The sequence below is a fragment of the Actinophytocola sp. genome, from assembly GCF_035942955.1.
Taxonomy (GTDB): domain Bacteria; phylum Actinomycetota; class Actinomycetes; order Mycobacteriales; family Pseudonocardiaceae; genus DASYTH01.
The window spans coordinates 1-51,720 of the sequence record NZ_DASZCQ010000206.1 but is presented as its reverse complement, the minus strand read 5'-3'; the positions used below and the strand labels follow the sequence as shown (position 1 = coordinate 51,720).

The following is a 51,720-nucleotide window of genomic DNA, read 5'->3' as shown; positions in this document are numbered from 1 at the left end:
GCGCACCGAGTCCGACGTCGCCCGCACCGCGGCGGGTGGCGGCACGTCGGGGTGGCTCAGCCCGTCGGCGCTCGGCGGCGCCGGCCTGGGGTTGGGTTGGTTGGGTGGTTGCGGGCTGGGGTGGGTGGTGGGTGTCGTGGGTGGTTGGCTGACGACGCCTGCGGGCAGGGGCTCGTTCCTCGCCCTGCCCTGGTCGTCGTGGGGCGGCCGCCCTCGCCAAAGATCGGCGACCCCAGCACTTTTAAGTATGCCTAGGGCTCCCGCGGCGCCGCGGGCCGGATCGGCACCCGCCAGCGGGCCAGCCAGGCCGCCGCCCCGGCGGTCACCAGGTCGGCCACGACGAACATGACCCGGGAGACGAGGGCGAACGCCAGCGCCTGCGGGTAGGCAAGGGAGCTGATCAGCACCGCCACGATCATGCCGTCCCGGATTCCGGCGCCGGACGGCAGCACGAAGACGAACATGCCGGCGTTGAGCCCGATCGTCACGGCGGCGGTGCACAGCAGGAAGCCGGCGAGGCCCGGCGCGGCGCCCACGGCGTCGGCAAGGATCCACAGGTGCAGGCCGAAGAACGCGTAGGAGACCACCTGCAGCCCGAGCGCCTCACCGATCATGCGGAAGTGCAGCGGCGCCTCGAGCGGCTGCCGGCGGATCAGCTTCAGGATCCGGTTCATCGCCCAGGTGAGGATCCGCGGGTGCAGCGCGCACACGCCGACCGGCAGCGCGATCGCGAAGAAGATCGCGCCGGGGAACTCGCCGTACAGGCTGGGCAGCGCGGCGGTGGCGAACCCGGCGGTGGCGACAAGGGCCAGGCCGACCTGGACCAGCGAGCCGGTCACGATCCGGGCCCGGCCGACCCCGGCCTTGCGGGCCAGCTCCATCTGCAGCAGGTAGGCCCACACCGAGCCGGGCACGTACTTGCCGAGCGAGCCGACCAGGTTGATCTGCGCGCAGCGGACGTAGCCGACCGGCGGGCCGATGTCCTTGACGATGGTGCGCCAGGCCAGCACGCCGAACGCGATGCCGACGATCACGGCCAGCTCGGACAGCAGCACCGAGCCCCACGGCAGCGTCTTGGTCGTCGCCCAGACCGTCGGCCAGTGCTTGGTCAGCGTCCAGGCGGCGCCGGCGACCACGACGAGCAGCAGCAGCCTGCGCAACCACGTGACGATGGTCGTCTTCCTGGTGCTCGCCGGCTTGGGCGCGGCCACCGCTTCATCCGTCGTGACGTCCGCGTCGACCGTCATTCGCGCTCCGGGGCTCGTAGGTGCTTGCTCAGGCAGCATATGGGGAATTCAGACAGTAACCGTGACCGCACGGCTGAATTCGGTCATGAGGTCGTAGCCGTCCCAGATCGCGGCGAAGGTCAGCGCCGAGCCGAATGGGACGATCCGGTCGATTCCCCGGCCGGCCAGCGCATTGACGAATGCGACGAGCTCGGCCCGGTCGAAGCCGAAAACGCTGAGCGTCTGGTCCTTTCGCTCGATGATCGGCACCAGCTCGCCGAGGGTGGCCACCGTGGCCATCGGGAACGTGCCGGCGCCGAGCCACTCCCGCGGCACCGCGGCCGGCTCGACCAGCTCGAGGGTGGCCACCGCGTTGCCGGCGAAGTGGATCTCGCTGGCCAGCCCGTCGGCCGCGACCCCGTAGGTCGACACCCGCTTCTGCACCGCCATCGCGGGCTCCACCACGAACGCCTTCTCGGCGAGCACCTCGGTCAGGATGGCCTTGAACTGCGCCCTTGCGGTGGCCGCCGGCCCGGCCTCGCCGACCCAGAACAGGGTGCGCGGCGAGGCGCAGGCGGCCTGGTCGAACCAGTACGAGTCGTTGTAGAAGCCGACGACGGCGGCCCGCCGGGCGCGCTCGTCGGCCGCCCGCCAGCCGGCCACCGAGACCGCGGCGAACGAGGCCCGGTCCGGGAAGGTCAGGTCGCGCGCGTGCGGGGCGAGCGGATGCCGGCGGACCTCGGTGACGGCCCGGTCCCCACCCCAGATCACCCGCAGGTCGCAGGCCGCGGACAGGGCCGCGGTGACCGCGTCGTCCCGGTCGTAGGTGATCATCCGCTGGGTCTGCGCGACGGCCGGGTGCGCGCCGTCCAGCGCCCGGTTGAGCGCGTCGAGCACGGCCTGCGCGCCGCCGGCCGAGCGCGGCGAGACGCGCACGATGTTGCGGTTTCCGGCCAGCGCGGACAATGCCCAGGAATACACGAAAATCGTGTCCACATTGGCCGGCGGGATGTGCAGCACAAGGCCCCGCGGAAAGCGCAGCGCGCGTTCCGGGTTGTCCAGTGTGGACAATGCCTTGGCGATCTCGGCGCGGCGCAGGAAGAACCCGAGCGAGGCCAGCTCCGGGAACCGCCGCGCGGTGGCCGGGGCCAGCAGGATCCGGGCGAACCGGGTCAGGAAGTCCACGATCCGCTTGTCGCCGACCCGCAGCGGCCCGCCGTCCGGCTCCGCCCGCACGGCGTCGATCAGGGCCGCCACCTCGGTGTCGGGCCCGGCCGGGAAGCGCTGCCTCATCCGGCCGCCCAGCCTTTCCGCGACCCTGCGCACCGACGCGATCGCTCCGGCAGGGCGCTGATCGGCCAAACCGGCGCGAGCGATGCTCGGCGCCCTGCCACCGCGATCGCGTGCCTCCGGCGGGGGCGCGCCCGGTGGTCGCCGTGACTGCCGCGAAGTCTCATTGGGCATCCGCCACCGTGGAGAAGGTGTCCGAGCACCCCCGGGCCTCGGCCCTCGGCAGCCGGCCGAGCACGGAGAACCGCTTGCCCGGCCAGTCGCCGTCGTCGACGCCGTGCACGACGCCGAGGTCCTCGGTGAGCAGGACATGGCCCGGGTAGGACCGCGGCAAGGTGCTCACCACCTCAATGACGCCCGGCGTGCCGATCGGTTGCTCCGCCCAGGTGTCCGGGTCGCGGATGATCACATCGGCGAAGTCCGGGCAGTACAGGGCGTCGCCGGACGGCCCCTCGAGGAACACCGTGCCGATCTGCTCGATCATCCCGTAGTAGTTGTGGATCCTGGTCAGGCCGGTGTCCTCGGCGAAGCGGCGGCGGAACTCGGCGTTGTCCACGGCGCGGTCGATCAGCTTCTTCCAGCCGCCGGAGTGGATCAGGATGCCGTTGGACAGGTCGAGGCCCTGGTCGCGGGCCACCTCGTAGAGGTAGAGCCAGACCATGAAGGTGAACCCGAAGATCAGGAACGGCTCGCCGCCGTGCCTGGCCAGGAACGCCTTGACCGCGTCGACGTCGGGCCGGTCGTGCTCGTCGAGGACGTAGACGTGGTTGCGGCCGAAGGTGGCCATGCCGAGCACCCCCGCTCCCCGTGCGGAGAACGAGCGCCGGTTCTTGATGATCCCCACCGTGTCGACCATCAGCATCGGCAGCCGGGTGTTGCCGAGCACGGTGGACAGCGTGGCGCCGAGCATCCTGGTCTGCGCCGCGGCCGCGTCCTTGTCCAGGTAGATCCGGGAGGCGCCGGCGCCGGTGGTGCCGGACGAGGTCAGCACCTTGAACACCCGGTCCTCCGGCACGCTGCGCAGGTCGTGGGTCTTGAACATGCGCACCGGCAGCCAGGGCAACTCGGCCACCGAGCCGAACTCCCGTGGCGTGCCGAGGGCGGACAGGATCCGGTCGTATGGCTGGCAGTTGGCCCGGTGGTGCGCGGTCAGCGCGGCAAGCTCCGGCAGCAGGGCCGCCTCGCGTTCGGCCTGGTTGAGCCGAAACAGGCTGTGCAGGGTGCTGGTCATCGGCCGGCCTCCAGCGTCCGGTAGTCGATCTTGCCGCTGGGCAGCAGCGGCAGCGCGTCGATCGGGCGCACGTCGAACCCGGTGACGTGCAGGTGCAGCCGCTCGGACAGGGCGCGGGCCGCGGCCTTGCGGGTGGCCTCGTCGGCACCCTCCAGCCAGATGATCACCTTGTCCCCGGCCGGGACCGCGGCGGCCGGCGGGGTGCCGGCGCCGCGCAGCACCTGCTCGAGGTCGTCGAGGCTGACCCGGTTGCCGAAGATCTTTCCGATCCGCTTGAGCCGGCCGGTGATCCACAGGTAGCCGTCGGCGTCGAGGTGGCCGAGGTCGCCGGTCTGCAGCACGCCGCCCCGCTCGTCCCCGGCGGCCAGCTCGGCCTCGGTCTCCGCGTACCCCATCATCACGTTGGGGCCGCGGTAGATCACCTCACCGGTGACCCCGGGCTCGGTGGTCTCGGCGCCGTCGTCGGTGCGGATGCCGAACGCGCCGCCGGGCAGCGCGGGTCCGACCGAGCCGAGCTTGTCGGCCAGCCGCTCGGCCGGCACGGTGGACATCCGCGGCGCGGCCTCGGTCTGCCCGTACATCACGTACATCCGGCCGCCGACCGCGCGCATCCGCTCGTCGAACTCGGTGATCAGCTCGGGCCGCAGCGTGCCGCCGGCCTGGGTCAGCGTGCGCAGGCTCGGGTACCTCGCCGGGTCGAACCGCAGCCGGCGCAGCATCTCGTAGTGGTACGGCACGCCGGCCAGCGAGGTGACCTTGTGCTCCTCGACGGCCCGCCAGAACGGCCGGCCCATGATCCCGCTCGGCTCGATCACCACGGTGGCGCCGCGGCGCAGGTGGCTGTTGAGCACTGACAGCCCGTAGCTGTAGTGCAGCGGCAGGCTGGTCGGCGCGATCTCGTCGGCGTCGATGTGCAGCACCTCGGCGATCGCGTCGGCGTTGGCCAGCACCGCGGTGGCCGACAGCCGGACGAACTTCGGGTTGCCGGTGGAGCCGCTGGTGGGCAGCAGCAGCGCCAGGTCGGGGTGCGGGGTGACGCCGTAGGAGTCGATGCGCAGCCAGGCCGGGCCGGCCAGGTCGGCTGCTCGGTAGCCGGTGGTGGGCACGCTCGCGTCGTCCGTGCCGAGCACGGCGGCCGGGCGGAACCGGGCGATCAGGTTGGCCAGCACGTCGGCGTCCAGGCCCGGGTCGATCAGCGCGACCGGCCGGTGCGCGGCCAGCGCCCCCAGGTAGCGCAGCACGCCGGGGAGATCGACCTCGGTGCGGGCGAACAGCACGCCGGGCGGGAGGTCCCGCAGCGCGGTCGCGACCTCGCAGATCCGGTCGTGCAGCTCGCCGCCGGCCACCGTCGTGCCGCCGGGCACGTCGACCAGCCGCGCATCCGGGTGCACCAAGCTCACAGCACGAGTCCCCCGTCGACGCCGAGCACCTGGCCGGTGATGAACGAGGCCTCGTCGCTGATCAAAAAGCGGATCGCGGCGGCGACCTCGGCGGCCTCGCCGAGCCGGTTGAGCGGGGTGTCCGCGGTGATCTTCTCGAGCGCCTCGGCGGGCTGGTCGGCGATCAGGTCGGTCCTGATCACGCCGGGGGCGACCGCGTTGACCCGGATGCCGTACCGGCCAAGCTCCTTGGCCGCCGACCGGGCCACCCCGGCGATGGCGGCCTTGCTCGCCGCGTACACCGTCTGCCCGGCGTTGCCCCGCTCGCCGACGATCGACGCCAGCAGCACGATCGAGCCGGACCGCTTGCGCATCATCGCCCGCGCGGCCGCCTGCACCGTGGCGATCGTGCCGACCACGTTGGTGGCCAGCGTGGTGTCGATGTGCTCGTCGGACAGCATGCCGATCAGCGCGCCCCGCAGCATGCCCGCGCTGGCCACCAAGGCGTCGATCCGGCCGTGCTCCTTGGCGACGGCCCGGAACGCGTCCTTGATCGCGGACCGGTCGGTGACGTCGAGGGCGAGCCCGGTCACCGGCGATCCGGTGCGCTCGGCCAGCTCGGCGGCCCGCTGCTTGGCCACCGCCTCGTCCCGGCCGGTGAGCACCACGGTGGCGCCGGCGCCGGCCAGCGCATCCGCCGTGGCCAGCCCGATTCCCCGGGTGCCGCCGGTGACGACCGCGACCCGGCCGGTCAGGTCAGTCACTGAGGCCGAACCCCCGCAGCATGTCCAGGGCGACCTTGAAGCTGCTCATGTCGATCACCTGGTCGGTCTCGAGCTGGACGTCGAACTCGTCCTCGATGGCCGCGACCAGCGCCATGTGGCCCACCGAGTCCCAGGCCTCGATGTCGCGGTACTTGAGGGTCTCGACCTCGATGTCGTCGCCGAGGTCCAGGGCCTGGACGAAGACGTCCTTGAGCCGGTCGCTGAGGGTCATGGTCTCTCTCGATCTGTCGTGCTGCCAGGTACGAGGTCCGAGCGCCGGCTAGCGGCCGAGCTCCCGGACCCGGTTCTCCCCGCGGACCCGCTCGGCCTCGCGGAGGATGTGCTCCTCGTCAAAACGCTGGAACACCCGTGCGGGGTTGCCCGCCACCAGCGCGCGTTCCGGGACGTCCTTGGCCACGAAGGACATCGGTTGCACGGTGGCGAAGTCGCCGATGGTCACGCCGGGCATGATCACGCTGTTGCCGCCGATGAAGCAGCCCTTGCCGATCCGCACCGGCTTGCGCTCCATCAGATCGCTGCCGGAGTAGTTCTCCAGCATCATGTTCGACAGCCAGGTGGAGTGGGTGAAGATCAGGCAGTTCAGCCCGACGCTGGTGTGCTCGCCGATGGTCAGCCCGCCGGTGGCGTCGAGCAGCGCGCCCTCGCCGATCCAGCAGTGGTCGCCGAGCTCGAGCCGGTCCCGATAGATGATCTTGGCACGCTCCCGGATCCGGGTGGTCTCCGGCAGACCCAGCAGCCGCGCCCGCTCCTGGTCGTTCATGTACTGCCCGACCAGGTCGGTCAGGATCTGCGGGCGCAGCCGGGCGCTGCGCTCGTCGTTGAAGAACATCAGCCTTCCCCCAGGTCAGCGCGCCTGACCGGGCACGCGTCGACACCGTCCAACATCTGCTCCCTCGAGTTGACCCGGCCGAGTCTATAGTGGCTGGTCGGGTGATCTCGCCCACGCCGTAATCTGTCCACTCGTGCGGCATGTCGTGATTGTTGGTGGCGGGATTCTGGGGCTGGCCGTCGCGCATGAGCTGGTGGGGCGCGGCGACCGGGTGACGGTGCTGGAGAAGGAGAGCCGCTGGGCGGCCCACCAGACCGGGCACAACTCCAACGTGGTGCACGCCGGGCTGTACTACCAGCCGGGGTCGTTCAAGGCGCGGATGTCGGTGGCCGGCAACCGGTCGATCGTCGACTTCGCCAGGGCCAACGGCGTCGCCGTCGAGGTGTGCGGCAAGCTCGTCGTGGCCACCTCCGAGGCGGAGCTGCCGGCGCTGCGGGTGCTGGCCGAGCGGGCCGAGGCCAACGGCGTGCCGGCCAAGTTGATCGAGCCGGCCGAGGCCAGGGAGTACGAGCCCGAGGTCGCCTGCGTGGCCGCGCTGCGGGTGGACAGCACCGGCATCATCGACTTCCCCGGGGTGTGCGCCGCGCTGGTCCGGCGACTGGCCGAGTCGGGCGCCGCGGACCTGCGACTGTCCACCCCCGCGCTGGGCATCCGGCCGGGCCGCGCCGGCGGCGTGGAGGTCGCCACCGGCCGGGCGGTGCTGCGCGCGGACGCCCTGGTCAACTGCGCCGGGCTGCACAGCGACCGGGTCGCGCGGATGGCCGGGCTGGTGCCGCGGGCGCGGATCGTGCCGTTCCGCGGGGAGTACTACGAGCTGCGCGAGGACCGGCGGCACCTGGTCCGCGGGCTGATCTATCCGGTGCCGGACGCGTCGCTGCCGTTCCTCGGCGTGCACCTGACCCGGATGCTCGACGGCAGCGTGCACGCCGGGCCCAACGCCGTGCTGGCGCTGCGCCGCGAGGGCTACCGGTGGCGCGACTTCTCCGCGCGCGACCTTGCCGACGCCGCCCGGTTCCCCGGCCTGTGGCGGCTGGCCCGCAAGTACCCGCGGACGGCCGTCGACGAGGTGCTGCGCTCGCTGTCCCGGCGCCGGTTCGCCGACAGCCTGGCCCGGCTGGTCCCGGCCGTCCGGCGGGAGGACATCGTCCGGGCCGGCGCCGGGGTGCGGGCGCAGGCCCTGCTGCCGGACGGCTCGATGGTGCACGACTTCCTGATCGAGACCGCGCCCCACCAGGTGCACGTGCTCAACGCCCCGTCGCCGGCGGCCACCTGCGCGCTGGAGATCGGCAGGTACGTCGCCGACCGGCTCGGTTGACACATTCAAGGCGAAGGCTAGGACCACTACTCTGCGTTGTTCGCCGGCCGTTGCGTATCTCCGGCCACTCGGGCGGACCTCCGGCCCACCCTCGCTGGGCCGGAAGCCCTCGCTAGCCGACCGGCTTGAGCTCGTCGAGGCCCAGATAGGGCCGCAGCGCCTGCGGCACCCGGACCGAGCCGTCGGCCTGCTGGTGGTTCTCCAGGATGGCCACGATCCAGCGGGTGGTGGCCAGCGTCCCGTTGAGGGTGGCGGCGATCTGCGGCCGGTTGTTCTCGTCGCGGTAGCGGATGGCCAGCCGGCGGGCCTGGAACGTGGTGCAGTTCGAGGTGGAGGTCAGCTCGCGGTACGCCTGCTGGCTCGGGATCCAGGCCTCGCAGTCGAACTTGCGCGACGCGCTCGAGCCGAGGTCCCCGCCGGCCACGTCGATCACCCGGTACGGCACCTCGATCTTGGCGAGCATCTCCTCCTCCCAGGCCAGCAGCCGCGCGTGCTCGGCCTCGGCGTCGGAGGGCATGCAGTAGGTGAACATCTCGACCTTGTCGAACTGGTGCACCCGGATGATGCCGCGGGTGTCCTTGCCGTAGGACCCGGCCTCCCGGCGGTAGCACGACGACCAGCCGGCGTACCGGCGCGGCGCGCCCGCCAGGTCGAGGATCTCGTTGGCGTGGTAGCCGGCCAGCGGCACCTCGGAGGTGCCCACCAGGTACAGGTCGTCGTCGCGCAGCCGGTACACCTCGCTGGCGTGCGCGCCGAGGAACCCGGTGCCCTCCATGATCTCCGGCCGGACCAGGGTCGGCGGGATCATCAGCGTGAAGCCGCTTGCGGTGGCCTGCGCCGCGGCCAGGTTCAGCAGGGCCAGCTGCAGTTGCGCGCCGACGCCGGTGAGGAAGTAGAACCGCGAGCCGGACACCTTGGCGCCGCGCTCGACGTCCAGCGCGCCGAGCCGGATGCCCAGGTCGAGGTGATCGAGCGGGGTGAAGTCGAACGCCCGCGGCTCGCCGACCCGGCGCAGCACCACGTAGTCGTCCTCACCGCCGGCCGGCACGTCCGGGTGGACGAGGTTGGGGATGGCGCGGTGCAGCCCGGTCAGCGCCTCCTCGGCCGCGGCCTGCTCGGCCTCCGCCTCCCTGACGCTGGCGGCCAGCTCCTTTCCTCGTGCCAGCAAGGCTTCCCGCTCCTCGCCGCGCGCCTTGCCGACCTTCTTGCCAAGCTGCTTGTGCTCGGCCCGCAACGCGTCCGCCCTGGCGATGGCGGCCCGGCGCCGCTCGTCGGCGGACAGCAGCGCCTCGACCAGTCCCTCGTCCTCGCCGCGGGTGCGTTGCGACGCGCGCACGGCGTCCGGGTTCTCGCGCAGGAACTTCAGGTCGATCACGACTGGCCAGCTTAGTGCCGGCGGACCGGTCAGCTGATGGCGACCGCGACGATCAGGCCGAGGGCCAGGTGCACGGCGGCGACCACGACGCTGCTCGGCGCGAACCGCTCGCTCTCGACGGTGTTGCGGACGTCCAGCCCGGTGATCCACTCGAGGCAGCGCACGGCGAGCACCTGGGCCACGATCCCGATCAGGCCGAACACCACCGAGGAGATCAGCCCGGCGGCCAGGTCGCCGAACGAGCTGAGGATCGCGAACACGATGATGAACGCCATGCTCAGCATGCCGGAGGCGGTCACGATCACCGCGTTCGGCCGGCCGGTGCGCACCAGGTCGGACAGCTTGCCCGGGGTGGTGAAGTCGATCGCGTAGAAACCGAGCAGCATGAGCACGACGCCGACGACCGCGTACAGCGCGATCGCCCCAGTTCCCTCGCCGAGGTCCGACCAGAACCCCTCGGGCAGCGCGACGGTCGTCGTCGCGGCTAGCTGACCGCTCACTGAACCTCCTGCTTACGTTGGCGGAATCCGGTGTGGCACGAATGCCGCACCGTCGTCGGTGACCAGGCCGGCCGTCTCGCGGATGCCGAGACCGGCCGAGCTGTCGCCGACGATCCAAGCACCAAGCGCAGGACGGTACCCGTCGAACTCCGGCAACGGGTCGAACGCCTGGTAGACGTAGCCCTCCTCGCCGTACACGCCGCCGGTCACGGTCTCGTAGTTCGGCGCCACGATCTGGATGTTCGCCCCCTCCCGCCCCAGCCGCGGCTTGCGCACGTACTCGGTGAGGATGCCCGGCTGGTCGAGGAAGGCGGGCAGCAGGTTGGGGTGGCCGGGGTGCATCTCCCACAGGATCGCCAGCAGCGCCTTGTTGGACAGCAGCATCTTCCACAGCGGCTCGACCCACATGGTGACCGGCAGCGACTCGACGGCGTGCCGGCCGAACTCCTCGTCCACCACCCATTCCCACGGGTACAGCTTGACGATGGTGTTCATCGGCGCCTCCTCGAGATCGACGAAGCGCTTCAGCACCGGGTCCCAGCCGATCTCCTCGATCGCCAGGCCGACGGTGTCCAGGCCGGCCTCGGCCGCGGTCTCCTGCAGGTAGGCGGTGGTGACGTGGTCCTCGCCGGTCGGGTCGGCGGTCGACCAGGTGAAGTGCAGCTCGGCCGACGGCAGCCGGTCGCCGATCTCGGTCCACCGCTCGACGAGCTTCTCGTGCAGGGAGTTCCACTGGTCGTCGTCGGGGAACACCTCGGTCTTCCAGAACCACTGCACGACCGCGGCCTCGAGCAGCGACGTCGGGGTGTCGGCGTTGTACTCCAGCAGCTTGGCCGGGCCGGAGCCGTCGTAACGCAGGTCGAACCGGCCGTAGACGTGGGGATCGCGCCGCCGCCACGACTCGGCGATGCCCGGCCACACCCACTCCGGGATGCCGAAGTCCTTGTACCGCTCGGAGATCACGACGTTGTCCACCGCGTCCAGGCACATCGAGTGCAGCAGCTCGACGTCGGCCTCGATGGACAGCACCTCGTCCATGTCGAACACGTAGTGCACGGACTCGTCCCAGTACGGCCGGGACGCGCCGGTGCCGTCGCGCGCGGGCGTGCCGAACACCAGGCCCTGCGACTCCACCTTCTGCTGCCAGTCGCGCCGCGGGCTGGACCGCTCGCGGTGCACTCAGCTGCCCCCGCTCTTTCCGCCGCTGCTGATGCCGAACCCGCCGCGCTGCACGGTCTTGCCGGACGCGGTCTTCACCGTGGTCCGCCCGGACGGCGCCACGGTGGAGCCGCCCGTGACGCGGTTGCCCGGTCCGACGGTCCCGCCGTAGTTGTAGCGGTACTGGTTGTACCCGCCGCCGGGAATCGGGATGAAGAAGAACCCGCCGCTGTGGTAGCCGCCGTGGCTGGTGACGTAGTTCTCGTCGCAGTAGTTCTCATCCGGGGACAGGGCGCTGTCGCTGGTGACGCAACGGGCGGTCACCTCGTCGGGCGTGGCCGCGGCGTACCAGACCGCGATCACCGCCACGACGCCCACCGTGACGCCGCTGCCGATCAGGATCCGGCGGCGCAGCCGCGACTTGCGCTCCGCCTCCTCGCGCTCGGCGAGCTCGCGCTCCCGCTCCTGCTCGACGGCGCGTTTCCGGGCGCGCTGCTCACCAAGCGTGGGCGCGCGCGGCTTGGTGGTCTCCGGATCCTGGAACCGGATCTGCCCGCGTCTGCCCTCCGGCTGCTGCTCGGCGTCGTCGCGCTCGGGCTCGTCCGGACGGTCTGGCTCGTCTCGATCAGTCATCTTCCACTCCCGCCGCGGAGAGTACCGCCAAGACGCGGCATTATGGAGGCGATGTCCGCGACTGAGACGACGCGAACCCGGCTGGTGATGGCCGGCGCGTTCGTCGGCGCGCTGGTGCTGCTGGCCCTGAGCGTGCTTTTCTCCTGGCCGGTCACGGTGACCGGGGCGTCGCCGTCGGCGGCGGACGAGGCGGCCGCGGCGTTCGACTCGCCGCCCGGCACCTGCCTGGACTGGCCGGCGGACAACCCGCGGGCGATGCGCCGGCTGGACTGCGCGCAGCCGCACCTGTTCGAGGTGACCAGCATCGTGGACATCTCGCCGGACTACGGCCAGAGCGCGCCGCCGCCGGAGGAGAAGCAGTGGCAGACGATCGCCGAGGACAAGTGCACCCCGGGGGTCACGTCGTACCTCGGCGGCAAGCTCGACCCGTTCGGCAAGTACGGCGTCAGCGCGCTCAAGCCCACCGAGGAGCAATGGCGCTCGGGTGACCGCAAGCTGCGCTGCGGCGTGCACCGGGTGACCCCGCGCGGCACCCGGGTCGCCACCAAGGGCTCGGCGGCCAACGCCGACCAGTCCGACATCTCCGAGCCGGGAACCTGCTTCGCCCTGGCCGACAAGGACATCGGCGACCCGATCGACTGCGGCTCGCAGCACGCGGTGGAGATCGTCGGCAACGTGGACCTGTCCGTGGCGTTCACCGCGGGGTTCCCGCCCCCGGACGACCAGAAGGTCAAGCTGTCCGAGCTGTGCGCGGTGGCCGCCGCCGAGTACTCCGGCGGGGTCAACCTCGCCGAGAAGAAGCTCACCGTCTTCTGGGATCCGCCGCTGCGCGAGGAAAGCTGGGCCGCCGGCTCCCGCAAGGTCGACTGCAAGGTCGGCTCCCTGCTCCCCGACGGCAGCGGCCTTGCCCCCGTCGCCGGCAGCGTCCGCGCCGCCCCCGCGCCGACCGCACCGCCCCCCTCCACCCCGGGCGGCTAGCCCATGGACATGCCCCGCCAGCGCTTCGAGGAGCTGGTGGCCGACGCCCTCGACCTCATCCCCGCCGAGTTCGCCCGCGCCATGGACAACGTCGTCGTCCTCGTCGAGGACCGCGACCGCGACGACCCCACCCTGCTCGGCCTCTACCACGGCGTCGCGCTCACCGAACGCACCAGCCACTACGGCGGCGTCCTGCCCGACCGCATCACCATCTACCGCGAAGCCATCCTCGACATCTGCGACACCGAGGCCGACGTCGTCGAGGAGGTCGCCATCACCGTCGTCCACGAGATCGCCCACCACTTCGGCATCGACGACGCCCGGCTGCACGAGCTGGGCTGGGGTTGATGAGCTACTACGCCGGGAGTTCCGCCGCTCCGCGATTCGTCGTGCTGAACGACGCGCCGGTCGGGGACGGGGTCGAGGACGACCTGATGGAGGCGACCGAGGTCGCGCGCGGGCTCGCCGAGCTCATCGTCGCCTCGCGGGCGGCGGCGCCGTTCGCCCTGGCCGTGGACGCCGCGTGGGGCATGGGCAAGAGCAGCCTCATGCACCGGCTGAAGGCCACGCTGGCCGCGCAGCCGGCGGTGTCGGTGGTCTGGTTCAACGCCTGGACGTCCGGGCGGGCGAGCGCGCTGGAAGGCCTGATCAAGTCGGTGCTGCTGCGCTTCGACCGCAACGTCATCCGGCGCGCCGTGCGGTCGATGTCCCGGCGGGCCCACCTGCTCGGCGCGCTGCGGGCGCTGGGGCTGGTGCTGGGCAGCTTCTTCGGCCTGGGCCGGGTGGTGGACGAGATGTGGCGCCGGATGGCGCTGGACGCCCAGTCCCGCAACGAGATCAAGGGCGTGCTGCGGGACGCGTTCACCGCCTGGATCGAGCGTGGGGGGGGCCCGGGCGGCCGCCGCCTGCTGGTGGTGTTCGTCGATGATCTGGACCGGTGCGCGAGCGAGCGCATCGTCGAGGTGTGCGAGGCGATCAAGCTCTACCTCGACGTGCCCGGCATCGTGTTCGTGCTCGGCTGCGACCAGTCCGCGCTGTGGCGCGCAGTCCGCGACTCGGCGGGCATCGCCGACTCGGCCGGCGCCGTCGAGTACCTGGAGAAGATCATCCAGATCAACTACCGGATCCCGGTCCCCAGCGCGGCCCATGCGGTGCGCCTGGTGAACGGCTACCTCGCCCGGTCGCACACCAGCGCGCTGTTCGACGAGTCGATGAAGAACATGATCATCGAGCGGTCCGGTCGCAATCCCCGCCGGATCAAGCGGCTGATCAACAGCTTCGTGCTCGAGTACCACCTGAACCGGTCATGGGACGACGTCGGCGTGGAGAATCTGGTCAAGGTCATCATGCTGCAGCACTTCTACCCCGGCTTCCACCAGATCCTCACCAACCCCCGCCACGACGACCCGATCACCGAGTTCCTGCAGTACAACGAGTTCCGCACGGCGGTGCGGCAGGGCAGCGAGCCGCCGGCCGGGTGGGAGGACATGGTCCAGGCCAAGGGCCTCCGGCCGCACGGGTGGCGGGACCTCCTCCCGGATCTGGAGAAGGAGCTACCCGCCGAGTTCCCGACGCTCGCCGCGGACCGGGACTTCGTGGCACTGATCGAGAGTTTCGACGGGCCGGGCATCGACACGGCCCGGCTGCGCCGGATGCTGCGCCGCCCGCTGACCACGGCCGATCGCTTCGCCGAGGAGTACGACGTGCTCCGAAACCTCTTCTGGGAGTCCGCGCGGGTCCCTCTCACGCCCGAAGCCAGGCTTCCTCGAGCACCTTCCGCGGATGACCCCCTCGAGGGTTTGCGCATCCTCTGGATCGACGACAATCCCGGCAGCAACCGCGAGATGGCGGCCGTCCTGCTTGGTCGTGGCGCGTTCGTGACTCAGGCGACCAACCGGGCCACAGCCCTGGCGGCGATCGAGCAGCGCCCTCCCGATGTCGTGTTGTCCGACTTCGGCCGGGGACGGGATGATGAAGCCGGTCTCAACGACCTGGAATACTTCCGGAAGAACCGGATTTTTGAGGGTCCGGTCCTGTTCTGCTCCGGCCAGGGAATACCGGAACGCAAGCAGCGAATCCAGGAACTGGGCGCCGACGGCCCGACGAACGATGAAAACGAGATCCTCCGCTGGCTCGAACAGGCCGCCCCCACAGCCCACTAACGCTTATATCCGATCGGTATCGGCCAAGGCCGCATCGAGGGTAGCGGTCTCCCGGGTCACCTGCGGAAGTTCTGCCCGAAATGCCCGCACCCTCCGGACAACTCGCTCGAACCCATACCGTTCGCCGACTGCCAGCGCCTCCTGGGCCAACGCGCAGGCCTCATCCACCTGCCCGGCGCGAGCCAGCGCACCTGCCTGATCAACCTGGGCCATTGCTCGCGGGCTCGGTGCCATCGTGCTCGGCGTGGAGGCCGCGAAGGCGGCCCGGGCAGCCGGAAGATCGTCGAGCTTGGCGAGCGTCGTTGCCTGATAGCGCGCCGATTTCTGAGCATCGAACGCGAAGATCCACGGCCACTGGAGTTCCCCGCGACCGCTTCTTGCCAATGCTTCCGAACGACGCATTTCGGCGAATGCGGCCGTTCGATCTCCCATCTCGGCATGTGCGACTGCCTGACAGGCGGCCAGGTTTGCTCGCGCGGCATCCGGACCGGATGACTCCTTGAGTTGCCACTGCGCACGTTCGAGTAGATGCAACCCAACCCGATAGTCACCGATCTCAACCGCATATGTGCCGCGACCCAAACCCACGAACGCCGTAAGCAAAGGGTGCTGCGCCCGCTCCGCGTAACGCATGGCCTCAGCAAAGTGCCGGCGGACCGTTCCTCGGTCGTCGCGCTCTCGTGCAAGCCATCCCGCCACCTGGGCGGCCTCGGTCAATGCTGCGAACCCGTCCCTGGTTGGCAGCACACCGTTGACGACGCTGGATGCCAACCGGAGATGCGCCTCGACAACCGGCGTCAGCTCCATCGTTGGCACGAACTCCGAGAGCCGCCGGTAGTGCCCCGATGGTCCGGCGACGGATGCCACGAGATCGGTCGCGTCGTATTCGGGGAGATGCCGGGCGATCAGGGCTCCGGCCCCGGCTCCGAGCGCGGCCTGCAGGAAGGCCTTGCGATCCACGTCCTCAGGTGTAGCACGGCTCGCGTGATCAAAGCCAAGTTCCGCCTCGGTTGCCCGCAGGACCGCGCAGAGGGCGGCAATGTAGTTGGCGCGGGGTCGTTCGATGATGCCCCGCTCAATCTTGCCGAGATGATTGGCGTCAAAGGCCACGTCACGACCGCGCGGATCCCGCCGAGCCAACCACAGCGACACCGCCTCCGCCAGCTCGGTGCGCGACAGTCCGCCGCGTTCCCGTGCGGCGCGCAGGAGGCGGTTGGGCCGGGGATGTTTCATCCCGTCGCGGCTCCCTGGCCGGCGGGTAGCCGATCGATCACGCTGCGTTCGTGCACGTGCCATACATTACGACGTGGAGCGCCGAGCTGCCCGCACCCACCACGGTGATCGAGCGGCCGTGGGGCATCGGCTATCTGGACGAGACCCTCGGCGACCGCGACGAGCACGGCGTCCTCTGGCCACGGATGCCGTCCCGACCTGGGCACGGCAGGCCGCAGTACGGCAAGGTCCACCCGCTGCGCCAGCGCCGGGCCATGCGCCGGCTGCTGTGCGGGATCTGCGCGGGCCCACCCGATCGCACCGAGGACGGCGTGCTGTGGCTGGTCATGGACTACCGCGACGACTGGCCGGGCTGGCCCGAGGGCATGGGCGTCACCGAGCCGCCGGTGTGTCTGCCCTGCGCCCGGCTGTCCGTTCGCGCCTGCCCGGCTCTTCGGCGGGGCTACGTCGCCGTGCGCGTCCGCCACTCCTTCGTGGGCGGGGTGTACGGGGTTCGATATCACCGGGGCCGAGCGGTGGAGGACACCCTCGTGGCCTTCGACGACCCGGCGATCCGCTGGACCCGCGCCGCGCAGCTGGTGCGCGAGCTGTCCGGCTGCACCATCGTGAGCATGGCTGATCAGTAATAGCCCTTCGCGCCGTCGAGGAGCTCGCGGATGGTGTCGAGGTGGCCGGCGTGGCGGGCGGTCTCCTCGATCATGTGGAGCAGCATCCAGCGCAGGGTGGCGGCGGCCGCCTTGAAGTCGGGGTGCTTGCCGACGTCGTCGAGGGTGTGGCTGGCCACGATCTCGTTGGACAGGGCGCATTGCCGGGCGTACTCGTCGAGCAACTGTCCAAGTGGGACATCCTCGACCATCATGTCGGCGTCCTCGGGGCCCTCGAACTGCGGGCCCGTGGCCGGGCGGCCGAGGAACAGGACCTCGAACCAGCAGTGCTCGACCCACCGCATGTGGGAGACGATGCCGGCCACCGTCATGAAAGGCGACGTCGGGAGGACGGACCGGTGGGCGTCCTCCTCGGAGAGCCCCTCGGCCTTCCAGGCGATGATGGCGCGCTGCATGTCGAGCCAGCCGACGAGCTGGGTCCGCTCGTCGGCGTCGAACGGGGGTCGCGTGCGGGACGGGGTCACGGGGGTCAGCCCTTCACGCACACGACTTGCTTGAGCTTGGCGACGATCTCCACCAGGTCCTCCTGATTGCGCAGCACTTCGTTGATGTCCTTGTAGGCGGCGGGAATCTCGTCGACGACGCCGCGGTCCTTGCGGCATTCGACGCCTGCGGTCTGCTCGGCCAGGTCGGCCTCGGTGAACCGCTTGCGGGCCTTGGTGCGGGACATGCGCCGGCCGGCGCCGTGCGAGGCCGACTCGAACGATTCCGGGTTGCCGAGGCCCCGGACGATGTAGGAGCCGGTGCCCATGGAGCCGGGGATGATGCCGAGGTCGCCGCGGCCGGCGCGGATGGCGCCCTTGCGGGTCACCAGAACGTCCTCGCCGAAGTGGGTCTCCTCGGCCACGTAGTTGTGATGGCAGGAGATCGGGTCCGCAAAGGACACTCCGGGGAACTGCGCGCGCAGCACGTCGCAGATCAGGCGCAGCATGACGGTCCGGTTGCGGCGGGCGTAGTCCTGCGCCCAGTAGAGGTCGTGCCGGTAGGCGGCCATCTGCGGGGTGCCGGCCAGGAACACGGCCAGTTCCGGGTCGGGCAGCGACCGGTTGTGCGCCAGCCCGCGGGCCACCTCGATGTGGTGCTGCGCAAGGAGGTTCCCGATCCCGCGGGAGCCGGAGTGCAGCATCACCCAGACCTGCCCGGTGGTGTCAAGGCAGATCTCGATGAAGTGGTTGCCGCCGCCGAGCGTGCCCATCTGGTGCAGTGCCTTGGCGGCCTGGCCCCGGACCGCGGGCGTCAGCTCGTCGAACGCCTTCCAGAACCGCGGCCAGTCGGCGGCGTCCCGTTCGGTGAACGCGGTGGCCTTGTGCTGCGCGAAGCCGACCGGCACCGCGGCCTCCAACCGCGCACGTAGCCGGCTCAGGTCGTCCGGCAGGTCCTCGGCCCGCAGCGACGTGCGCACCGCGGCCATGCCGCAGCCGATGTCGACGCCCACCGCGGCCGGCGACACCGCGTCCCGCATCGCGATCACGGAGCCGACCGTGGCGCCCTTGCCGTAGTGCACGTCGGGCATCACGGCCACGTGGTGGAAGGTCCACGGCAGCGAGGCGACGTTGTGCAGCTGGCGCATGGCCTCCGGCTCGACCGCGTCCGGCCGCGTCCACAGGCGAATGTCCACGTGCCGCCCGGGCACCGTCGTTGCCGTCATGCTTCCAGGTTAGGCCGGGTGCCGACCGATTTACCCGATGAGGCCGGCCCGGCGCCACAGCAGCTTCGACGGGCCGCCGATCATGCCGACCTCGGTGAGGAAGTCGACGATCTTCTCGGCCATCCACCGCCGGGTCGCCCGGTGGTGCGGGTTGGCCAGCGCGGCCGCCCGGCCCTGCCTGGGATCGATCCCGACGGCGGCGTAGACCCGCGGGTGGATCAGGATGTTGGCCACGCTGACCGCCACCACGGCGGTGACCGTGCGGTGCAGCTCCAGCATCGGCCGCCGAACGGTCAGCAGCTCGCGGACCAGCTCCTCGCGGGCGTACCGGACGTGCCGGGCCTCCTCGATCACGTGGATGCGGTTCACCATCCGGATCAGCGGCTGGATGCTCTCATCGTCCACAGTGGACCGCTGCAGCCGGTCGGTCATCTCCTCGACCACGAGCACCGAGGCGAACATCGCGGCCCCACCGACGACGGCCTTGAACAGCGGGCTGAGCCTGCGCACCAGCCGCGGCGGCCCGTACGCCGGCACCCCGAATCGGGTCAGCGCCTTGCCGAACATGATCGAGTGCCGGGTCTCGTCACCGATCTCGGTGAGCGCGTACTGGGCGTGCGGGGACCGCGGGTCGAGGCCCTCCGCGTACCGGGCGAGCAGCTGCATCAGCACGATCTCGGTCCACAACCCGACGCTCGCGACGCTGCCGATCTCGTGCTTGGCCAGCTCGACGCGCTGCTCCGGGGTCAGCCGGTCCCACAGCTCGGTGCCGTACAGCGACACCTTCTCCGGCGGCAGGAACCCCTTGTCCGCGGCGATCGGCGCGTCCCAGTCGATGTCGAGCAGCGGGTCGTAGGAGTTGCGCACCGACGAGTCGAGCAGCCGGGCCGCGGTGGTCTCCCGGTCCTTCGGTCGCAGCGCCCGCGCCATGATCGCCCCCTTCATGTGTTACCTGATGTAACAGATACCTCAGGTTCCACCAATCCCGGAGGCGCTGTCAAGCCACCGGCCGGAGCAGGTCCTTGATCAGGGACACGATGTCGCGGGTCAGCGGGCGGAGCAGGCGCATCCTGGACACCGTGACCAGGCGGTCGATCAACGGGACCGTGCGCTCGACCAGCATCCTGGTGCGCCGGCAGTCCGCCGACCGGTCGTGCACCCAGAACAGCACGACCCCCATGTGGTAGAGCCAGAGCAGCTCAGGCAGGTCGGCCCGCAGCTCCGGATCGATCTTCGCGGTTGACCCCTCGACCACCTCACGGTGCAGGGCGATCTGGGCGTCCCTTGCCGGCGACGACTCCGGTGAGAACGGGCTGAGCGGGCTGTCCGGGTCGGCCGCGTTGACGAAGAACTGCTTGCCGAACTCGTGGTAGGGCGCGGCCACGTCCAGCCAGCCGAGCATGACGGCGCGCAGCCGGGCCGCGAGCTCCCGCTCGACGCCGAGCACGGCGCGGCTGTGGTGCCCGTGCAGCTCGGCTATCCGGTCGTAGAACCCTTGGACCAGGTGCTCCTTCGAGCCGAAGTAGTAGTACGCGTTGCCGACCGAGACGCCGGCCTCCTTGGCGATCGCCCGCATCGTGGTGCGGTCGTACCCGCGCTCGGAGAACAGGCGCAGCGCGGCCTCGACGATCCGGGTGCGAGTGGCCTCGCTGCGGCGCGCCCGGCCGGCGGTGCCCTGCTCCTGGAGATCCGTCACGCGATTCACGGTATCCCCGCCCCGATCGGCCCATGGTCGACTCACGCAATCCGGGCCATCGCTGGCGGTGGTGGTGCGATAACTGGTAGCCAGAGAGTGTGACTGTCGACCTGACCGTCGGTGTAGAGGAGGAGTTCTTCCTCGTCGACGACGAAGGGCAGCTCGCGCAGGAGGCCGAGGAGACCCTCGCCGGCGCGCCCGAGCCCACCGCCGATGGCGCCGGTATCCAACCCGAGCTGTTGCGTTGCCAAGTCGAGTCCGCGACCGAGGTGTGCCGGGGCGTCACCGAGCTGCTCGACGAGCTGCGCTCGCTGCGCGGCCGGCTGGCGTCCGGCGCGGCCGAGCGGGGCGCCCGGCTGCTGGCCACCAGCACGGCCGTGTCCGCCGCCCGGGAGCAGTCGATCATCAGCCCGGATCCGCGGTACCTGCGGATGGCCGAGCACTTCGGCGCGCTGGTGTACACCGGCACCACCTGCGGCTGCCACGTGCACGTCGGCATCGACGACCGGGAGGCCGCCCTGCGGGCCGGCAACCACCTGCGGCTGTGGCTGCCGGTGCTGCTCGCCCTGTCGGCCAACTCCCCGTTCAACAACGGGCACGCGACGGGCTACGCGAGCTCGCGGTACCTGCTGTGGTCGCGGTGGCCGACTGCCGGCCCGCCGCCGTACCTGGAGTCGGTCGACCACTATGAGTCGATCGTGCGGGCCATGCTGCGCACCGAGGCCGTGCTGGACCGCAAGATGATCTACTGGGACATCCGGCCGTCCGAGCAGTACCCGACCCTGGAGCTGCGGGTCTGCGACGTCGCCGGCACCGCGGAGGAGGCGGCCCTGTACGGGATCCTGGTCCGGGCGCTGGTCCGGATGGCGCTCGAGGCCGACCGGCCGGCGCCGCGGATCCCGCACGAGGTGCTGCGCGCCGGGCTGTGGGTTGCCACCCGCGAGGGGCTCGAGGGCCGGTGCCCGGATCCGGACGACTGGGAGTTGCGGCCCGTGCGCGAGATCCTCGACCGGCTGCGGGACCGGCTCACGCCCGCGCTCCGCGAGACGGATGAGCTGTCCTTTGTGGACGATACGCTGGCCTGGCTGCGCGAGCACGGCGGCGGCGCCGCCCGGCAGCGGGCCGCCTACGCGCAACGCCGGCGCCTTGCCGATGTGATCGACATGCTGGCCGAGCAGACCCTGCGCGGAATCCGGCGGCCGATCGGCTCGGGGTGACCGTCCGTGCACGGGACGTGTAGCGCGCGTGCCCCATTGGGCAACAGTTTGGTTCTCGGGGGATACAAAACTGTCCGTGACGTATTTGGCGCCTCCCGGCGTGCTCTCTTGGAGCAGTGGAACCGGCGCGGGAGGCGTGCGATGTTGTGCACTATCGAGCCCGAGGTTGACCATCCCGAGCTTACGGCCGGCCGGGAGGTGGCGGACTCCGGCCGCCTGCCCCGGCCACGGAGCGTCAACCGGAACAACCTCGACACCGTGGTGGCCGCGGCCGGCGGCGGGGACGGCGCCGCGGCCGAGGAGCTCCTCGCCTTCCTGCGCCCGATCGTCGTCCGCTACTGCCGCACCAAGCTGGGCCGCGTGCAGCGCACCTTCGTCGCCGCCGACGACGTCGCCCAGGAGGTCTGCCTGGCCGTCTACCGGGCCCTGCCCACCTACCGCCAGCTGGGCCGCCCATTCCTGTCGTTCGTCTACGGCATCGCCGCCCACAAGGTGGCCGACGTCCACCGCGCCGCCGCCCGCGACCGCTCCCAGCCCACCCCCGAAACCCCCGACATCTTCACCGACGACGAAGACCCCGAGCAGATAGCCCTGCGCCGCGAGCTGGTCGAGGCCACCGGCGGCCTTCTGCGCACCCTCACCCCCCGCCAGCGCGACATCCTCATCATGCGCATCGTCCTGGGCCTGTCCGCCCAGGAAACCGCCACCATGGTCGGCACCACGCCCGACGCCGTCCGCGTCGCCCAACACCGCGCCCTCAACCGCCTCCGCCGCACCGTCCAACGCACCCCGGCCCGGGCAAGCTAACGCACTTGATCTACCCGTCGGCCGCTCGACCACGGCGAGGCCGGTGCGGCTGCCCGGCACGGCTTGGCCAGTAGCGCGGCGGGTCGATGCGTGGATCGGTCATGCGGTGACGCTTGCCGGGCTGTATCGCCTGGACCTCGACGAGCCGCTGCCCATCGGCGGCATCGAGCTCACGCATGATCGGCCGGAGGGCAGCCACGACCGATGCCATGGCCATGGCCAGCCCATCGAGCCCTCGTCGCGTGTCCTGGCGATACCGGATGTGATGCATACCGGAATCCCTAATGGCACGCGATTCGGCCACATCGTCGAGCTGAGCGTGGTCATTGGTCAGCAACGCGTCATACCCCCGCCGGCTGGCATCCCGCAGCAGGACTGGATCTTTCTTTCCCTTCCAACCAAGGGCCTGAACGTGGTCGACCTGATGCTCCGGGAGCAGGCGACGAAGCGATTCCACCAACTGGATGGGAACGTCCTCGTCAAGCAGTAGACGCATGTCAGGGGGTCAGGCAGGCAACCGCTCACGGTATGCGTCGACATACCGAGCGAACTCGCGGGCACCGCGCGCGGCATAGGGAGGAACCGATGGGTAGAAGCTGGCCACGTCCTCGGCCGCCACCCCATCGTCGAGCAGAGCCGCGATGAGGTCGAAGGGCACGCGCGTGCCTTCGATCACCGGATAACCGCCGCGAACCTCGGGGTCCACCGCAACGCCCGGTTTCGGCTGGTGCAGTGGAACGACGTCTCGACGCCGGGGTCCGTCGAACGCGCCGAGAATGTCGACCATTTCGGCGATGACCTGCTGGCCCGGCCGTCCGGTCAGGTCCACGGCGGACTCGTCGGACGACACCCAGGCAACGTCCTTGCCGACCGCGATGAGCTGGTACGACGATAGATGATTGGTCTCTCCGAGATCCCGGAGTTTGGCGACCGCCTTACGAACCCGTTGAAGCGGCACGCCGCGTGCCCGCAGATAGACGAAGGTACGAAGGGCGACCACATCCTGGAAGGAGTACGACGCGCGGGAGCCGGGTACGTGCAGCGTTGGCGCCAGCAGCGGTCCCTCGCTGGATTGCGCTGAACGCCAGTACGACAGCTGCCGCAATGAGGCGCCGCTCAGGGCAGCCGCGACGACGGAGCTGTAGGACACGGGGCACCCCTCTCGTGAGAACTCCACGATAGTCACCGTCCGGCTCGAGTCCGACACGCCGCACCGCACCGTCTACGCACCGCCGCCCGGGCAAGCTGACCTTCGACGGACTCTGGCCGAATGGCCGAGCCGGGGCCGCCGTGTGACCGAGGCGAGGGCGGGGCGCGGGCAATAGGTTCGGTGGCATGACGACGCTTCCGGTGCCGCTGCGCTGGTTGATCGGGTTGCTGGGTGCGGTGTTCCTGGTCGATTTTCTGCTGGCCGTTGCGGCGGGCAGCCCGGCGGATGCGCTTGCGTTGCCGGGTGGGGCGGTGGTGCTCGGCTGTGTGTACCTCGCGGTCTTTCGGCCGGGGTGGGCGACGGCCGGCGGGGCGGCGGTGCTGGTCGGGTCGTCCTGGCTGGTCAGGAGGGTTGGGGCGGTTCCGAGGTGGGTTGGCGTCGAGGGCCTGCTGGTGTCCGAGACGCTGGGCGGCGGGGCGATCGTGCTGCTGCTGGCGTGGCGGGCGCGGGCCGGGGTGGCGGTCGCCGGCATCACGGGGTTGGTGCTGGCCGGGCTGGCCGCGACCGTCGTCCGGGCGGGGGCGCTGCCCGGCCAGCGCTCCATGTCGTTCGGACTCGCGATTCTGCTGATCGGGGTCGCCGTCGGGATCTACCTGCGGCGGTCCGGGCAGCGCACCGATTCCGAGCTGCATGCGTTGGTGCGCCGGCAATGGCCGCTGATGGCCGTGCTCGTCGTCTTGCTGCTGTTCGACATCGGGGCCGTCGGGGACAACCCGAGGGCACTCGCGCTGGGTGGCGCGGTGGTCGCGGCCGGGTGCGCGTTCTTCGCGCCGCGCGACCCGGTTCGCGCCGCCCTGGCGGCCGCAGCCGCGATCGGTGCGGCGGCGCTGGCGTCGATCGCGACCACCGCGGCCGAGTTCTTGCGGCCGTGGAACGACACGTTCGTCACGGTGTGGATCGGTCCCGGCCGCACGCCGTTCTCCTTCGCGCAGCTGGCGGCGAGCATGGCGCTGGTCGGGTTCGTCGTGCGGTACGCGCGGCCACAGCCGGCGGCGTGGGGCACCGCGGCGCTGGCCATGGCGAACCTCGGCCCGGTGCTGGTCACCCCAGGACTGGTCGGGGTGGACGGCGAATACCTGGCGCCGCAGGCGGTTCTGCTGGCGAGCGCGGTGGTCGCGGGGTGGTTCCTCCGGGTCCGGGATCGCGAGCGGCAGAAGACGGTTCGGGTGGCGGTCACCGGCGTGCGGCAGGCCGAGCGGATGGCGCTGGCGCGGGAGCTGCATGACGTGGTCGCGCACCACGTGACCGGGATCCTGGTGCAGGCGCAGGCCGCGCGGCTGGTGGCGCAGCGCGATCCCGGGGTGGTGGTGGGGGCGCTGGAGAAGATCGAGAGTAGCGGCGCCGAGGCGCTGGTGGCGATGCGCACGCTGGTGGGCAGCCTGCGCGGGGCCCAGCCGGCCGGCGGCTCGACGGCGCCGGCGCAGGCGACCACCGACCTGGCGGCGGACATCCGCGCGCTGGTGGACCGGTTCACCGGCCCGACCGTCCACTTGGAACTGTCGCTGCCCGAGACGCTGCCGCACGAGATGGGGCGCACCGTGCTCCGCGTGGTGCAGGAGTCGCTGACCAACGTCAGCAAGCACGCCGCAGGGGCGACGAGCGTGCGGGTCGAGGTCGGGACGGGCCGGGGCGACCTCGGCGACGAGCTGCACGTATTCGTGAAGGATGACGGCACCGCACGGCGGAGCGGCCCGGCCGGCGGGTCGGACGGCTACGGTCTGATCGGCATGCGGGAGCGGGTCGAGCTGCTCGGCGGCCGGCTCGTCGCCGGGCCGGGCGCCGACGGCGGGTGGGTCGTCAAGGTGGCGCTTCCGTTGCGGAGCGGGCAATGATCCGGGTGCTGATCGCCGACGACCAGGAGATGGTCCGGGCCGGGTTCCGGATGATCCTGGAAACCCAGGACGACCTCGAGGTGGTCGCCGACGTCGCCGACGGGATCTCGGCCGTGGCCAGGGCCAGGGAGCTGCGACCCGACGTGTGCCTTGTGGACATCCGGATGCCCGGCATGGACGGGTTGGAGGTCACCAGGGCGCTGGCCGGGCCGGGTGTGGCCGACCCGCTGCGGGTCGTCGTGGTCACCACGTTCGACCTCGACGAGTACGTGCACAGCGCGCTGTCCAACGGGGCCAGCGGTTTCCTGCTCAAGGACGCCGGGCCGACGCTGCTCATGGAGGCCGTGCGCGCGGCGGCCCGCGGCGACGCGTTGGTGTCGCCGCAGATCACCGTGCGGCTGCTGCGCCACTTCGCCACGCCGGCCGCCCCGGTCGACCCGGCCGACGAGCCCGCAGAGCCGCTGACCGAACGCGAGCTGGACGTGGCGAAGGCGGCGGCGCGCGGGCTGACCAACACCGAGATCGGCACCGAGCTCTACCTGTCGCTGTCCACGGTCAAGACCCACCTGGCCGCGGTCCAGGCCAAGATCGGCGCCCGCAACCGGGTCGAGGTCGCCGCCTGGGCCTGGCGAACCGGGCTGATGGCCTAGGCCCCGCCGAGACCCGGCTCGACGGTCCTGACCTTGAGCTGATGGTTCGGCGGGTTGCCGGCGCATCCGGTGCCTTCCAACGGAAGGAACATGGCCGCGGTGTCGTGCGGCGGGTACACCCGCAGGCCGCGGGTGGGGGTCGGGCGGCACTCGGCCGGGTCGAAGTTGCCGGCGTTGACGAAGCCCACCGTGGCGAACGCGGTCTGGCCGGGCGCGAGGGTGACCGCGGCGCCCTTGGTGCCCTCCCGGAACGCGGCCTCACCGACCTGATGGCCGTCGTCACCGGCCACATAGGACACTCCGGGGAAGCCCTGGATCACGCAGGTGCGCGTGCCCTTATTGGTGAACCGCAACGGCCGGTAGTGCGTGCCCGCGGCGCCTTCGCCCTGGCCGATGGACAGCTGCAGCTCGGCCGCCTTGCACTCACCGGAGGTCGCCGGCTCCGGCGGCGGGGCGGGCGCCGGCGGTGCGGGCGTCGGCGCCGAGGTGGCGGGTGGCTGGCTGCTGGTGGGCGGCGGGGAGACCGTGATCGGTCCGGTCGCCGGCCCGGACGAGGTGAAGGTCGGCACCGACGGGTCGCCCGCGTTGCCGGCCACGTCGCCGGTGCACCCGGCCGCGCACACGGCGACCGCCGCTCCGGCCGCCACGAGCACGAAAGTCCTGTTCCACTGCATGGGTATCGCCTCCAGACCCCGACTTGCATTTCTGGACGCCCAACTGCAGGGACGGTTCAGCACCCGATGAGGTTGCTTATCAACGGGTACTACCCTGCACGCGCCAAGAAGAAACGGACCGACCCGCCGCGTCGATGAGCCCCGGGGAGTTGCATACCGGAGGATGCTCATGGCAATGGAGTTGGAGTTCCCTCGGCCGGTCGCCGACCTGTGCGCCGCGCTGGCCGGTCAAGGCTTCGACGTTCTCGACGAGCGGTACACCGGTGGCGGGCTGGTCCTCATCCTCCAGGGACCGGCCGTGGTGGACGGAGAGTGGATGGAGGCGTTCGTGCGGGTGGCCGAGCGCGACGGCCGCTGGTCGATCTGCCTGAGGTTCGAGGGGATGGCCAACTGGATCACGGCGCGGGCCTGGGAGGCGTACCTCGACGGCACCGAGCCGGACGTCCGCGACCTGGCCGGGCGGGCGCACTTCGTCCGGTACCGGCTGGCCGACGCCGCCAGGGCGATCCGCGCCACCCCGCACGCCGAGCGCGTCCTCGTCCGGCTCACCGAGCGACAACCCGGTTGACCTCCACCTAGGTGGAGTAGGCACAGTGGGGCGATGGAGCACGACATCGTCGCCGCGTACCTGCGCCGGATCGGGATGACCGAGCCACCGGGGCCGCCGAGCGTGGATCTGCTGACCGAGCTGCACATGCGGCACCTGGGGACGGTGCCGTTCGAGAACCTGAGCATCCACCTCGACGAGCCGATCGTCCTTGACGAGGACGCGCTGGTGGACAAGATCGTCCGGCGACGCCGCGGCGGGTTCTGCTACGAGCTCAACGGGCTGTTCGCGGTGCTGCTCGGCGCGCTTGGATTCCGGGTCACGCGGCACGCCGCCCGGGTGTTCGACCCCGAGGGCTCGCTCGGCCCGCCGTTCGACCACCTCGTCCTCGTGGTCCAGCTCGGCGACCGCTGGCTGGTCGACGTCGGCTTCGGCCGGCTGACGACCTACCCGCTGCGGCTCGACTCGACCGAGGTGCAGGACGACCCGGAGGGCAAGTTCCTCGTCACGCCCGCGCCGTACGGCGACATCGACCTGGTCCGCGACGGCAAGCCGCAGTACCGGATGGAGACGCGTCCGCGGTCGCTGGACGACTTCACCATGGGCGCCTGGTGGAACAGCACGTCGCCGGCGTCGCACTTCACCCGCAGCCTCACCTGCTCGCTGCGCACCGAGGACGGCCGGGTCACGCTCTCCGCAGACCGTCTCATTAGGACAGTCGGCGACGAGCGCACCGAGACCGTCCTGCCCGACGACGAGGCCGTCCTCGAGGCATACCAGACGATCTTCGGCGTAGTCCTGGAGCGGGTGCCGAAGCTGCGAACCCAAGGCGGAACATAACTGCCCCAAGGCGGAACACGGCTGACCGAAGGCGGAACACGGCTGCCTGAGGCCGGGACACGCCGAACCCCGGCGCCTACTTGCTGGCGACCTTGCGGTACTTGGCGACCGCGAGCGGCATGAACACGGCCAGAATGCCGATGCACCACAGGATCGCGTACAGCGTGGCGTTCTGCGCCGGCCAGCTGTCGCCGCGGGCCAGGATGCCGGTGGCCGCGGCGCCGTTGCCGAACAGGTCGCGGGCCGAGTCGGCGACCGCGGTGACCGGGTTCCACTCCGCGAACGCCTTGAGCGGGCCGGGCAGCGAGTTCTGCGAGACGAAGGCCGAGGAGATGAACGTGACCGGGAACATCCAGATGAACCCGGCGCTCTGGGCCACCTCGACGCTGCCCGCCGCCATCCCGACGATCGCGCCGATCCAGGACATGGCGAACGAGAACAGCAGCAGCACCAGGTAGCCGAGCACGGCGTCGGTGAGGCTGCCCCGGATCCGCCAGCCCACGACCAGCCCGCACACCGACATGATCAGCAGACCGAGCGCGCTCACCGCCAGGTCGGAGGTGGTCCGGCCGAGCAGCACCGCGGCCCGGGACATGGGCAGCGAACGGAACCGGTCGATGATGCCCTTCTGCAGGTCGGCGGCGAACCCGATGGTGGTGTAGGCGGAGTTGAACGCCACGGTCTGGGCGAAGATGCCGCCCATCAGGAACTCGCGGTAGTTGGCGCCGCCGAAGCTGCCGCCGAAGACGAACGCGAACAGCAGCACGAACATGATCGGCTGCAGGGTGGCGCCGAGCAGCAGGTCCGGCTGGCGGCGGATGTTCATCAGGTTCCGCCAGGTCACGACCCCGCTGTCGCGCAGGCTCACGGTCATGACGCTCATGCCGTCACCTCGCAGGCTTCGGGGATGGCCGGCCCGCCGCCTCGTCCCTCGGCGGGGCGGTGTTCATGGTTCGCTTCGCAAGCTCCGCCAAGCCTGCGTGTCGAATGGTTCGCTCCGCAAGCTCCGCTCATGCGGGAATCTCCTCCTTGCTCCCCCGCCGCCCGCGGCGGCCCTTGCCCGTTTTCTCCTCGGTGGTCGGCTCCTCCTCGGCGACGTGCCCGGTCAGCGCCAGGAACACGTCGTCGAGGGTGGGCCGGTGCAGCCCGATGTCGAGGACGCCGATGCTCTCCTTGTCCAGCCGGCGCAGCGCCTCGATCAGCGCCTTCGGCCCGGCCTCCACGTGCACCACGACCTTGCGGGTGCGCTCGTCGACGACCGGGTCGCTGCAGCCCACGTCGACCAGGATCTGCTGGGTGACACCCAGCTCGGCCGGGTCGCTGACGACCAGCTCCAGCCGCTCGTTGCCGGCCTGCGCCTTGAGCTGGTCGGCCGTGCCGCTGGCGATCACCTTGCCGTGGTCGATCACCAGGATGGTGTTGGCCAGCTGATCGGCCTCCTCCAGGTACTGCGTGGTGAGCAGCACGGTGGCGCCCTCGGCGACCAGCTCGCCGATGACCTCCCAGGTGTCAAGGCGGCCGCGCGGGTCGAGGCCGGTGGTCGGCTCGTCGAGCACCACCACGGCCGGCTCGGCGACCAGGGCGCCGGCCAGGTCCAGCCGGCGCCGCATGCCGCCGGAGTAGCCCTTGGCGGGGCGGTCGGCCGCCTCCTCGAGCCGGAACCGGGACAGTAGCTGCCGGGCCCTCGCGCTGGCGTCGGACCGGCTCATGCCGTACAGCCGGGCGACCATCCACAGGTTCTCGTAGCCGGTGAGGTTCTCGTCCACCGCGGCGTACTGGCCGGACAGGCCGATCGAGCGGCGCACGGCCTGCGGCTCGGTCAGCACGTCGTGCCCGGCCACCCAGGCCCGGCCGGAGTCCGGTTTGAGCAGCGTGGTGAGGATCCGCACGGTGGTGGTCTTGCCGGCGCCGTTGGGCCCGAGCAGGCCGAGCACGGTCCCGGTGCGGATCTCCAGGTCCACACCGTCCAGCGCGCGGGTCGACCCGAACGTCTTCACCAGCCCCTCGGCCCGGACCGCGACGTCGGACGATGTCATGGCTTCCTCCCCTGAGCGAGTAGTGATCGTCCAGCCGTCGCGAGGGTAGTCTCGGCGGCCGACAATTCCAGCCCGAATTTCGAGCTCAGCCGTTGCGCACGCTGTTGAGCCACTTGGCCGCGGCGTCGTAGTCGGCGTCGGTGTGGCCCTCCCAGACGGTGGTCGCGACGTCGTCGGCCCGGCGGTAGGAGCCGAGGAACCGCAGCTCGTGGCAGCGCCGGTGCAGCGCGGCAAGTGCGTCGCCGACCCGCTGCTCGGCGATGTGCCCGTCGAAGTCCAGGAAGAAGCGGTACTCGCCGAACCGGCCCTTGAGCGGCCGGGACTCGATCCGGGACAGGTTGATCCCGCGCAGCGCCAGCTCGGTGAGCATCTCGGCCAGCACGCCGGTCCGGTTGGTCTCCGGCACGGCGACCACCGAGGTGCGGTCGGCCCCGGTGGGCGGCGGCGTGCTTCCCGGCCGGCTGAGCACGAAGAACCTGGTCACCGCGTCGGCGATGTCGCAGACGTTGGCGGCGAGCACCTCGAGCGGGTAGTGGGTGGCCGCGATCGGGGCGGTCACCGCCGCGTCGTACTGGCCGTCGGCCACCCCGACCGCGGCCGCCGCCGTCGACGTCGCGGCCAGCTTGTCCGCCCCGGGCAGGTGCTCCTCCAGCCAGCCGTAGACCTGCGCGAGGGCGTGCGGGTGGCTGGCCACCGTGCGCACGTCGGCCGCCGCCGTGCCCGGCCGCACCAGCACCGAGAACCGCACCGGCAGCACGATCTCGGCGATCGCCACCAGCGGCTCGCCGTCGGCAAGGGCGTCCATGGTGGCCGTGACCGCGCCCTCGACCGAGTTCTCCACCGGCACGCAGGCCAGGTCGGCCTCCTTGCCGCGCACCGCGGCCAGCGCGTGCGGCACCGTCTGCACCGACACCAGCTCGTGTCCGTCCTCCACGGCGAACGCCCGAGCGGCCTGTTCGGCGAACGTCCCCTGCGGCCCCAGGTAGGCGATGCTCGACATGAGGCCACAGTACGCACCGGCCAAACCCGCGACACGCCGGTGTGGATGATCACCTTGACGGCGCGCCACCAATACCCTTGATCGGGTTACCAGTTACCAAACAGTGGTTACACGGGGTATACCTGTAGAGCCGCCCTGAGTCGTGACCGCCAATCCGGAGGCTGACACGGCCACATCCGCAACCGAGCCGCGTGACGAACCGGCGCCGTTGACCCTGGTGCTGTGCGCCGTGAGTGAGCCGCTCGCCGAAGCCTGGGACGCCGCCACCGGCGGGCGCCCCGACGTTTCCGTGCACCGGGGATCCGTGCTGGACGTGCCCGCACAGGCCGTGGTCAGCCCGGCGAACTCGCTCGGCTGGATGCGCGGCGGGGTCGACGCGGTGTACGCGCAGGCCTTCCCCGCCGTCGAGCAGCGGGTCCGCAGCGCCGTCCTGGCCTACCACGGCGGCGAGCTCCCGGTCGGCGAGGCGTTGATCGTCCCGACCGGGGTGGCCGCGCCCGAATGGCTGATCAGCGCGCCGACCATGCGGGTGCCGGGCGAGCGCCTCCCGCCCGACACCGTGCACCCCTACCTGGCCGCCCGCGCCGTGTTCCGGCTCTGGCTGGAGGGCACCCTCGAGCACGGCGACCCGGTCCGCAGCGTGGTACAGACGATCGCGCTGCCCGGCATGGGCACCGGCATCGGCGGCGTCTCGCCGCAGACCTGCGCCCGTCAGGTGATCGCGGCCTGGGACGAGGTCTTCGGGAACCGGACATAGCAAAGGGGCGCCCGGCCGGGCGCCCCTTTCGCGTTCTCGTCACTTGTTCTCGACGTCGCCCTCGACCTGGGCCGGCGTGCTGCCGCCGAGGCTGCGCACCTGGATCTTGCGCGGCTCCACCTTCGGCTTCGACACGCCGCGGATGCGGATCTTGAGCAGGCCGCGGTCGTAGTCGGCCGCGATGTCGTCGGCGGTCACGTGCTCGGGAAGCGCGAACTCCCGCCGGAAGCTGCCGGACCGGCTCTCCCGGATCAGCACGCCGCCTTCCTCCTTGCTGGTCTGCTCGGCCCGCTGCCCGGTGATCAGCAGCCGACCCTCGGCCACCTCGACGTTGACGTCCTTGTCGACGTCGACCCCGGGCAGCTCGAGGGTCACGACGACGTCCTCGCCGTCGCGCACCACGTCGGCGGCCGGCACGAACGACGCGCCCTGCCCCGCCCCGAAGGAGCGCCGCACCAGGTTGTCGAAGTCCGTGTCGAGCTGCCGGATCAACGAGCTGAACGGATCCCACATCGATCGAACCGCCAGAGCCATCTCCAACCTCCCTATGGCTTCCGCTCGTAGCACCCGGCCGATTAGCACTCGGCCGTCGTGAGTGCTAACGAACCACCCGCTGGAGGTGTTCCCAGTCGAGGGATTGGTCAACCGGCCCCGGGTGAGATCGGACGTCTCGTGGGACCTTGACACGAAATGGCCGGATGTTAACTTGAGTTCGCGCAAATAGATCCAATCTTTCGCGGACAGGGGCGTCACGTGGGCGGTCGACTGAGGCGGGCGTTGGCTGCCGGGCTGGTGGCGGTGTCCACGGCGTTCGGGTTGGGGGTGGCGGCGGCGCCGGGAGCGAGCGCGGAGCTGTTCCAGCCCCGGCAGCAGTGGCTGCGGGAGGCGACCAACGGGCTGTTCCTGCACTGGGGAATGCGGACCGCGCCCGGATACACCGACTGCCGGGAGTGGGAGCGCGCGGTCACCGAGGGCGGGTGGAGCGCCGACTACTGGATCGGCGAGGCGCTGAAGCTGCACGCCCAGTACGTGGTGCTGGCGTCGTTCCACAGCCGGCTGGGCTACGCGCGGGCCTGGCCGTCGGAGGTGCCGGGAACCTGCGCGACCCAGCGGGACTTCCTCGGGGAGCTGATCGACGCCGGGAAGGCCCGCGGGGTCAAGACGATCCTGTACATGACCGACGATCCGCAGTGGTACTGGGAGGGGCTGCGGCCGCGGCCGACCGATCCCAACGACGCGCTGGACACGACGAAGCCGAGCTGGATGGACTCGGCGGCCTACTCGGCCTGGAAGGGCAGGGAGGTCAACCTCCAGCTGCGGCCGGGCTTCGGCGAGTACAGCTACGACCTGTTCGTCGAGGTGATGCGGCGGTACGACGACCTCGCCGGGTTCTGGATCGACAACGACAACGCGTACTGGGAGCAGAACGGGCTTTACGAGCTGATCCGCCAGCAGCGTCCGACGTGGACACTGAGCAACAACAACGAGGACACGCCGATCATGGACATGGTCAGCCATGAGCAGAAGGTCGGCATGACCCCGGCGTACGACTACCCGCAGGCGGTGCTGACGCCGATGCCGCGGTTGACCGAGGGCGAGTGGAAGCTGCCAACGAGCGGAGCGTGGTGGTTCGACGGGACCGACGCGCCGGTGGACTATCCGGTGACACTAGGCCGGATCATCAGCAACGCGGGCTCGTCGGTGAAGTCGCTGATGGCCGAGACGGCCATGGTCGACGGGCGGTTCCCGGCGCGCCAGGAGGAGTTCAACAACTTCGCCCGCGACTACCTGGCGCCGATCTGGGACTCGATCCACGGGGTCGAGGGCGGCGGGTACGCCTACGGCGGGCTGGCGCCGGGGTTCTGGAACGACGGCGCGCACGGCGTGACCACGGTGAGCCGGCGCGATCCGGACCTGCACTACGTCCACGTGCTCACCAGGCCGGCCACGGCCACGTCGATCACCTTGCGGGACAACGGTTACCGGGTCACCGGCGTGCGCGACACCCGCACCGGCGCGCCCATGCGGTTCAGCCAGGCCAACGGCTCGCTGACGATCGAGGGCGTCACCGCCTGGGACACCTACGACACGGTGTTCACCGTCCGGACCGCCGGACGGGTCGGCCGCTACCCGCAGGACTCGGTCCACGCCACGGCCTCCGCGCAGCGCGCCGGCTTCCCGGCGGGGAATCTGGTCGACGGCGACTATCTGTCCTACTGGGACAGTGACACCACGCTGCCGGTGTCGATCGACCTCACGTTGAGCCGGCCGGGCAAGGTCGCGTACCTGGCGATCAACCAGCGGGAGTGGTCGCCGACGTACAACCGGACCTCGTTCAACCGCCCGGAGGACTCCGCACGGATCAAGGACTACCGCCTCGAGGCGAGCACCGACGGCACGACCTGGACCACGATCAAGGCCGGCGTCCTGCCGAGCGCCAGGGCCGTGCAGTACCTCGACCTGGCCGGCACCGACAGCGTCCGGCAGCTCCGGCTCACCGTCGACTCCACCTGGGCCGCCGCCGACGCCCCCAACTACCACCGAAAGCTGCGGATCGACGAGATGTGGCTCGGCTTCCGGCACGCCGACCGGCCCGGCCTCGGCCCCTCCATCCCCTACGAGGCCGAGCACGGCTTCCGCCATGGCGACGCGCGGATCGTGGCCTGCCAGGAATGCTCGGGCGGCCGAAAGGTCGCCGGCCTCGGCGGCCCCGGCAACCGGGTGACCGTCCCCGTGCTCACCCTGACCGGCGGCGACCGGCTGCTGACACTGGTCGGAGCCACGGAGGGCACCAAGTCGTTCCTGGTCCGGGTCAACGGAAAGCCCGTCACCCGCACCCCGCTGACCGGCTGGAGCGCCTCGGCGCCCCTGCTCGGCGCGTCGGTCACGGTGAAGCTGCACGCCGGGATCAACCTGATCACCGTGTACAACGACGAGGCGGCCGCCCCGGACCTCGACAAGGTGATACTCGGCCCGCCCTGACGCTCTACCACGCCAACCGGTGTCCCGGATAAACCGTCTCCTCTACCCAGAGAGCCCCCACCCCGGTTAATTGGGTGGGGGGTGGGTTCGTGGGCAGTTTAGCGCGGTTCAGCGATAGTCGATCTTGGTTGGGTGGTTGTGGGGGGAGGTTGTCCACAGTTGGGGGGTCCGGCTAGACCGGGAGCTCGAGGTCGATCTCGTCGCGGATCGGGATGCCGTGGTGGCCGATCTCGGGGATCTGGGGCTTGTGCCGGCGGCGGGCCTTGGTGATCGCGTCCGGGCGGACCGCGGTCATGTGGAAGCCGCAGCGTTGGTAGAAGCGTAGGGCGTCGGTGTTGTCGTTGGTGGTGGCCACCCTGATCCGCTTCGCGCCGAGCGCGGCGGCCTGCGCGGTCAGCTTCTCGATCAGCGCGGTGCCGATGCCGCCGCCGGAGCGGTAGGCGCTGATCGTGACGATGTCCAGAGTGGATCCGGACAGCCGGTAGGTGAGCAGCCCGGCCACCTGGCCGTCCTGCTCGGCGATCCAGCCGGGCAGCACGCTCGCGTCCACCAGGCCGCCGAGGGCGACCGCGTAGACCGACACATCGCCCCAGTCCTGGACCAAGAGGCGTATCACCACGGCCCGGTCCGCGGGCTCGATGGGTCTCAGCGTGTACTGAGTCACAGTGCAAATCTGCCATGACCGCATAGGTTTGTGCGGTGGGATCGGTACGGGTCCGGGAATTGACCCCCTACGTGGAGCTGCGCCGCGAGCAGTGGCGGGAGCTGCGCCGGTCGACCCCGCTGACGCTGACCATGGACGAGGTCGTCGCGCTGCGCGGGCTCGGCGACCCGGTCGACCTCGACGAGGTGGTCGACGTCTACCTGCCGCTGTCCCGGCTGATCAGCCTGCAGGTGGAGGCAAGGCAGCGGCTGTACGAGGCGACCACGGCGTTCCTCGGGGAGGACGCCACCGAGACGAAGGTACCGTTCGTGATCGGGATCGCGGGCAGTGTCGCGGTCGGCAAGTCGACGACGGCGCGGCTGCTGCGCACGCTGCTGGCCCGCTGGCCGGATCACCCGCACGTGGACCTGGTTACCACCGACGGGTTCCTGTACCCGCGGGCCGAGCTGATCCGCCGCGGGTTGATGAGCCGCAAGGGGTTCCCGGAGAGCTACGACCGGCGGGCGCTGCTGCGGTTCGTCTCCGAGGTGAAGTCCGGCGCGGAGGAGGTCCGCGCGCCGGTGTACTCGCATCTGGCCTACGACATCGTGCCGGACGAGCAGCAGATCGTGCGGCAGCCGGACATTCTGCTCGTCGAGGGGCTCAACGTGCTGCAGCCGGGGCCGCGGCTGGCGGTGTCCGACCTGTTCGACTTCTCGATCTACGTCGACGCGCACACGGCGGACATCGAGCGCTGGTACGTGGAGCGGTTCCTGGCCCTGCGCGGCACCGCGTTCGCCGACCCGGCCTCGCACTTCCACCACTACGCCACGCTGCCCGACGCCGAGGCGCGGGCGGAGGCGCTGCGGCTGTGGAAGCGGATCAACGAGCCGAACCTGATCACGAACATCCTGCCCACCCGGCCGCGGGCCACGCTCGTGCTGCGCAAGGACGCCGACCACCGGATCACCCGCGTGCGGCTGCGCAAGCTCTAGCCTGTGCCGCATGGGGATCAAGATGCTCACGCTGCTGCTTGCGGCCGGCCTTGCCGCGGCCTGCGGCCAGGCCGGCGAGGTGCCCGGCAGCCCGGCCGCCGGGCCGGGGTCACCGTCTGCCACCACCACGACAACCACGACGATCACCACCACGACGACCACGACGGCACCGCGGGGGGACACCACGCCCCCCGAAGATCGTCCGCCAGTCCCCGCGGTATCCGCAGGTCTTCGTGCGCCCATGTGCGCCGACCACCAACATAATTACCGCATCGGTGACCGACGACGTCGGCGTCGTGTCTGCGACGCTGACCTACACCGACCCTGGCGGGGGCGAGCGCGAGGAACCGATGAAGTTCGGCAACGGCGTCTGGACCGCCAACATGGGACCGTTCAACTGGAACGGCAACTCGCGGTGGCAGGTCACCGCCACCGACGCGGCGGGTAACACCGGCAAGGGCGAGGCGAAGCTGGTACTGGTCGAGATCTGCCCCCGGTGAGCACGCTCTAACCTGAGACACGTGGCCATCCGGGTGTTGCTCGTCGACGATCACGAGATCGTCCGGCGCGGGCTGCGCGACCTGCTGGACGGGGAGCCGGGCATCGAGGTCGTGGCCGAGGCCGGCAGCGCCGCCGAGGGGCTGACCAGGGCCACGGCGACCCGGCCGGACGTGGCCGTCGTCGACGTGCGGCTGCCGGACTCCGACGGGGTGGCGTTGTGCCGGTCGCTGCGGGAGCTGGAGCCCGCGCCGCGCTGCCTGGTGCTGACCGCGTTCGACGACGAGCAGGCATTGGTCGAGGCGATCATGGCGGGGGCGTCCGGGTACCTGCTGAAGCAGGTCCGCGGGCAGGACGTGGTGCACGCGGTGCGCGAGGTGGCCGCCGGGCGGTCGCTGCTGGATCCGGTGACCACGGCGAGGGTGCTGGAGCGGGTGCGGCGCTCGGCCGACGCCGACGAGCTGGCCGACCTCACCGAACGCGAGCGCGCCGTGCTGACGCTGATGGGCGAGGGTCTGTCCAATCGGGAGATCGGGGAGCGGCTGTTCCTGGCCGAGAAGACGGTCAAGAACTACGTGACGTCGGTGCTGGCGAAGCTGGGGATGCAGCGGCGGACCCAGGCGGTGGCGTGGGTGGCGCGGCGGGCGCCCGGTCAGCGATAGCCGCTCGTACCAAGGGAACCGCCAGCGCGGCGGCGACCACCACGCCCAGCAGGCCCGCCCCGGCGAACAGCACCCGCACCGGCAACACGGCCAGCAGCGCCCCGCCGAGCAGGAACCCCACCACGCTCGCGGCGTTGCCGACCGCGCCGTACCTGGCGAACGCGCGCCCCCGTGCGCCGGCCGGAACCCGCCGTGACAGCAACACGTTGGCCGCCACGCTCATCCCGCCGTTGGTCGCGCCGCCGATGGCGAACAGCGGCACCAGCCAGCCGGCCGCGGGCACGACGGCGCATGCGGCGACCACCGCACAGCACGCCGTGATCGTGATCAGCAGGGCGATCCCGAGGCGGCCATCGGACAACCGCCGGCCGGCGGTCAACCAGGAGCCGATCATCATCGAGGCCAGCCACAGCGCGCTGAGCAACCCGAACGCGGTCGCCGAGGCGTGCAGCTCGCCGCGAACCAGGAAGACCTCGCCGACGTTCACCCCCGCCACGACGGCAATGACCGCACCGATCAGCACGGTCATGGCCCACAGCAACGGATCCGAGCGCAGCCGGAAGGCCGGCGCCGGCACGGTTCCCTCCGCCGCACCGGTCCGGGCGCCGCGCCGGGTGCGGATCACCAGCCCGGCACCGGCGATCGCCAGGTAGGTCAGGGCGTCGACGAGCAGCGGCAGCCGCAACCCGAACTGTCCCACGAGGACACCGGCGAGGGCCGGCGCGACCAGCAGGCCGATCGAGTTGGCCGTCTGCTGGATCGCGCTCGCCCTCGGCAGATCCTCGGCGCGCACCATGGCCGGCAGCAGCGCGGCCAGCGTCGGTTGGGTGAGCGCGAGGCCGCAGCCGAGCACGGCGAGCAGCGCCACGATCGCCACGGTGCCGGAGGCGTAGGCCAGCGCCAGGCAGACCGCGGACTGCACCAACCCGGCGGTGACCAGGATCAGCCGGCTGTCCACCCGGTCGGCCAGCCGGCCGGTCCAGCGGGCCAGCACGACCGGCGGCACCATCGCGGCGATCAGCACCGCGGCGACGGCGGCGCTGCCCGCCCCGCGCTCCTGCAGCGCGATGACCAGCGCGGTCGCGGCCATGAAGTCGCCGCACCTGGAGATTGCCGCGGCGCCCGACGCCAGGACGACGTCGGACCAGCGGGACCCAGATGTGAAGGACATATTTCGAAGTATGTGCTTCACATCTCAGGGACGCAAGGGCGGATCCGTGGGACAGGCCCTGACCACCGCGAACACCCGCCGGGCGGCGTCCGGCGGGTCCTTGCGGGTACGCATCCAGTACGGGCGCAGCAGCCGCTTGATCGCCTCGCCGACCTCGGCCAGCTCCTCGGCGGTCATCATCAGCGTCCAGCCACCGAAGATCGCGGCGTCCCGCCACTCCTTCGGCTCGTCGTCCGCGCGGGCCAGGTACTGCCGGATCTGCGCGTCCTCCCACACGAAGAAGGTGTCCAGCAGCTCGCGCTTGGCCTGTCCGGTCGCCGGGTCGGGGTCGACCCTGCTGTCGAACCGGTAGTCGCCGGACGTGGTGCGCCACAACCGTTCCCGGCCGTCACCGCGCCCCGGCGCCTCCTCGACGATGCCGACCTTGGCCAGCGCCCGCAGGTGGTAGCTGGTGGCGCTGGGCGTGAGGTTGACGACGCCGGCGCACTCGGTCGCGGTGGCCGGGCCGGCGTGCAGCAGATGATCAAGCAGGGCCAGCCGAGCCGGGTGGGCGAGCGCCCGCATCACCCCCACGTCGGTGATCGTCGTGGATCGTTCGGCGTCCATGTGGTCACGATAGGGCAGGGAGCGGCACTCGCCAGGTGACCGTGGTGCCGGTGCGCGGGGAGGAGCGGACCTCGCAGCGACCGCCGGCCTGCTCGGCACGTTCTTCGAGGTGCTTGAGGCCGCGCCGGGTCACGCCCTGCGGGATGCCGCACCCGTCGTCGGCCACGGTCAGCTCGAGCCGGTCGGCGTTGCGTCGCAAGTGGACGGACACGGTGTGCGCCCCGGAGTGTCTGACCACATTGGACAATGCCTCGCGCAGCGCGGCCCTGGTGTGGTCGGCGACGGCCACCGGCACGTCGTGCACATCCCCGGCGATCTCCAGCGACGGCGGGAACCCGAGCAGCTCGCCGGCCGTGGCCACCTCGACCCTGGCCGACTCGCCCAGATCGGTGGGCGCGGCGGCGCCGGGATCGGGGTTGCGCAGCGCCCGGACGACCGCGCGCACGTCGGCGATGGTGGCGTCGAGCTGGTCGATCGCGTCGGCCAGCCGGGTGGCGTCCCTGCGCGCCAGCTTGCGGTCCGGCCGCCGGGCCAGCAGGTCGAGCTGCATGCCGGCGGCATAGAGCCGCTGGACGATCACGTCGTGCAGGTCGCGGGCGATCCGCTCGCGCTCCTCGTAGAGGGTCAGCCGCTCGCGGGCCGCGGTGCCCTCGGCGAGCACGAGCACCAGCCCGGCCTGCGCGGCGAACGCGGTCAGCACGTCCACGGTGACCGGCTCGAACGCCTCGGCGCCGCGCCGCCGGTAGACGGTCAGCGCGCCGAGCCGGCGCTCCCTGGTGCCGAACGGCGCGGCCGCGAACGGGCCGTAGCGGCGCAGCTCCCTCGGCACCCACGGGGCCGTGCGCGGGTCGGACACCACGTCCTCGACGACCACCGGGACGCCGCTGCGGGCCACCCTGGCGGCGGCCGAGCGGGCGGACAGCACCAGTCCCACGGGATCCACCGCGTCGGGCACGGTCGGGGCGCCGTGCGCGGCCTCCACCGTGAGCGAGCCGTCCGGCGCCCTGGCCATCACCAGGCCGAGGTCGGCCTCGGCCAGCTCGGCCGCGCTGCGCACGACGAGCCGCAGCACCGCGTCCGGGTCGTCACCGGACAGCGCCGCCGTGGCGATCTCGGTCGACGCGCCGAGCGTCCGGGCCGCCAGCGTGGGATCCATGGCGGTGTCAGTGTGCACCGGGCAGCGTCTCGGTGCCGATGCGGCGGCGGAACACCCAGTAGGTCCAGCCCTGGTAGGCCAGCACGGCCGGCGCGCCGAACGCGGCGACCCAGGTCATCACCGTCAGGGTGTACGGGCCGGACGCGGTGGCCGCGATCGACAACGAGAATCTGTCGTCCACTGTGGACGGTAGGACGTCCGGGTGCAGCGCGCCGAACAGCGCCACCACCGCCGCGGCGATCACGAGCCCGAGCGCGGCGAATGCCTGGCCCTCGCGCCCGGCCCGCAACCGGGACAGGGCCGCGACCGCGGCCACCGCCGCGACCCCGATCGGTATCCAGGTCCAGGAAGTGCCCTCGCGCAGCTGGACCAGCACGAGCAGCCCGGCCACCGGAACCAGCGCGGCCGGCCCGAACCGCAGGGCGAACCGGCCGGCCCGCCGGCGGATGTCGCCGTCGGTCTTCAGCGCGACGAACGCGGCGCCGTGCACCAGCGCGAACCCCGCGATCGCCAGGGCGCCGAGCAGGGTCTCCCACCGGATCGCGACCAGCGCCGAGCCGACCCGGTCGCCGCCGGGCCCCAGCGGAAGGCCGAGCACGGTGGTCGACAGCAGCAGGCCAACGCCGAGCGCCGGGATCCACGAGCCGGCGACGATCGCCGCGTCCCAGGCCCGCCGCCACCGGTCGGAGTCCACCTTGCCGCGGTACTCGAACGCCACGCCGCGGCCGATCAACGCGAGCAGCACCAGCACAACGGGAAGGTAGGCGCCGGACAGCAGCGCCGCGTACCAGCCGGGAAACGCGGCGAACGTGGCGCCGGCCGCGGTGATCAGCCAGACCTCGTTGCCGTCCCAGACCGGCCCGATCGTGTTGATCAGCACCCGCCGCTCGGTGTCGTCCCGCCCGAGGATCGGCAGCAGCATCCCGACGCCGAAGTCGAAGCCCTCCAGGAACAGGTAGCCGAGCCAGAACAGCGCGATGACCATGAACCAGACGGTCGCCAGATCCACCATGCCCTCCTAGTGAGGGATTCCGGCCCGGCGAGGGTGGGCCGGAGGTCCGCCCGAGTGGCCGGAGATACGCAACTGGCGGCGAACAACGCAGCGTAGTGTTCTCATCCCTCACCTTGAATGCTTCAGTACGCGAACTCGAGCTCGGCGTCGGGCGCCCGCTCGGCCCCGGCCAGGACGGCGCGCCGGATCAGGAAGATCTCCACGACGGCCAGGATCGAGTACACGGTGGTCAGTGCGATCAGCGAGGTGAGCACCTCCCCGGCCGACAACCCGGAAACGCCCCGCGCGGTGAACAGCCATACACTCTGTCCAATTTCTTGGCTCGATGGCGCAGCGCCGGTCACACCGGACGGATTGGGCGCGACCACGAACGGCTGCCGGCCCATCTCGGTGAAGATCCAGCCGAAGCTGTTGCCAAGGAACGGCAACGCGATGCTCGCGACGGCCAGCCGGGGAAACCAGCGCCCGGCCGGCATCCGGGCGCGCCGGGTCAGCCACAGCGCGGCCACGCCGACCAGGGCGCCGAGCGCGCCGAACCCGATCATCAACCGGAAGCCCCAGTAGGTCACCGGCAGGTTCGGCACGTAGTCGATCGGCTTGCCGGACAGCTCGCCGAGGCGCTCGTCGACCGGGTAGAACTCGCCGTACCTCGCCCGGTACTCGCCGATCAGCTGCTGCACTCCCTTGACCTCGCTGGACAGATCGCCGTTGGCCAGGAACGACAGCAGCGCCGGGACAGTGATCGACTTGACGTTCTCGCAGTCCGGCTCGGCCACGTCGCCGACCGCGAACACCGAGAATCCAGCCGGTTTCTCGGTGTGGCACAAGGCTTCCGAGGCGGCCATCTTCATCGGCTGCTGCTCGAACATCAGCCTCGCCTGCTGGTCGCCGGTGATCGCCAGGACCGCGAACGCGGCCGCGCCCACCAGCGCGCCCAGCTTGAGCGACGCCCGCCAGATCTCGTCCCGCCGCCGCCACAGGTGCCACGTCGCGATGCCGACCAGGAACGCGCCGGCCACCGCGAACGCGCCGGCGATCGTGTGCGGGATCGCGGCCAGCGCGGTGTTGTTGGTCAGCACCGCCCAGATCGACGTCAGCCGCGGCCGCCCGCCGACCAGCTCGACCCCGACCGGGTGCTGCATCCACGAGTTGGCGGCCAGGATGAAGTACGCCGACGCGATCGTCGCCAGCGAGAACGCCCACGCGCAGGCCAGGTGCACGCGGCGGGGCAGCCGGTCCCACCCGAAGATCCACAGCCCGAGGAACGTCGACTCGACGAAGAACGCGACCAACGCCTCCATCGCCAGCGGCGCGCCGAACACGTCACCGACGAACCGGGAGTACGCGCTCCAGGTCAGTCCGAACTGGAACTCCTGGACGATGCCGGTGACCACGCCCATCGCGAAGTTGATCAGTAGCACCTTGCCCCAGAACCTTGTCATGGCAAGGTAATGCGCCTTCCGGGTGCGTACCCAGGCCGTCTGCATGCCGGCCACCAGCACGGACAGCCCGATGGTCAGCGGCACCATCAGGAAGTGGTAGACCGTGGTGATCCCGAACTGCCACCGGGCCAGATCCAGAACGTCCACAGTGATCACTATCGGTCCCGGCGCGGCCACGCTGTAGGTGCCGCGGTCCCGTACCGCCGGGACGTTGGTCCTACAGTCGAGCCCGTGGCTTCCGCTCTGCTCGCCCTCGGCACCGCGTTCGCGCTGGTGTTCGTCGTCGAGCTGCCAGACAAGACCCTGGTGGCGACGCTGATCCTGACTACCAGGTACCGGGCGCTGCCGGTGTTCACCGGGGTCAGCCTCGCGTTCGCCGTGCAGTGCGTGATCGCGGCGGCGTTCGGGTCGGTGCTGACGCTGCTGCCCGACCGGGTGGTGGCGGCGGTGGTGGCCGCGCTGTTCGGGTTGGGGGCGATCCTGTTGCTGCGCGAGGGTTTCGGCCGGCCGGACGGTGCGGAGCCGGACGGCGTCCGGGCCGGGCCGGTGGCCGTGCCGTTCGTCCGGGCGGCGGCGACCTCGTTCGGTGTGCTGTTCGCCGCCGAGTGGGGCGACGCGTCACAGTTCGCCATCGCGGGGTTGACGGCCCGGTTCGCCGCGCCGGTGTGGGTGGCGCTCGGCGGGTGGCTGGCGCTGACTGCGGTGGCCGGGATCGCGGTGCTGCTCGGGACCAAGATCCGCGAGCGGATCCGGCCCCGGCTGATCCAGCGGATCGCCGGGTGCGTGTTCGCCGCTTTCGCCCTGCTCGCCCTCTGGCAGGCGGTGCGTGGCTGAGTAGTTTGGGGGCATGGGCGCGATCAAGGGGCCGACCGCGCGTGCCGCGCTGGGGATGATCCCGACGTGGCGGCGGGATCCGCTGAGCATGCTGAGCCTGCTGGCCAGGGAGTACGGGGAGCGGGTGCGGGTTCCGTTCGTGACGAGGAACCCGGTGCTGCTGCTGTCCAAACCGGACGATGTGGCGCACGTCCTGGTGGGCAACCAGGGCAACTACGTCAAGGCGCCGACGTACCGGCCGCTGAAAGAGTTGCTGGGCAACGGGTTGCTGACCAACGAGGGCGAGGACTGGGCGCGGCAGCGGCGGTTGGTACAGCCGATGTTCGCCCGCCGGCACGTGCTCGGGTTCGCGCCTGCCATGGTGGGGGCGGCGACCGGCATGCTCGACGGGTGGCAGCGGCGGCCGGACGGCGCCGTCCTCGACGTGTCCAGGGAGATGGGGGCACTGGCCCTCGACGTGGTGGGGCGAGCGCTGTTCAGCGCCGACCTGACCGGCGAGGCCGGGGAGCTGGCGCCGGCGCTGACCACGGTGATGGAGGCGTACATCAAGCTGGTGCGCAGCCTGCTGTTCTGGGTCGTGCCGAACTACGAGCGGTGGCGCACACCCAGCCGGCGCCGGGCCGAGCTGGCCGAGGCGCACCTGCGGGACGTGGTCGACCGGATCATCGCCCGCCGGCGAGCCGAGGGCGCCGCCGGCCGGCCACCCGACCTGCTCGACATGATGCTCGCGGCCCGGGACGAGGCCTCCGGCGCGGCCATGAGCGAGCAGCAGGTCCGCGACGAGCTGATGACGTTCCTGCTGGCCGGGCACGAAACCACGGCCAACGCCCTGGCCTGGACGCTCTACCTGCTGTCCACCCACCCGCAGGCCCGGGTGCGGCTGGAGGCCGAGGTCGACGAGGTGCTCACCGGCCGGCCGCCCGCCGCCGAGGACGCCGACAAGCTCGAGTGGACCACCGCCGTGGTGTTCGAGTCGATGCGCCTCTACCCGCCCGCCTGGATCCTCGAGCGGCAGGCCGTCGCGGCGGACGAGCTCGACGGCGAGCCGATCCCGCCGGGCAGCGTCCTCGTCACGCCGCCGTACCTCGTGCACCGCAACCCCGAGCATTGGCCCAACCCCGAGGGCTTCGACCCCTCCCGCTTCCTCCCCGGCGCCGCGGCCACCCGGCACCGCTACGCCTACCTCCCCTTCGGCGGCGGCCGCCGCCAATGCGTCGGCGGCGGCTTCGCCACCCTCGAGGCCACCCTCCTGCTCGCCACGATCTCCCAGCGGTACCGCCTCAACCTGGTGCCCGGCTTCACCCCGACCCCCCAGCCCACGGTGACGCTACGCCCGGCCGCCGGCATCCCGATGACGCTGCACCGGCGCTGATGCGGGCCGCCAGCGCTGCGCGGCCGCGACAGTGTCGGCGGCGATAAGTTCCGTGCGCATCTGCCCGCTTGTCATCCACCAAATCGGCTATTTCCACTCTCCTCATTCGGTAGACTGGCAAAGTTGTGGCGCCGGACACGTGGGGTACCGCAAGTGCATGCTCGTAAAGTGACGGTGAACGCCCCTAGCCGTCTTCATTTCGGTTTGCTTCAGCTCAGTACAGAGTTCTCCAATTTTTATGGAGGACTTGGTGCCGCGATCACCACGCCCAGCTGGACGCTGGAGGTCGAGTTCACACAGCGACATGATCAGCTGGACGAACTCGGTCAGGAGCTAGGCGCATATGCGAAGGGGCTCCTGTCTCGCATCCGGGAACGAGTTGATCTGGATCCACTCGCGGTGGACGTGCGTGCGAGCGTGCCGCAGCATGTTGGGCTTGGTTCCAAGACAAGCCTAGGGTGTGCATTGCTTGCCGCAGCCTGGACGTTGGGACGGGGCAGGGCGGAGTGGTCTCACCATCGCGACTTGTTGTACCGCGCCGGTGCGTCTGGGATCGGTATCAATGTCGCGGTCGACGGAGGGCTCATCCTTGACGCCGGACATCCCCGGACATCTGTCGCCGCACTCCTGCCGAGCGGTGCACGACCCGGCCAGGCCGTCCCGAGCGTTGTGGCTCGTTGGCCGGCGCAGTTTCTCCCCGCTCCACTTCTGGTACGGCCGGCAGGAGTAACAGGGCTTCACGGCGCGCAGGAAGTTCTTCTCTGGCAGCGGCGAGTGCCGATTGCATCCTCTTCTGCGATACGCGCTGCCGCAACGCTGATGTATGAGGTGTTGCCCGCAATCGCCAGGAAGGACGTCAATGGTTGGATGCGCGGAATCCAGGCGTTCCAGGAATGTGGCTTCAAGCGCTTGGAATGGGAGTTACAGCCCGAGATCTGCCACGATTTGCGGAAGGCCGCAGTCGCCGCTGGCGCTTCCGCGGTGGCGCTGTCGAGCATGGGCCCGACCATGGCCGTGTTCGCTGCCGACACCGCACACGTCGCCGAAGCACTCGGTCGTACACTGGGCACACAAGTGACACTGGCCGAGTTTTCGGATGTCGGAGTAACTTTGACTATAGCGTGATTTCCGACATCGAGAGAGAGTGTGAATGGGAAAGTCGGACGACTCGCGTAAGGATCTCACCCGAGCGAAGGCACACCAAGGGCCCGCACATACGACCTTGATACTCGTCGGCCGGTTTGGCAGTGGAAAATCGACCGTCGGTATCGCGCTGGCCAAACGTACCGGACTCCCGTACCTCGAGATCGGCGACATCGTACGTCGCGAAGCGGCAACGCATGGCCATAGCGCGCTGGAACATGCGAGACGAAAATTCACGCAGGGCCAGCATCTTGCGTTCGTCTCAATGGCGGCGGATGACGCGAAAAAAGTCGGATTACCATGTATCGTCGGTGGACCACGCCGGCCTGACGAACTCGACTATCTGCAGGAGGCACTGCACCCAACCGTGGCGATCGCCCTGTCCTTATCTGGCGAGGAGAGAGAGCGCCGCCTTGCCGAGCGGGACAGAGGTGGGGAACCGGAGGTGGAGCGCGGTTACCGGGACGTCCTCGAAGAGAACTGGGGTATCAGCCAGACTCTTGCGGCGTGCGACTTCTCGGTCGCGAGCACCGGTCAACCGGACTTGGTCGTTGAGCAATGCCTAGAACTATGGATGGCCGCGGACAGACAGGTGAATAATTCCCGTGAGAATTGAGCGAATCGCCTTGTACATCGTATCGAGCCTGCTGGTTGTGCTTGCGGGCATCTTGACCTTGGTCGTTGGCAAGGCAAATACAATTACCATGTCAATCGGCACGTCGATGATCGCCGGCGGTTTGGCCAGCATATCCTTTGCCGTGATCAGATACTTGGATGACCGCGCCTCCGACTCCAACGTCGCATCTTTACGAAATTCGGTGGAAAGCCTGAAGCACAGCGTTCGAGATCAGCAACGTACGCTAGAGTCACTTCGCAGAGTAACGTCATCCATGTCGGGATCGGGCTTGCGGGTTTACGACCGTCATCCCCAAGATGAGGTTCGGGACGAGCTGGAACAGATCAGCGAACGAGTGAGCGTCGATGTCTTCGGATTCACACTGCGGCCGTTCTGCCAGGACTGGCTTCAGCACTTGATTGACCGGGCCAACTGTGATGTTCGACTGATTACCCAGCATCCCAGGAGCCCCATGTTCGACGAAGTGTGCCAGCAGGAGTCACGAAACCCCGATATTCTGCGGATTGACGCTCTCTGGGTCGCGGATCGCGTGCTGTCGGCACGCGATTTAGCTAAACCGGGACTTGACATCGAGCTCAGATGGTTCAGCGGCTACCCTACCGTGACTATGACACGTCTCAACAATGTTATGTTCGTTCGCGCCCGATTCCTGCGTGAGGCCACTCAGCCGCGACTTTTCCACGAACGCTACTGCGCCGAAGACGGTCTGCCCTTCCGAGCGTATCTGGAACAATTCGACACGGCATGGAACGCGTCCGTTACCCCGGGCACGGATGATATCGCCGCCATCAGAGCGCTCGGTTAGGCGCTGCCGGACATCACGTCAGCGCAGGGCGGCGGCGACGGTGGCGGCGGCGGTGATTACTTGGGGGCCGACGATGTTGCCGTCGAGGGGTTCCATGGTGACGACGCCGACGCTGGCGCGGAGGCCGGCGACGCCGCGGACGGGGGCGGCGATGCCGTGGGCGCCGGTCTGCAGCTCGCCGGTGGTGCCGATCCAGCCGGGCTCGGCGGCCCGCAGGCCGATGGCCTTGCCGGCGGCGCCGCGGCGCAGCGAGTGGCGGGTGCCGACCCGGTAGGCGACGTGGTAGGTGGTCCATGAGGGCTCGACGACGGCGATGGCCTGGGCCTCGTCGCCGTCGGCCACGGTGAGGTGGGCGGTGGCGCCGACGGACTCGGCGAGCTGGCGCAGGGCGGGCAGGGCGGCGTGCCGCAGCTGCGGGGCCACCTTGGCGGCCAGCCGGAGCAGGCCCAGGCCGAGGCGCACCCGGGAGCCCTCGCGGCGGACGAGGCCGCGGTCCTGCAGCGGCACCAGCAGGCGGTACACGGCGGCGCGGCTGGCGCCGATGGTCGCGGCCAGGTCGCTGATCGTCGGGGCCTCGGAGTCGGAGTCGGCCACCGCCTGCAGGAGAGCCAGGCCCCGTTCCAGGGTCAGCGAGCTCTCCTTGCCCAGCGACCGGGCGGTCGTCGAGACCGAGGGGGACGAGGGAATCGTGCGTACCGGCCGCGCCATGATCAGGTCACCTCCGCCGGGAGGACCGTGCCCGCCACCTCGGCGAGCCCCACCACCGACCCGTCCTCGCCCGGCGCCGTCGCGGTGATCACCACGGTGTCGCCGTCGGCGAGGAAGGTGCGCGTCTGCCCGTCCTTCAGCGTGACGGGCTCGCGCCCGGCCCAGGTCAGCTCCAGGAAGCAGCCGCGCTGCTCCTTCTCGGGGCCGGACACCGTTCCGGAGGCGAACAGGTCGCCGGGCCGCACGGTGGCGCCGTTCACGGTCATGTGCGCGAGCTGCTGGGCACACGAGAACGACATGTCGGCGAACCGCGGCCGGGACACCACGGTGCCGTTCCACTCGATCTCCAGCCGAAGGTCCAGGCCCCACGGCTGGTCCTCGACCAGGTAGTCCAGGCGCGGGTGCTCGGGCTCGACCACGGGGATCCGGGCGGCGGCGAACGCGTCAAGCGGGGTGATCCAGGCGCCGATCGAGGTGGCGAACGACTTGCCGAGAAACGGGCCGAGCGGCTGGTACTCCCAGGCCTGGATGTCCCGCGCGGACCAGTCGTTGACCAGGGCGACGCCGAACAGGTGGTCGGCGGCGTCGGCGATGGGCACCCGCCGGGCGGTCGGGCCGCCGCACACGAAGCCGACCTCGGCCTCGACGTCCAGCCGCTCGGTCGGGCCGAACACCGGGCCGCCGTTGCCGCGGCGCTGGCCGTGCGGGCGTACCACGTCGGTGCCGGAGACGATCACGGTGCCGGACCGGCCGTGGTACCCCACCGGCAGGTGCGTCCAGTTCGGCATCAGCAGGTTGGTGGCGTCCGGCCGGAACATCCGCCCGACGTTCTCCGCGTGGTGCCGTGAGCAGTAGAAGTCCACGTAGTCGCCGACGGTGAACGGCAAGAGCGTTCGTACCTCGGACCGTGCCGTCAATGGCAGCAGCGTCGCCCCGCGCGGCGCGGCGGTGGCGGTGACCAGCTCGCGCAGCCGGGCGCGCAGCGTGGTCCAGACCGTCCGGCCGGCGGCGAGCAGCGGGTCGAGCGAGCCGGCCCAGGCCACGGCGCGCAGCTCCTCGCCGAGCGCGGCCTCGATCGAGCGCAGCGGCAGCGCGTGGTCGCCGACCCGCACCGCGACCAGTGGCCCCTCCCCCGCGTCGACCACGCCGTAGGGCAGGGTCTGCGGGCCGAACGGGTGCTCGGCGCCGAACGCGGGATCGTCCACCCAGGTCATAGCAGGCCCAGCTGCTCGAGGTCGTGCACGGGGTCGGTGAGCGAGCAGGACCCGTAGGAGGCGAACACGCTGCGGGCGGCGTGCTGCGCCTGGTCGGACAGGGCGAGGGCCTCCTCGGCCAGCGCCGCGCCGTCGGTCATGGCCAGCGCGGCGCGCACGTCGTCCTTCGAGCCGCCGGCCTGCATCCGCGCGGTGGCCACCAGCAGGTTGAGGAAGCCGTGGTGGGTGAACCCGGTCTTGGGATCGGTGTGCCGGACGGCGTTGTGCAGCCCCGCGGTGGCCTTGAACGACGCGCCGCCGTCGTTGATCACCGCGAGGAAGTCGGTCACCTCGTCGATGCTCGGGAAGTTCTGCGCCGACAGCCCGCCGCAGCGCAGCTTCGGCCAGCTGCCGTGCTCGACGACGCGCTGGATGCCGTCCAGCCACTCGGCGCCGCCGCGCCGCGGCTCGATCACCCGGACCACGTCCTCCGGCACGAACTCCGACACCCGCTCCAGCCACACGTCGTCCACATCGGACGGTGCGGGCATCTCCACCATGCGCAGCGCGAGCAGTTCGGGCCGGGACTCGACGATCGACAGCGCCTTGGGCACGCCGCCCAGCCCGGTGTCGATGACCAGGGAAAGGGCCACCGGCTTGACCGGCTTGGCCTTGATCAGCTCGGTGATCAGCTCGGGCAGCCGGGAGGCCGGGCACAGGAACAGGCCGAGCACGCCGGCCCGCTCGCCGGTTCGGCCCTCCAGGTGCAGCCGCACGGCGTCGGGCATGGTGGCGTTGCCCGGCGGGAACAGCGCGGCGTCGTCGACTAGCCGCGCGAGCAGGGGCGGTATGCCGCGTTGACGGGGCGCGGGAACAGGGGCGGCGCTTGACACGGCTGACACGCTAGTGGTGTATCGGCAACTGAACAAAGGTGTCCGATATACGGACACTCGGAGGGACCATGCCTTACTACCGACGGGTCGGTGAGATACCCCGAAAGAGGCACACTCAGTTCCGCTCTCCGGCGGGCAGCCTTTACGCCGAAGAGCTCATGGGGGTCGAGGGCTTCTCCTCCGACTCGGCGCTGCTCTATCACCGCCACCTGCCCACCGTGATCGTCAACGCCGAGGCCGTCACCGATCATCGTGGCCCGCTCACCCCGAACCACCCGCTCAAGCCGCGGCACTTCCGCACCCAGGACCTGAAGTGGGATTCGCCGACCGAGGTGGACGCCGTCACCGGGCGGCGGACCCTGTTCGGCAACAACGATGTCACCATCGCGTTCGCCATCGCCACCGCGCCCAGCCCGCTGTACCGCAACGCCGCCGGCGACGAGCTGCTGTACGTGCAGAGCGGCTCGGGCGTCATCGAGACGATCTACGGCGCGCTCGAGGTGGCCGACGGCGACTACGTGGTGATCCCGACCTCGGCGACCTACCGCGTGCTGCCGGGAGGGTCGCCTGCCGGGCGCGACCCATCGACGTCGGCCGAGCTGCGGCTGTTCATCCTGGAGGCGACCGGCCACATCGGGCCGCCGCGCCGCTACCTTTCGACGAAGGGCCAGTTCCTAGAGCACGCCCCGTACTGCGAGCGGGACCTGCGCGGGCCGGAGGAGCCGCTGCTTGCCGACGGCGAGGACGTCGAGGTGCTGGTCCGGCACCGCGCCGGGCTGACCCGGTTCACCTACGCCAACCACCCGTTCGACGTGGTCGGCTGGGACGGCTGCCTGTACCCGTGGGCGTTCAACATCCGCGACTTCGAGCCGATCACCGGGCGCGTGCACCAGCCGCCGCCCGTGCACCAGACGTTCGAGGGACCGAACTTCGTGGTGTGCTCGTTCTGCCCGAGAAAGGTCGACTATCACCCAGAGGCGATCCCCGTGCCATACAACCACGCGAACGTGGACTCCGATGAGTTGATGTTCTACGTCGGCGGTAACTACGAGGCACGGAAGGGCTCGGGGATCGGGCTGGGGTCGCTGTCGCTGCACCCGTCCGGGTTCACGCACGGGCCACAGCCGGGCGCGGCCGAGGCCGCCATCGGCGCGGACTACTTCGACGAGACCGCGGTCATGGTCGACACGTTCCGGCCCTTGGAGCTGGGCGAGGCGGCCGCGGCTTGCGAGGACCCGGCGTACGCGTGGTCGTGGTCAGGCCGAGCGCCTACCGGGTAGGGCGTTGAGCAGGGT

General features: G+C 70.7%; 54 protein-coding genes. 22 read left to right on the top strand and 32 right to left on the bottom strand.

Annotated features, from left to right (window positions below):
• Positions 1-251 precede the first annotated feature (251 nt).
• The 7 genes from VGX25_RS20845 to VGX25_RS20815 all read right to left on the bottom strand — a co-directional run bounded on the left by VGX25_RS20845 (position 252) and on the right by VGX25_RS20815 (position 6,740).
• The gene (locus VGX25_RS20845) at positions 252-1,247 is read right to left on the bottom strand and encodes a lysylphosphatidylglycerol synthase domain-containing protein (protein WP_326919525.1); all 996 of its coding nucleotides are present in this window, start codon (positions 1,245-1,247) and stop codon (positions 252-254) included.
• Positions 1,248-1,295: 48 nt separating this feature from the next.
• Positions 1,296-2,519, bottom strand: a complete 1,224-nt coding sequence (locus VGX25_RS20840) for an acyl-CoA reductase (protein ID WP_326919524.1) — start codon at positions 2,517-2,519, stop codon at positions 1,296-1,298.
• Positions 2,520-2,679: 160 nt separating this feature from the next.
• Positions 2,680-3,747: an acyl-protein synthetase gene (locus tag VGX25_RS20835; RefSeq protein ID WP_326919523.1), complete on the bottom strand. Its 1,068-nt coding sequence runs from the start codon at positions 3,745-3,747 to the stop codon at positions 2,680-2,682.
• A complete protein-coding gene (locus VGX25_RS20830) occupies positions 3,744-5,147 on the bottom strand; it encodes an AMP-binding protein (RefSeq protein ID WP_326919522.1) in 1,404 nt (467 codons plus the stop codon). The genes VGX25_RS20835 and VGX25_RS20830 overlap by 4 nt, the downstream gene beginning before the upstream one ends.
• A complete protein-coding gene (locus tag VGX25_RS20825; protein ID WP_326919521.1) occupies positions 5,144-5,890 on the bottom strand; it encodes an SDR family NAD(P)-dependent oxidoreductase in 747 nt (248 codons plus the stop codon). The genes VGX25_RS20830 and VGX25_RS20825 overlap by 4 nt, the downstream gene beginning before the upstream one ends.
• Positions 5,883-6,122, bottom strand: coding sequence for an acyl carrier protein (locus VGX25_RS20820; protein WP_326919520.1), 240 nt, complete (start codon positions 6,120-6,122; stop codon positions 5,883-5,885). The genes VGX25_RS20825 and VGX25_RS20820 overlap by 8 nt, the downstream gene beginning before the upstream one ends.
• Before the next feature lie 48 nt (positions 6,123-6,170).
• Positions 6,171-6,740, bottom strand: a complete 570-nt coding sequence (locus tag VGX25_RS20815) for an acyltransferase (protein WP_326919519.1) — start codon at positions 6,738-6,740, stop codon at positions 6,171-6,173.
• A 133-nt stretch (positions 6,741-6,873) separates the two neighbouring features.
• On the opposite strand from VGX25_RS20815, the gene lhgO reads away from it, so the two are divergent.
• Positions 6,874-8,055, top strand: a complete 1,182-nt coding sequence (gene lhgO / locus VGX25_RS20810; protein WP_326919518.1) for an L-2-hydroxyglutarate oxidase — start codon at positions 6,874-6,876, stop codon at positions 8,053-8,055.
• A 112-nt stretch (positions 8,056-8,167) separates the two neighbouring features.
• On the opposite strand, the gene serS is transcribed toward lhgO, so the two are convergent.
• Genes serS through VGX25_RS20790 form a run of 4 tightly spaced genes read right to left on the bottom strand, consistent with a single transcriptional unit; the run spans position 8,168 to position 11,721 of the window.
• On the bottom strand, positions 8,168-9,430 hold the full coding sequence (gene serS, locus VGX25_RS20805; protein ID WP_326919517.1) for a serine--tRNA ligase: 1,263 nt from the start codon (positions 9,428-9,430) through the stop codon (positions 8,168-8,170).
• A 29-nt stretch (positions 9,431-9,459) separates the two neighbouring features.
• A complete protein-coding gene (locus tag VGX25_RS20800; protein WP_326919516.1) occupies positions 9,460-9,930 on the bottom strand; it encodes a DUF350 domain-containing protein in 471 nt (156 codons plus the stop codon).
• A gap of 12 nt (positions 9,931-9,942) precedes the next feature.
• Positions 9,943-11,109 carry a glutathionylspermidine synthase family protein gene (locus VGX25_RS20795; RefSeq protein ID WP_326919515.1) on the bottom strand — a complete coding sequence of 389 codons (1,167 nt, stop codon included), beginning with the start codon at positions 11,107-11,109 and terminating at the stop codon, positions 9,943-9,945.
• Complete coding sequence (locus VGX25_RS20790) at positions 11,110-11,721, bottom strand: hypothetical protein (protein ID WP_326919514.1); 612 nt, start codon at positions 11,719-11,721, stop codon at positions 11,110-11,112. It lies immediately after the preceding gene.
• 51 nt (positions 11,722-11,772) lie between these two features.
• Here VGX25_RS20790 and VGX25_RS20785 point away from each other — a divergent pair, with 51 nt between their 5' ends.
• Genes VGX25_RS20785 through VGX25_RS20775 form a run of 3 tightly spaced genes read left to right on the top strand, consistent with a single transcriptional unit; the run spans position 11,773 to position 14,861 of the window.
• On the top strand, positions 11,773-12,699 hold the full coding sequence (locus tag VGX25_RS20785) for a septum formation family protein (RefSeq protein WP_326919513.1): 927 nt from the start codon (positions 11,773-11,775) through the stop codon (positions 12,697-12,699).
• A gap of 9 nt (positions 12,700-12,708) precedes the next feature.
• Positions 12,709-13,047, top strand: a complete 339-nt coding sequence (locus VGX25_RS20780) for a metallopeptidase family protein (protein ID WP_326919512.1) — start codon at positions 12,709-12,711, stop codon at positions 13,045-13,047.
• A complete protein-coding gene (locus VGX25_RS20775; protein WP_326919511.1) occupies positions 13,047-14,861 on the top strand; it encodes a P-loop NTPase fold protein in 1,815 nt (604 codons plus the stop codon). The genes VGX25_RS20780 and VGX25_RS20775 overlap by 1 nt, the downstream gene beginning before the upstream one ends.
• A gap of 3 nt (positions 14,862-14,864) precedes the next feature.
• Here VGX25_RS20775 and VGX25_RS20770 read toward each other — a convergent pair whose 3' ends face one another.
• Positions 14,865-16,094, bottom strand: coding sequence for a helix-turn-helix transcriptional regulator (locus VGX25_RS20770; RefSeq protein WP_326919510.1), 1,230 nt, complete (start codon positions 16,092-16,094; stop codon positions 14,865-14,867).
• Positions 16,095-16,144: 50 nt separating this feature from the next.
• On the opposite strand from VGX25_RS20770, the gene VGX25_RS20765 reads away from it, so the two are divergent.
• Positions 16,145-16,720 (top strand): hypothetical protein, encoded by a 576-nt coding sequence (locus tag VGX25_RS20765; protein ID WP_326919509.1) that lies wholly within the window; start codon positions 16,145-16,147, stop codon positions 16,718-16,720.
• On the opposite strand, the gene VGX25_RS20760 is transcribed toward VGX25_RS20765, so the two are convergent.
• From VGX25_RS20760 to VGX25_RS20745, 4 genes are read right to left on the bottom strand one after another with little or no spacing between them, the layout of a single operon-like run.
• Positions 16,714-17,223, bottom strand: coding sequence for a DinB family protein (locus tag VGX25_RS20760; protein ID WP_326919508.1), 510 nt, complete (start codon positions 17,221-17,223; stop codon positions 16,714-16,716). The two genes, VGX25_RS20765 and VGX25_RS20760, sit on opposite strands and share 7 nt — an antisense overlap.
• Before the next feature lie 5 nt (positions 17,224-17,228).
• Positions 17,229-18,407 (bottom strand): RtcB family protein, encoded by a 1,179-nt coding sequence (locus tag VGX25_RS20755; RefSeq protein ID WP_326919507.1) that lies wholly within the window; start codon positions 18,405-18,407, stop codon positions 17,229-17,231.
• 30 nt (positions 18,408-18,437) lie between these two features.
• Positions 18,438-19,352 (bottom strand): diiron oxygenase, encoded by a 915-nt coding sequence (locus VGX25_RS20750; protein ID WP_326919506.1) that lies wholly within the window; start codon positions 19,350-19,352, stop codon positions 18,438-18,440.
• A 52-nt stretch (positions 19,353-19,404) separates the two neighbouring features.
• Positions 19,405-20,103 carry a TetR/AcrR family transcriptional regulator gene (locus VGX25_RS20745; protein WP_326919505.1) on the bottom strand — a complete coding sequence of 233 codons (699 nt, stop codon included), beginning with the start codon at positions 20,101-20,103 and terminating at the stop codon, positions 19,405-19,407.
• Positions 20,104-20,201: 98 nt separating this feature from the next.
• On the opposite strand from VGX25_RS20745, the gene VGX25_RS20740 reads away from it, so the two are divergent.
• Together VGX25_RS20740 and shbA are read left to right on the top strand one after the other, a co-directional pair.
• Entirely contained in the window at positions 20,202-21,320 is a 1,119-nt protein-coding gene (locus tag VGX25_RS20740; protein ID WP_326919504.1) for a glutamate--cysteine ligase, read from the top strand.
• Between the two features lie 141 nt (positions 21,321-21,461).
• The gene (gene shbA / locus VGX25_RS20735; RefSeq protein WP_326919503.1) at positions 21,462-22,127 is read left to right on the top strand and encodes an RNA polymerase sigma factor ShbA; all 666 of its coding nucleotides are present in this window, start codon (positions 21,462-21,464) and stop codon (positions 22,125-22,127) included.
• A gap of 10 nt (positions 22,128-22,137) precedes the next feature.
• Here the strand turns inward: shbA and VGX25_RS35735 are convergent, their stop codons facing one another.
• Both VGX25_RS35735 and VGX25_RS20725 read right to left on the bottom strand, forming a co-directional pair.
• Positions 22,138-22,623 (bottom strand): DUF5615 family PIN-like protein, encoded by a 486-nt coding sequence (locus VGX25_RS35735; protein WP_414635887.1) that lies wholly within the window; start codon positions 22,621-22,623, stop codon positions 22,138-22,140.
• Positions 22,624-22,632: 9 nt separating this feature from the next.
• Positions 22,633-23,277, bottom strand: coding sequence for a DUF433 domain-containing protein (locus tag VGX25_RS20725; RefSeq protein ID WP_326919501.1), 645 nt, complete (start codon positions 23,275-23,277; stop codon positions 22,633-22,635).
• A gap of 185 nt (positions 23,278-23,462) precedes the next feature.
• On the opposite strand from VGX25_RS20725, the gene VGX25_RS20720 reads away from it, so the two are divergent.
• Together VGX25_RS20720 and VGX25_RS20715 are read left to right on the top strand one after the other, a co-directional pair.
• On the top strand, positions 23,463-25,169 hold the full coding sequence (locus VGX25_RS20720) for a sensor histidine kinase (protein ID WP_326919500.1): 1,707 nt from the start codon (positions 23,463-23,465) through the stop codon (positions 25,167-25,169).
• The gene (locus VGX25_RS20715; RefSeq protein ID WP_326919499.1) at positions 25,166-25,819 is read left to right on the top strand and encodes a response regulator transcription factor; all 654 of its coding nucleotides are present in this window, start codon (positions 25,166-25,168) and stop codon (positions 25,817-25,819) included. The genes VGX25_RS20720 and VGX25_RS20715 overlap by 4 nt, the downstream gene beginning before the upstream one ends.
• On the opposite strand, the gene VGX25_RS20710 is transcribed toward VGX25_RS20715, so the two are convergent.
• Entirely contained in the window at positions 25,816-26,493 is a 678-nt protein-coding gene (locus tag VGX25_RS20710; protein WP_326919498.1) for a DUF4232 domain-containing protein, read from the bottom strand. The genes VGX25_RS20715 and VGX25_RS20710 overlap by 4 nt on opposite strands.
• 169 nt (positions 26,494-26,662) lie before the next feature.
• Between VGX25_RS20710 and VGX25_RS20705 the strand changes: the two genes are divergently transcribed.
• Positions 26,663-27,061, top strand: coding sequence for a hypothetical protein (locus VGX25_RS20705; protein ID WP_326919497.1), 399 nt, complete (start codon positions 26,663-26,665; stop codon positions 27,059-27,061).
• Positions 27,062-27,094: 33 nt separating this feature from the next.
• Complete coding sequence (locus tag VGX25_RS20700; protein WP_326919496.1) at positions 27,095-27,880, top strand: arylamine N-acetyltransferase; 786 nt, start codon at positions 27,095-27,097, stop codon at positions 27,878-27,880.
• 76 nt (positions 27,881-27,956) lie between these two features.
• Here the strand turns inward: VGX25_RS20700 and VGX25_RS20695 are convergent, their stop codons facing one another.
• From VGX25_RS20695 to pheA, 3 genes are all read right to left on the bottom strand, one after another.
• Positions 27,957-28,763 (bottom strand): ABC transporter permease, encoded by an 807-nt coding sequence (locus tag VGX25_RS20695; RefSeq protein ID WP_326919495.1) that lies wholly within the window; start codon positions 28,761-28,763, stop codon positions 27,957-27,959.
• Between the two features lie 127 nt (positions 28,764-28,890).
• Positions 28,891-29,916 (bottom strand): ATP-binding cassette domain-containing protein, encoded by a 1,026-nt coding sequence (locus VGX25_RS20690; RefSeq protein ID WP_326919494.1) that lies wholly within the window; start codon positions 29,914-29,916, stop codon positions 28,891-28,893.
• A gap of 85 nt (positions 29,917-30,001) precedes the next feature.
• The gene (gene pheA / locus VGX25_RS20685; protein ID WP_326919493.1) at positions 30,002-30,916 is read right to left on the bottom strand and encodes a prephenate dehydratase; all 915 of its coding nucleotides are present in this window, start codon (positions 30,914-30,916) and stop codon (positions 30,002-30,004) included.
• 208 nt (positions 30,917-31,124) lie between these two features.
• Here pheA and VGX25_RS20680 point away from each other — a divergent pair, with 208 nt between their 5' ends.
• A complete protein-coding gene (locus tag VGX25_RS20680; RefSeq protein WP_326919492.1) occupies positions 31,125-31,673 on the top strand; it encodes a macro domain-containing protein in 549 nt (182 codons plus the stop codon).
• A 39-nt stretch (positions 31,674-31,712) separates the two neighbouring features.
• On the opposite strand, the gene VGX25_RS20675 is transcribed toward VGX25_RS20680, so the two are convergent.
• The gene (locus VGX25_RS20675; RefSeq protein ID WP_326919491.1) at positions 31,713-32,207 is read right to left on the bottom strand and encodes an Hsp20/alpha crystallin family protein; all 495 of its coding nucleotides are present in this window, start codon (positions 32,205-32,207) and stop codon (positions 31,713-31,715) included.
• Between the two features lie 219 nt (positions 32,208-32,426).
• Between VGX25_RS20675 and VGX25_RS20670 the strand changes: the two genes are divergently transcribed.
• Positions 32,427-34,655 (top strand): alpha-L-fucosidase, encoded by a 2,229-nt coding sequence (locus tag VGX25_RS20670; protein ID WP_326919490.1) that lies wholly within the window; start codon positions 32,427-32,429, stop codon positions 34,653-34,655.
• Positions 34,656-34,827: 172 nt separating this feature from the next.
• Here VGX25_RS20670 and VGX25_RS20665 read toward each other — a convergent pair whose 3' ends face one another.
• Complete coding sequence (locus tag VGX25_RS20665) at positions 34,828-35,274, bottom strand: GNAT family N-acetyltransferase (protein ID WP_326919489.1); 447 nt, start codon at positions 35,272-35,274, stop codon at positions 34,828-34,830.
• Positions 35,275-35,354: 80 nt separating this feature from the next.
• Between VGX25_RS20665 and coaA the strand changes: the two genes are divergently transcribed.
• The 3 genes from coaA (at position 35,355) to VGX25_RS20650 (ending at position 37,453) form a co-directional block, all read left to right on the top strand.
• A complete protein-coding gene (gene coaA, locus VGX25_RS20660) occupies positions 35,355-36,293 on the top strand; it encodes a type I pantothenate kinase (RefSeq protein WP_326919488.1) in 939 nt (312 codons plus the stop codon).
• Between the two features lie 275 nt (positions 36,294-36,568).
• Entirely contained in the window at positions 36,569-36,793 is a 225-nt protein-coding gene (locus tag VGX25_RS20655; RefSeq protein WP_326919487.1) for a hypothetical protein, read from the top strand.
• 21 nt (positions 36,794-36,814) lie between these two features.
• The gene (locus tag VGX25_RS20650; RefSeq protein WP_326919486.1) at positions 36,815-37,453 is read left to right on the top strand and encodes a response regulator transcription factor; all 639 of its coding nucleotides are present in this window, start codon (positions 36,815-36,817) and stop codon (positions 37,451-37,453) included.
• Here the strand turns inward: VGX25_RS20650 and VGX25_RS20645 are convergent.
• The 5 genes from VGX25_RS20645 to VGX25_RS20625 all read right to left on the bottom strand — a co-directional run bounded on the left by VGX25_RS20645 (position 37,356) and on the right by VGX25_RS20625 (position 42,987).
• Positions 37,356-38,624 (bottom strand): MFS transporter, encoded by a 1,269-nt coding sequence (locus tag VGX25_RS20645; RefSeq protein ID WP_326919485.1) that lies wholly within the window; start codon positions 38,622-38,624, stop codon positions 37,356-37,358. The genes VGX25_RS20650 and VGX25_RS20645 overlap by 98 nt on opposite strands.
• Before the next feature lie 24 nt (positions 38,625-38,648).
• Positions 38,649-39,230: a winged helix-turn-helix domain-containing protein gene (locus VGX25_RS20640; RefSeq protein WP_326919484.1), complete on the bottom strand. Its 582-nt coding sequence runs from the start codon at positions 39,228-39,230 to the stop codon at positions 38,649-38,651.
• Between the two features lie 4 nt (positions 39,231-39,234).
• The gene (locus VGX25_RS20635; protein ID WP_326919483.1) at positions 39,235-40,386 is read right to left on the bottom strand and encodes a GAF domain-containing sensor histidine kinase; all 1,152 of its coding nucleotides are present in this window, start codon (positions 40,384-40,386) and stop codon (positions 39,235-39,237) included.
• Between the two features lie 7 nt (positions 40,387-40,393).
• Complete coding sequence (gene cydB / locus VGX25_RS20630) at positions 40,394-41,395, bottom strand: cytochrome d ubiquinol oxidase subunit II (RefSeq protein ID WP_326919528.1); 1,002 nt, start codon at positions 41,393-41,395, stop codon at positions 40,394-40,396.
• Positions 41,396-41,520: 125 nt separating this feature from the next.
• Complete coding sequence (locus VGX25_RS20625) at positions 41,521-42,987, bottom strand: cytochrome ubiquinol oxidase subunit I (protein WP_326919482.1); 1,467 nt, start codon at positions 42,985-42,987, stop codon at positions 41,521-41,523.
• A 96-nt stretch (positions 42,988-43,083) separates the two neighbouring features.
• On the opposite strand from VGX25_RS20625, the gene VGX25_RS20620 reads away from it, so the two are divergent.
• From VGX25_RS20620 to VGX25_RS20600, 5 genes are all read left to right on the top strand, one after another.
• Positions 43,084-43,674 carry a TMEM165/GDT1 family protein gene (locus VGX25_RS20620; RefSeq protein ID WP_326919527.1) on the top strand — a complete coding sequence of 197 codons (591 nt, stop codon included), beginning with the start codon at positions 43,084-43,086 and terminating at the stop codon, positions 43,672-43,674.
• Between the two features lie 13 nt (positions 43,675-43,687).
• A complete protein-coding gene (locus VGX25_RS20615) occupies positions 43,688-45,046 on the top strand; it encodes a cytochrome P450 (RefSeq protein ID WP_326919481.1) in 1,359 nt (452 codons plus the stop codon).
• A 168-nt stretch (positions 45,047-45,214) separates the two neighbouring features.
• On the top strand, positions 45,215-46,171 hold the full coding sequence (locus VGX25_RS20610) for a hypothetical protein (RefSeq protein WP_326919480.1): 957 nt from the start codon (positions 45,215-45,217) through the stop codon (positions 46,169-46,171).
• A 25-nt stretch (positions 46,172-46,196) separates the two neighbouring features.
• Positions 46,197-46,805 carry an AAA family ATPase gene (locus VGX25_RS20605; RefSeq protein ID WP_326919479.1) on the top strand — a complete coding sequence of 203 codons (609 nt, stop codon included), beginning with the start codon at positions 46,197-46,199 and terminating at the stop codon, positions 46,803-46,805.
• Entirely contained in the window at positions 46,795-47,631 is an 837-nt protein-coding gene (locus VGX25_RS20600) for a hypothetical protein (RefSeq protein ID WP_326919478.1), read from the top strand. Before VGX25_RS20605 ends, VGX25_RS20600 begins: the two co-directional genes overlap by 11 nt.
• Before the next feature lie 18 nt (positions 47,632-47,649).
• On the opposite strand, the gene VGX25_RS20595 is transcribed toward VGX25_RS20600, so the two are convergent.
• The 3 genes from VGX25_RS20595 to VGX25_RS20585 all read right to left on the bottom strand — a co-directional run bounded on the left by VGX25_RS20595 (position 47,650) and on the right by VGX25_RS20585 (position 50,425).
• A complete protein-coding gene (locus tag VGX25_RS20595; RefSeq protein WP_326919526.1) occupies positions 47,650-48,279 on the bottom strand; it encodes a helix-turn-helix domain-containing protein in 630 nt (209 codons plus the stop codon).
• Positions 48,280-48,341: 62 nt separating this feature from the next.
• Positions 48,342-49,553: a fumarylacetoacetase gene (gene fahA, locus VGX25_RS20590; protein WP_326919477.1), complete on the bottom strand. Its 1,212-nt coding sequence runs from the start codon at positions 49,551-49,553 to the stop codon at positions 48,342-48,344.
• Positions 49,550-50,425 (bottom strand): hypothetical protein, encoded by an 876-nt coding sequence (locus tag VGX25_RS20585; RefSeq protein WP_326919476.1) that lies wholly within the window; start codon positions 50,423-50,425, stop codon positions 49,550-49,552. Before VGX25_RS20585 ends, fahA begins: the two co-directional genes overlap by 4 nt.
• Before the next feature lie 68 nt (positions 50,426-50,493).
• Between VGX25_RS20585 and VGX25_RS20580 the strand changes: the two genes are divergently transcribed.
• Positions 50,494-51,705, top strand: coding sequence for a homogentisate 1,2-dioxygenase (locus tag VGX25_RS20580; RefSeq protein ID WP_326919475.1), 1,212 nt, complete (start codon positions 50,494-50,496; stop codon positions 51,703-51,705).
• Positions 51,706-51,720 lie beyond the last annotated feature (15 nt).

Bases quoted from the DNA above. Each gene is read 5' to 3' on its own strand.
- VGX25_RS20845 (WP_326919525.1), bottom strand. From the start codon at position 1,247: ATGACGGTCGACGCGGACGTCACGACGGATGAAGCGGTGGCCGCGCCC.
- VGX25_RS20840 (WP_326919524.1), bottom strand. From the start codon at position 2,519: ATGAGGCAGCGCTTCCCGGCCGGGCCCGACACCGAGGTGGCGGCCCTG.
- VGX25_RS20835 (WP_326919523.1), bottom strand. From the start codon at position 3,747: ATGACCAGCACCCTGCACAGCCTGTTTCGGCTCAACCAGGCCGAACGC.
- VGX25_RS20820 (WP_326919520.1), bottom strand. From the start codon at position 6,122: ATGACCCTCAGCGACCGGCTCAAGGACGTCTTCGTCCAGGCCCTGGAC.
- VGX25_RS20815 (WP_326919519.1), bottom strand. From the start codon at position 6,740: ATGTTCTTCAACGACGAGCGCAGCGCCCGGCTGCGCCCGCAGATCCTG.
- VGX25_RS20790 (WP_326919514.1), bottom strand. From the start codon at position 11,721: ATGACTGATCGAGACGAGCCAGACCGTCCGGACGAGCCCGAGCGCGAC.
- VGX25_RS20785 (WP_326919513.1), top strand. From the start codon at position 11,773: ATGTCCGCGACTGAGACGACGCGAACCCGGCTGGTGATGGCCGGCGCG.
- VGX25_RS20780 (WP_326919512.1), top strand. From the start codon at position 12,709: ATGCCCCGCCAGCGCTTCGAGGAGCTGGTGGCCGACGCCCTCGACCTC.
- VGX25_RS20775 (WP_326919511.1), top strand. From the start codon at position 13,047: ATGAGCTACTACGCCGGGAGTTCCGCCGCTCCGCGATTCGTCGTGCTG.
- VGX25_RS20770 (WP_326919510.1), bottom strand. From the start codon at position 16,094: ATGAAACATCCCCGGCCCAACCGCCTCCTGCGCGCCGCACGGGAACGC.
- VGX25_RS20755 (WP_326919507.1), bottom strand. From the start codon at position 18,407: ATGACGGCAACGACGGTGCCCGGGCGGCACGTGGACATTCGCCTGTGG.
- VGX25_RS20750 (WP_326919506.1), bottom strand. From the start codon at position 19,352: ATGAAGGGGGCGATCATGGCGCGGGCGCTGCGACCGAAGGACCGGGAG.
- shbA (WP_326919503.1), top strand. From the start codon at position 21,462: ATGTTGTGCACTATCGAGCCCGAGGTTGACCATCCCGAGCTTACGGCC.
- VGX25_RS35735 (WP_414635887.1), bottom strand. From the start codon at position 22,623: ATGCGTCTACTGCTTGACGAGGACGTTCCCATCCAGTTGGTGGAATCG.
- VGX25_RS20720 (WP_326919500.1), top strand. From the start codon at position 23,463: ATGACGACGCTTCCGGTGCCGCTGCGCTGGTTGATCGGGTTGCTGGGT.
- VGX25_RS20715 (WP_326919499.1), top strand. From the start codon at position 25,166: ATGATCCGGGTGCTGATCGCCGACGACCAGGAGATGGTCCGGGCCGGG.
- VGX25_RS20710 (WP_326919498.1), bottom strand. From the start codon at position 26,493: ATGCAGTGGAACAGGACTTTCGTGCTCGTGGCGGCCGGAGCGGCGGTC.
- VGX25_RS20705 (WP_326919497.1), top strand. From the start codon at position 26,663: ATGGCAATGGAGTTGGAGTTCCCTCGGCCGGTCGCCGACCTGTGCGCC.
- VGX25_RS20700 (WP_326919496.1), top strand. From the start codon at position 27,095: ATGGAGCACGACATCGTCGCCGCGTACCTGCGCCGGATCGGGATGACC.
- VGX25_RS20695 (WP_326919495.1), bottom strand. From the start codon at position 28,763: ATGAGCGTCATGACCGTGAGCCTGCGCGACAGCGGGGTCGTGACCTGG.
- VGX25_RS20690 (WP_326919494.1), bottom strand. From the start codon at position 29,916: ATGACATCGTCCGACGTCGCGGTCCGGGCCGAGGGGCTGGTGAAGACG.
- pheA (WP_326919493.1), bottom strand. From the start codon at position 30,916: ATGTCGAGCATCGCCTACCTGGGGCCGCAGGGGACGTTCGCCGAACAG.
- VGX25_RS20675 (WP_326919491.1), bottom strand. From the start codon at position 32,207: ATGGCTCTGGCGGTTCGATCGATGTGGGATCCGTTCAGCTCGTTGATC.
- VGX25_RS20645 (WP_326919485.1), bottom strand. From the start codon at position 38,624: ATGTCCTTCACATCTGGGTCCCGCTGGTCCGACGTCGTCCTGGCGTCG.
- VGX25_RS20640 (WP_326919484.1), bottom strand. From the start codon at position 39,230: ATGGACGCCGAACGATCCACGACGATCACCGACGTGGGGGTGATGCGG.
- VGX25_RS20635 (WP_326919483.1), bottom strand. From the start codon at position 40,386: ATGGATCCCACGCTGGCGGCCCGGACGCTCGGCGCGTCGACCGAGATC.
- VGX25_RS20615 (WP_326919481.1), top strand. From the start codon at position 43,688: ATGGGCGCGATCAAGGGGCCGACCGCGCGTGCCGCGCTGGGGATGATC.
- VGX25_RS20605 (WP_326919479.1), top strand. From the start codon at position 46,197: ATGGGAAAGTCGGACGACTCGCGTAAGGATCTCACCCGAGCGAAGGCA.
- fahA (WP_326919477.1), bottom strand. From the start codon at position 49,553: ATGACCTGGGTGGACGATCCCGCGTTCGGCGCCGAGCACCCGTTCGGC.
- VGX25_RS20580 (WP_326919475.1), top strand. From the start codon at position 50,494: ATGCCTTACTACCGACGGGTCGGTGAGATACCCCGAAAGAGGCACACT.